Here is a 54,186-nt window from a genome sequence, read left to right on the forward strand (position 1 = left end):
ACTTGCCGGCGTTGGGCATGCCGAGCAGGCCGACGTCGGCCAGCACCTTGAGCTCCAGCCGCAGGCTCTTCTTCTCGCCCGGCCAGCCGGGTGTCTTCTGGCGCGGCGCGCGGTTGGTCGAACTCTTGAAATGCAGGTTGCCGAAGCCGCCGTCGCCGCCCCGGGCGATCATGACCTGCTCGCCCGGCGTCAGCAGTTCGGCCAGCACGTCCCCGGTCTCGGCGTCGCTGATGATGGTGCCCACCGGCATCTTCAGCGTGATGTCGTCGCCGGCGGCACCGAACATGTCGGAGCCCATGCCATGCTGGCCACGCCGCGCCTCGTGCCGGCGCGCGTAGCGAAAGTCGATCAGGGTATTGAGGTTCGGATCGGCCAGCGCGTACACGTGGCCACCGCGCCCACCATCGCCTCCGTCGGGTCCGCCGAACTCGCGGAACTTCTCGCGTCGAAACGACGCGCAGCCGTTGCCCCCGTCGCCCGCGGCGACGTCGATCCGCGCTTCATCGACGAATTTCATCGGTGCAGTTTAAGGTACCGCCAGGCAAGCCCCTGGTGCGCCGCGCATCCCGGCCTGGAGCGGCCCGCCTCGTTGCCCCTGCCGGCAGTATCCCAAGCCATGGCGGCGCCTTGTGTCTCGCATCCCATCCTCTCCTCATGCGGCGCGCGCGTCATCGCGGAGCCCCGTTCAGCGTCGCCTCGAGGTGCGCGCGGCGCAGAAACACCGAAGCCCCGCGTTGCGGGGCTTCTCCGGGCGCCACGCCAGGCCTGGATCAGGCCGCCGGCGTGACCATCACGGTGTGCTTGTTCAGCGCACCCCGGGTCCCGAACGACACCTGGCCGTCGACCAGGGCGAACAGGGTGTGGTCCTTGCCCATCCCCACGTTGCTGCCGGCATGGAACTTGGTGCCGCGCTGGCGCACGATGATGGCGCCGGCGCTGACGGTCTGGCCGCCAAACACCTTCACGCCCAGCATCTTGGGGTTGGAATCTCGGCCGTTGCGCGTGGAGCCGCCGCCTTTCTTCTGTGCCATGGTGAATATCCCTTGTCAGTTGCCGCCGTGGATGGTGCCGATCTCGAGCTCGGTGTAGCCCTGCCGGTGACCCTGGCGCTTCTGGTAGTGCTTGCGCCGACGCAGCTTGAAGATGCGCACCTTGTCGTGCTTGCCGTGTGCCAGCACCCTGGCCACCACGGTGGCGCCGTCCACCAGTGGCGCCCCGACCCTGAGCTCGGCGCCGTTGCCGACGGCAAGCACCTGGTCGAGGGTGATTTCCTGGCCAACGTCCGCAGCAATCTGTTCTATCTTGATCTTTTCGCCGGCAGCGACGCGATACTGCTTGCCACCGGTTTTTATGACCGCGTACATGTGAAAACCCCTTGTTGAAAGCAAAGTCCCGCCGGACGAATTTCCAGCGAACCAAGTATTTTAGCAGCAATCGAGGCCGCAGGCCAGGGCGCGAAGCGGTGCCAGCCCCTCGCCCGCGATGCCCGCGCCGTGCAAACCTATAATCGCCAGCGCCAAAGGGCTATAATCGCCAGCGCCAAAGGGGTGGGGCCGGCCCGATGTCCGTGCGCGCCCACCCGCAACCGATCCGTTTCGCCTCTCACGCCTTGACCGCCAACCCGCCCCGCGGCGCCCTTGCGCTGGCCGCCGACGACATGCGCGAAGTCGACGCCACGATCGCCCAGCGCCTGGCTTCCAGCGTGCCGCTGGTGGGTCAGGTGGCGCGCCACATCATTTCCTCCGGTGGCAAGCGCCTGCGACCGGTGCTGCTGCTGCTGATCTGCCGCGCGCTCGGCTGCACCAGCCCGCAGCGCTTCAACCTGGCTGCCGTGGTCGAGTTCATCCACACCGCGACGCTGCTGCACGACGACGTGGTGGACGAATCGACCCTGCGCCGCGGCCAGCCCACCGCCAACGAGCTGTTCGGCAACCCTGCCAGCGTGCTGGTGGGCGACTTCTTGTATTCCCGCTCGTTCCAGATGATGGTCGACACGGGCAGCATGCGGGTGATGCAGATCCTGGCCGACGCGACCAACGTGATCGCCGAGGGCGAGGTGCTGCAGCTGATGAACATCCGCGACGTCGCGCTCGACGAGGCCGGCTACCTGCGGGTGATTCGCTCCAAGACCGCCAAGCTGTTCGAGGCCAGTTGCCGGCTGGCGGCGGTGCTGGCCGGCAGCCCACCCGAGATCGAGGCTGCCTGCGCGGAATACGGCCAGTCGCTCGGGACGGCGTTCCAGGTCATCGACGACGTACTGGACTATGACGGCGAGGCCGGCGAACTGGGCAAGAACCTGGGCGACGACCTGCGCGAAGGCAAGGTGACGCTGCCGCTGATCCTGGCCATGCGCAACGCCAGCACCTCCGAAGCGGACCTCGTGCGCGAGGCCATCGAGTCGGCCAGCACGAAGGATCTGGCGACGATCCTGGCCATCGTGCAGCGCTGTGGCGCGCTCGAGCAGACGCGCGCCGCGGCCGGCGCCCAGGCCCAGCGCGCCATCGATGCGCTGGGCGTGCTGCCGGTCAACATCTACACCGAGAGTTTGCTAGAATTGCCGGCTCAGCTGCTGCAGCGGCGCTCGTGATCCAGCGATCGCGGGCCCATCGGGGTGTAGCTTAGCCTGGTAGAGCGCTACGTTCGGGACGTAGAGGCCGGAGGTTCGAATCCTCTCACCCCGACCAGATTTCCGTGCCTCGACACGCCCAGGGCCGACATTTGCGCTCAATGTGTTGATTGCCGCACACATTCGGAGGTCTGGAACATTTACATCCGCTCACTCTTAAGCGATGATCGTTAAGATTTTCGTATTTGTCCGAGTGCACGTCCGATGGCTGTCTCCGAATCATCGCTGACCCGGGAAACCTCGCCGGCCGCCCTGCCAGGGGTGGGTCGCGTCCTGGTCATGGCCGGCAAGCTTACCCAGAAAGCGGCCGAAGACGCCTACCGCAAGGCGGTCGCCAGCCGCCGCGCCTACATCCCCGAACTGATCGAGTCCGGCGCGGTCTCTGCGAACGAACTGGCGCACACGCTGGCGCAGGCCTTTTCGGCCCCGCTGATCGATCTCGAGGCGCTGGACCCCGAGCAGCTGCCGTCCGACCTGATCGACCTCGAGCTCGCGCAGAAGTACCGTCTGCTGGCGCTCGGTCGGCGCAGCGGCCGGCTGGTGGTGGTCACGGCCGACCCGTCGGACCACGAAGCGGCGGAAAAAATCAAGTTCGTCACCCAGAGCGGCGTTGAATGGGTGATCGGCGAATTCGACAAGCTGTCGCAGCTGGTCAAGACGCACAGCCGCTCCGCCACCGAGTCGATGGACTCGATCATCGGCCAGGACTTCGAGTTCGACGAGGCCTCGCTGACCTCGGACGCCGCGCCCGAGGAGGCCGACAGCGGCGTGCAGGCCGATGTCGAGGATGCACCGGTCGTCAAGTTCCTGCACAAGGTGCTGATCGACGCCATCAACATGCGCGCCTCGGACCTGCACTTCGAGCCCTACGAGCACAACTACCGGGTGCGCTTTCGGGTCGACGGCGAACTGCAGGAAATCGTCACGCCGCCGGTGGCGATCAAGGAAAAGCTGGCCTCGCGCATCAAGGTGATCTCGCGCCTGGACATCTCCGAGAAGCGCATCCCGCAGGACGGGCGCATGAAGCTGAAGATCGGCCACGACCGGGTGATCGACTTCCGCGTCTCGACCCTGCCGACTCTGTTCGGCGAGAAGATCGTGATCCGGATCCTGGATCCGAGCAGCGCCCGGATGGGCATCGACGCGCTCGGCTATGACCCGGAGGAAAAGGCACGTTTGCTGAACGCCGTCGAGCGGCCCTACGGCATGATCCTGGTCACCGGCCCCACCGGCTCGGGCAAGACGGTCTCGCTCTACACCTGCCTGAACCTGCTGAACAAGCCGGGCGTCAACATCTCGACGGCCGAGGACCCGTCGGAAATCAACATGCCCGGCGTGAACCAGGTCAACGTCAACGAGAAGGCCGGCCTCACCTTCGCCGTCGCGCTGCGCGCCTTCCTGCGCCAGGACCCGGACGTCATCATGGTGGGCGAGATCCGCGACCTGGAGACCGCCGACATCGCGATCAAGGCGGCCCAGACCGGCCACCTGGTGCTATCGACCCTGCACACCAACGACGCTCCGACCACGCTGACGCGCCTGCGCAACATGGGCATCGCGCCGTTCAACATCGCCTCCAGCGTGATCCTGATCACGGCGCAGCGCCTGGCACGCCGCCTGTGCCCGCAGTGCAAGCGGCCGGCCGACGTGCCGCGCGAGAACCTGCTGGAGGCCGGCTTCCAGGAAAGCGACCTGGACGGCAGCTGGACACCCTACCAGCCAGTGGGTTGCAACGCCTGCAACAACGGCTACAAGGGCCGCGTCGGCATCTATGAAGTGATGCCGATCACCGAGGAACTGCAGCGCATCATCCTGGCCGACGGCACGGCGCTCGAGATCGCCGACCAGGCACGCTCCGAGGGCGTGCGCTCGCTGCGCCAGTCGGGCCTGAACAAGGTCCGCCTGGGCGTCACCTCGCTCGAGGAAGTCCTGGCGGTGACCAACCAGTAGTCCCCGCTGCATCGAACCGGAAAGACCACGCCATGGCAACCCAGACTGCAACCCGCTCGACGCCGCGCTCGAGCGCCAAGGAATTCATCTTCGAGTGGGAGGGCAAGGACCGCAATGGCCGCATCGTGCGCGGCGAGACGCGGGCCGGGGGCGAGAACCAGGTGCAGGCCACGCTGCGACGCCAGGGCGTCATGGTCACCAAGATCAAGAAGCGGCGCATGCGCTCGGGCAAGAAGATCAAGCCGCGCGACATCGCCATCTTCACGCGCCAGCTCGCCACCATGATGAAGGCCGGCGTGCCGCTGCTGCAGGCCTTCGACATCGTTGGCCGCGGCAACCCGAACGCCAGCGTGACCAAGCTGCTCAACGACATTCGCAGCGACGTCGAGACCGGCACCTCGCTGTCGGCGGCCTTCCGCAAGTACCCGCTGTACTTCAACAACCTCTACTGCAACCTGGTCGAGGCCGGCGAGGCCGCCGGCATCCTGGAGAGCCTGCTCGACCGCCTGGCCACCTACATGGAGAAGACCGAGGCGATCAAGGCCAAGATCCGCTCGGCGCTGATGTACCCCGTGGCCGTCATCGTGGTCGCCTTCGTGGTGGTCTCGATCATCATGATCTTCGTGATCCCGGCGTTCAAGGAGGTGTTCAGCTCGTTTGGCGCCGACCTGCCGGCACCGACGCTGTTCGTGATCGCGATGAGCGAGTTCTTCGTCGACTGGTGGTGGCTGATCTTCGGCGGCCTGATCGGCGGTGTCTACTTCTTCATGCAGGCCTGGAAGCGCAACGAGAAGGTGCAGATGTTCATGGACCGGCTGCTGCTGAAGCTGCCGATCTTCGGTGAACTGGTCGAGAAATCGGTGGTGGCGCGCTGGACGCGCACGCTGTCGACCATGTTCGCCGCCGGCGTGCCGCTGGTGGAGGCGCTCGACTCGGTCGGCGGCGCCTCCGGCAACTCGGTCTACAAGCTCGCCACCGACAAGATCCAGCAGGAGGTGGCCACCGGCACCAGCCTGACGGTGGCGATGACCAACGCCCACGTGTTCCCCAGCATGGTGCTGCAAATGAGCGCGATCGGCGAGGAATCGGGCTCGCTCGACCACATGCTGGGCAAGGCCGCCGACTTCTACGAGGCCGAAGTCGACGAAATGGTGGCCGGCCTGTCCAGCCTGATGGAGCCCATCATCATCGTCGTGCTGGGCACCGTGATCGGCGGCATCGTGGTGTCGATGTACCTGCCCATCTTCAAGCTCGGCCAGGTCGTCTGATGCTGGGTGCGCCGTGGCTGGAGGCCGCCCTGGGCGGCCTGCTCGGGCTGCTCATCGGCAGTTTCCTGAACGTGGTGATTCACCGCCTGCCGAAGATGATGGAGCGCCAGTGGGCGCTCCAGTGCGCCGAACTGTCCGGCCAGCCCGCCGCCGACGAACCGGCCTTCAACCTGGTCACCCCGCGTTCGCGCTGCCCGCACTGCGGCCACCCGATCCGCTGGCACGAGAACATTCCCGTGCTGAGCTGGCTGGCGCTGCGCGGCCGCTGCTCGGCCTGCCGCGCGCCGATCAGCGCACGCTACCCGGCGGTCGAACTGGCCACGGGCGCCCTGTTCGCCTGGTGCGGCTGGCACTGGGGCTGGACCCTGCCCGGTGCGGCATGGTGCCTGTTTGCCGCCCTCCTCGTCGCGCTCACCCTGATCGACTGGGACACCACCCTGCTGCCCGACGACCTGACCCTGCCCCTGCTGTGGGCCGGCCTGCTGGCTTCCGCCCTGGGCTGGACCCCGGTGCCGCTGGCGCAGGCGGTGTGGGGTGCCGTGGCCGGTTACCTGTCGCTGTGGGCGGTCTACTGGGCCTTCAAGCTCGCCACCGGCAAGGAAGGCATGGGCTACGGCGACTTCAAGCTGTTTGCCGCCCTCGGTGCCTGGTTCGGCTGGCCAGCGCTGGTGCCGATCATCCTGATGGCCTCGGTGATCGGCGCCGTCGTCGGCATTGGCCTGAAGCTCACGGCGGGCCTGCGTGAAGGCGGCGTGGTGCCGTTCGGCCCATTCCTCGCCCTGGCCGGCCTCACGGCCATGGTGTTCGGCCCTGGCGCCATCCTGCGCGTGATCGGGCTGTAGCGGCGCGAGCCAGCGCGATGGCGCCGTTCCACCTCGGCCTGACGGGCGGCATCGGCAGCGGCAAGAGCACGGTGGCCGCACTGTGGGCCGCGCGCGGCGCCGCGGTGATCGACGCCGACGCGATCTCGCGTGCCACCACGGCCACTGGCGGCAGCGCGCTGCCCGCCATCGCGGCGCGCTTCGGCCCCGCGCTGATCGGCGCCGATGGCGCGCTCGACCGTGCTGCCATGCGCGCACTCGTGTACCGGGATCCGGCGGCCCGCGCCGCGCTGGAAGCCATCATCCACCCATTGGTCAGCCAGGAGACGCAGCGTCAGGCAGCACAGGCACGCGGGCAGGACCGGAAGCTGGTGGTGTTCGACATTCCGCTGCTGGTGGAAGCGGGCGCGCGCTGGCGCGCGCGCCTGGACCGGGTGCTGGTGATCGACTGTCCACCGGCCGTGCAGGTCGCGCGCGTGGTGGCGCGCAACCAGCTCGCGCCGGCCCAGGTCGAGGCCATCCTGGCGGCCCAGGCCGGGCGCCTGCAGCGGCTGGCGGCGGCCGACTGGGTGCTGTTCAATGGCGAAGGTGTCACAGTACGTGACCTGGAGGTCCAAATCGACCGGATCGCCACGCGCCTGGGGCTATGATGCCGACCCATGCGGTGTGCTGTGCCGGGTGGCACTGAGCGCCGTGGCTGCTGAGCGAAAGCCCGCGCGTGATCCTGTACGAATACCCCTTCAACGAACGCATCCGCACCTATCTCCGGCTCGAGCACCTGTTTGGTCGCCTGGGTCAGCTGCTGCCCCGGGACGCGCCGGTGGACCATCACTTCGCGCTGGTGACCCTGTTCGAGGTGCTGGAGGCGGCCAGCCGCGCCGACCTGAAGTCCGACGTGCTGAAGGACCTGGACCGGCAGAAGAGCCACATGGCTGGCTTTCGCGGCAACCCGGCGATCTCCGAGGCCTCGCTCGACGCGCTGCTCGGACGCCTGGAGGACGCCTTCTCGCAGCTCAGCAACCAGCAGGGCAAGCCGGGCCATGAACTGGCGGCCAACGACTGGCTGATGGCGCTGCGCAGCCGCACCGCCATCCCGGGGGGCACCTGCGAATTCGACCTGCCGTCCTACCACGCCTGGCAACATGGTCAATCGGCCGCCCGGCGCACCGACCTGAATCGCTGGATCGCTCCGCTGGTGCCCCTGGCGGGCGCGATCAGCCTGTTGCTGCAACTCCTGCGCGACACCGGCAAGCCGAAGATGGTGATGGCGATGGGGGGCCAGTTCCAGATCGGGCTGCCACAGCAGGGCCGCACCGTGCAACTGCTGCGCCTGCGCCTGGACGAATCCATGCAGCTGGTGCCCGAGGTGAGCGGCAACCGCCTGGCGGTTTCGGTGCGCCTGCTGCACCAGGACGTGGAAGGCAAGCAGCCGGCGGCGCGCGTGGACGCGCCATTCGAGCTGGCCCTGTGCGCATGACGCCCCCCGAGTCAGCCGGCCGCACGGTGCGCTGCCCCGCGTGCGGCGGCCCCAGCCTGTATGCGCCCGAGAATCGCTACCGGCCGTTCTGCAGCGCCCGCTGCCGACTGCACGACCTCGGGGATTGGGCCAACGAACGCTTTCGCATCGACGCGCAGGACGCACGCGATCCGGACGCTCCCGATCCGAATCCCATCCACCCTCCATTGCGGCGCTGACGCTTGCTGCCGCACGGCCGTCCCGGTGGCGCGGCCGTGCCTTCCGCAATCCACGTCCGTGCCGGGTCAGCCGGCATTGGCCGGCCCGTCCTCCACGCGCAGCCACTCCAGCACCGGCACGGTTCCGGGCAGGATCGGGGCCACCTGCACGGGCAGACGCTCCCAGGCGGCAAGCTGGCCCTCGCGCATGCGCGGGACCCCGCGCCACGCGGTGACGCGGCAGAAATGCAGCCGCACCAGGGCGTGCGGATAATCGACCACCTGTTCGCGCCAGCGGCGAATGGCCCGGGTGTCGAGGTGGAGGCCGAGCTCCTCTTCCAGTTCGCGCGCCAGCGCCTGTTCCACGCTCTCGCCCGGCTCCAGCTTGCCGCCCGGAAATTCCCAGAAGCCCGCATAGACCTTGCCCGCCGGGCGCGACGTCAGCAGGAAGCGCCCGTCGGGTCGGATCAGCACGCCCACCGCCACATCGACGACGGCGCGTTCGCCGGGCTGCTCGCGTTGCACGTGCGCGTCTGCCTTCAGGACGTTCGACATCTCAGCCTGAATCCGGCAGTTGGATGCGTCCGCCAGTGCCGCCCTCGGCGTGCCAGGCGAGACGCGAGGAGGCCGCGCACCAGTGTGCGCCACGACGAGCAACGCCGCATGGTGCGCCGAAGGGGGTGCTGGCGGGCGCATAGCGCCCTCACCCGACAGGTGAACTTCATCAGGGCAGTCGAAGCCAATATGCATGCGGGTTTGAAGACGATGATCAGCGGTCGACTGCCGGATTTAGGCTCAGTCATCCATGACGTGCTGCGTCACCTGCGACGCATGTGACTCCAAAGGTCGAGCGGCCGCGCAGCAGGCCATGCCCGCGGCACCCGTGGCCAGGGCCACCGGCCGCAGGCGGTCAAGTGCGCCCCATGAAGTCGCGCGCGAACTGATAGGCGACGCGGCCCGAGCGCGAGCCGCGCTCCAGCGCCCAGACCAGGGCCTCGGGCCGCGCCTGCGCGATCTGTTCGGGGCTGGCGCCGAGCGCCGCCAGCCACTGCGCCGCAATCGCCAGGTATTCATCCTGGCCGAAGGGGTAGAAGCTCACCCACAGGCCGAAGCGCTCGGACAGCGAGATCTTCTCCTCGACCACCTCGCCCGGATGCAGTTCGCCGTCCTCGGTGTGCCGGTAGCTCAGGTTGTCCTTCATGTATTCGGGCAGCAGGTGGCGCCGGTTGCTGGTGGCGTAGATCAGCACGTTCGGGGTGCTCGCCGCCACGCTGCCGTCGAGGATGCTCTTGAGTGCCTTGTAGCCGGGTTCGCCCTCGTCGAAGCTCAGGTCGTCGCAGTAGATGATGAACTTTTCCGGCCGGCCGCTGACGATTTCGACGATGTCGGGCAGGTCGGTCATGTCGCTCTTGTCGACCTCGATCAGGCGCAACCCCTCGGCGGCATGGGCGTTCAGGCAGGCCTTGATGAGCGAGGACTTGCCAGTGCCGCGCGCGCCGGTCAGCAGCACGTTGTTGGCCGGCCGCCCGGCCACGAACTGACGCGTGTTGCGCTCCACGCGCTCTTTCTGCGACTCGATCTCCTTGAGATCGGACAACTGCAGCGCCGCCAGGTGCCGCACGGGCTCCAGCGCACCCATGCCACCGGCGCGCTTGCGATAGCGCCAGGCCACGGCCTGGCTCCAGTCGGGCGCCCCCAGAGGCCGGGGCAGCAGCGCCTCGACGCGCGTGATGAGTTGTTCCGCCCGTTCGATCAATCGCTTCAGTTCATCATTCATCTTGATATTCGGCGCCTGACGAAAAAGCGCCCACAGCGGTGAATTCAGCCGGGATCCGGCAGTTGGATGCGCCCGTCAGTGCTGTCGTGGGCGCGTCAGGCCAGGGTGCGTGCGGCAGCTCCAAAGGCGCCTGCGTGCCTCTGGACAGCGCGAACGGATGCGGCCTCTGGTCGCACCGCGCACTGCTGTGCGCGAGGCCGAGCAACGCCGCATGGCGCGGTCGCGGCGGCGCTGGCGGGCACATGGCGCCCCCACCCGACCAGCGAGCATAAACAATGGCGAAAGACTCAATGTTCATACGGAGTCTGAGGCGTTTGCAAGCGGTCCACTGCCGTTTTTTGGTTCAGTCGTCCATCACGCGGGCACCCGGCGCGGCACGGCCATTCCACTGGCTGCGCAACACGCCACCCTGGCTGGCGCGCGCATTCGACCCGTGCCATCCGCCGGGGACGCGCGCCGGCCGCTCAGCGGGATGCATCAGGATCTGTAGTCGGCGTTGATGCGCACGTACTCGTGGCTCAGGTCGCAGGTCCACACCGTGTCGGCTGCGTCGCCGCGTCCGAGACCGACGCGCACGCTGATCTCGGCCTGCTGCATGACGCGCTGGCCGTCCTCTTCCCGGTAGGCCGGGTGGCGCCCGCCCCCGGTGGCCACGTGCACCTCGTCCAGGAAGAGGTCGATGCGGGTCTGGTCCAGGTCCTCGACGCCGGCGTAGCCGACCGCCGCCAGGATGCGGCCCAGGTTCGGATCACTGGCGAAGAAGGCCGTCTTGACCAGGGGCGAATGCGCGATCGCGTACGCCACCTGGCGGCATTCGGCGGCGTCTCGCCCACCCTCGACGCGCACTGTGATGAACTTGGTCGCGCCCTCGCCATCGCGCACGATGGCCTGGGCGAGCTGGCGCGCCACCGCCAGCAGCGCCGCGCGCAGGGCCTGGCCGTCGGCGCTGTCCAGCGCCGTCACGGGCGTGCCCGCGGCCTGCTGCGTGGCGATCAGGAGGAATGAGTCGTTGGTCGAGGTGTCGCCATCGACCGTGACGCGGTTGAACGAGCCTTCCGCCAGCTCGCGCGCCAGGGCCGGCAGCAGGGCCGCGTCGATGCATGCGTCGGTCGCGACGAAGCCGAGCATGGTCGCCATGTTGGGGCGGATCATGCCGGCACCCTTGGCCATGCCGGTGACCGTGATCTCGGCCCCGCCCACGCGCGCCCGCACGCTGCACGCCTTGGGCACCGTGTCGGTGGTCATGATGGCCTCGGCCGCGCGCGCCCAGTGCGCCGGTCGGGCGTCGGCGATCGCCGCCGGCAGCCCTGCCACCACGCGTTCGAGCGGCAACTGCTCCATGATCACGCCGGTCGACAGCGGCAGCACCTGCTCGGCCCGGACGCCGAGCTGCGCGGCCAGCGCCGTGCAGGTCTGGCGCGCTGCCGCCAGACCCGGCGCGCCGGTGCCGGCGTTGGCATTGCCGGTGTTGATCACGATCGCACGAATGCCGGCGCCGTGCGCCAGGTGCTCGCGGCAGACCTGGACCGGCGCGGCGCAAAAGCGGTTTTGCGTGAACACGCCGGCCACGCTGCAGGTTTCGTCCAGCAGCAGCACCGTCAGGTCCTTGCGTCCAGCCTTGCGCACGCCGGCCTCGGTGACGCCCAGGCGCACGCCGGCCACGGGCAGCAGGGAGGCCGGTTCGGGAGCATTGAGGTTCACGGGCATGGCATCTTCCTCCAGCAAACGGGATGTCTGAGAAATCAATCCCCGGGCACCGACTCACCAGGCGCGAAGGATCACGGGAACAAGGGCAGGTTGCAAGGCCGGAGCGCAGGCCAGCCCAGCGAACGCCGGGCCCGGACCTGCGCCGGGCCTCGGCGTTGTTCCCCCTTCGGGGGACGGTGCGCCAGGCGACTCAGGGGAGGCGTCAAGTCAGCGCGCCGTGGCAATGCTTGTACTTCTTGCCACTGCCACAGGGGCAGGGGTCGTTGCGGCCGACGCGCGGGACCGTCACCGTGCCGCCGGCAACGGCGGCCGCGGCCAGCGCGGTGTCGCGCCGCGCCGTCTCGGGCACGACCTCGGGCTCGCCCGTGCTTTCGGACGGCGCACTGTAGGTCACATTGCTGACACGCTCGCGCCGCTGCTCGTAGTCCTCGGCTGCCCGGTCGACCTCTTCGCGCGTCTGGATCCGCACCGTCATCAGCGTGCGCGTGACCTCGTTCTTGACCACGTCCAGCATCTGGCCGAACAGCTCGAAGGCTTCGCGCTTGTATTCCTGCTTGGGCTGCTTCTGGCCATAGCTGCGCAGGTGGATGCCCTGGCGCAGGTAGTCCAGCGCCGCCAGGTGTTCGCGCCAGTGCACGTCGATGCTCTGCAGCAGCACGGCGCGCTCGAAGGGATGGTAGTTCTCCGCGCCGACCAGTTCGAGTCGTGCGGCATAGGCCTGGTTGGCGGCCTCCAGCACGCGCTCGACCAGGTCCTCGTCGGTGATGGCGCTGGATGCCTCGACCTCGCGCGCCAGCGGCAGCTCGATCTGCCAGTCGGCCGCCAGCACCTTCTCCAGGCCCGGCAGGTCCCATTGCTCCTCGACCGACTCGGCCGGCACGTACTGGCGCACCAGGTCGGTCATGCAGCCTTCGCGCAGCGCGCTGATCTGCTCCGTGAGGTCGGTGGCATCGAGGATGGCGTTGCGCAGCGCGTACATCTCCTTGCGCTGGTCGTTGGCGACGTCGTCGTATTCCAGCAGCTGCTTGCGGATGTCGAAGTTGCGCGCCTCGACCTTGCGCTGCGCGCTCTCGATGCTGCGCGTCACCATGCCGGCCTCGATCGCCTCGCCCTCCGGCATCTTCAGGCGCTCCATGATGGCGCGCACGCGGTCGCCCGCGAAGATGCGCATCAGCGGGTCGTCCAGGCTGAGGTAGAAGCGCGACGAGCCCGGGTCGCCCTGGCGACCCGAGCGGCCGCGCAGCTGGTTGTCGATGCGCCGGCTCTCGTGGCGCTCGGTGGCGATGATGCGCAGGCCGCCCAGCGACTTGACCAGTTCATGGTCCTTTTCCCACTGCGCGCGCAGCTCCGCGGCGCGGGCCTCGCGCGCGGCGTCGTCGAGCGCCGGGTCGAGCTGCAGCGCCTCGACCTGCTTCTCGACGTTGCCGCCGAGCACGATGTCGGTGCCGCGCCCCGCCATGTTGGTGGCGATGGTGATCATCCGGGGCGCGCCGGCCTGCGCCACGATGTCGGCCTCGCGCGCGTGCTGCTTGGCGTTCAGCACCTGGTGCGGCAGCCTGGCCTGCTGCAGCAGGTTGGCGATGATCTCGGAATTCTCGATCGACGAGGTGCCGACCAGCACCGGCTGGCCGCGCTCGTGGCACTCGCGGATGTCGTCGATGGCGGCCTTGTACTTCTCCGGCGTCGACTTGTAGACACGGTCGAGCTGGTCCTCGCGTCGGCTCGGCTTGTTGGGCGGGATGACCACCGTCTCCAGGCCGTAGATCTCCTGGAACTCGTAGGCCTCGGTGTCGGCGGTGCCGGTCATGCCCGCCAGCTTCTGGTAGAGGCGGAAATAGTTCTGGAAGGTGATCGACGCCAGCGTCTGGTTCTCCGCCTGGATGGGCACGCCCTCCTTCGCCTCCACCGCCTGGTGCAGGCCGTCGCTCCAGCGGCGCCCGGCCATCAGGCGGCCGGTGAACTCGTCGACGATCACGATCTCCGGCCCGTGCTCGCCCTGCTGCACCACGTAATGCTGGTCGCGATGGAACAGGTGGTGCGCGCGCAGGGCCGCGTACAGGTGGTGCATCAGCGAGATGTTGGCCGGGTCATACAGGCTCGCGCCTTCCGGCAGCAGGCCGCGCTCGGCCAGCACCCGCTCGGCGGTCTCGTGGCCACGCTCGGTCAGGTAGATCTGGTGCGCCTTTTCATCGACCGTGAAGTCGCCGGGCTTGGTCACGCCCTCGCCGGTGCGCGGGTCCTCTTCGCCCTCCTGGCGCACCAGCAGGGGCACGACCTGGTTCATCGCCAGGTACATCGCGGTGTGGTCCTCGGCCTGGCCGCTGATGATGAGCGGCGTGCGCGCCTCGTCGATCAGGATCGAGTCCACCTCGTCGACGATGGCGAAGTTGAGCGGCCGCTGCACCCGGTCCTGCGTCTCGTAGACCATGTTGTCGCGCAGGTAGTCGAAGCCGAACTCGTTGTTGGTGCCGTAGGTGATGTCCGAGTTGTAGGCCTCCTGCTTTTCCTCGCGCGTCATGTTGGGCAGGTTCACCCCCACCGTGAGGCCGAGGAAGCCGTAGATCGCGCCCATCCACTGCGCGTCGCGGCCTGCCAGGTAGTCGTTGACCGTGACCACGTGGACGCCCTTGCCGGCCAGCGCATTCAGGTAGACCGGCAGCGTCGCCGTCAGCGTCTTGCCCTCGCCGGTGCGCATCTCGGCGATCTTGCCCTCGTGCAGCGCCATGCCGCCGACCAACTGGACGTCGAAGGGACGCATCTTCATCACGCGCTTGGAGGCCTCGCGCACCACGGCGAAAGCCTCGGGCAGCAACTGGTCCAGCGTCTCGCCAGCAGCCAGCCGGTCGCGGAACACCTGCGTCTTGGCGCGCAGCTGCTCGTCGCTCAGCTGCTCGAATTCGGGCTCCAGCGCGTTGATGCGTGCCGCGCTCTTGCGGTACTGCTTGAGCAACCGGTCATTGCGGCTGCCGAAGATCTTGGTGAGGAAGGTTGTGGCCATGCGTCCAGGGTTGTCGGCGCGGACGAGGCCTCGCCCGGCGGCAACCGGTGATCCCGGTGGGTTCCAGATGATGCGAAGATAGGGGCGAAACGAGGCCCTGCAAGCACAGATCGCCCGTTCGTGCCGACTTCACGGCAAACAGTGCATTTTACTCACGCGGACCGATGCCACCGATTCGAGCGCCCTCACCCCGTCCCGAGCACCGTCCTGCCTCGGCCGTCCCGCTCGGCCAGGCGCTGGCGCAGGCCCCGGTGCTGCGCGAACTGGGCGCGCGCATCAGCCAGTCGGCGGACTGCCTGGAGCAGGTGCGGCCACTCCTGCCGGCCAGCCTGCGAACGCTGGTGCGCCCCGGTCCGATCGAGGATGGCGTGTGGTGCCTGCTGGTGCCCGGGCCGGCGGCGGCGGCCAAGATCCGGCAGCTGCTGCCGGCGCTGGTACAGCAGCTGGCCGCCGCCGGGCTGGGCGTGCACACAATCCGGCTCAGCGTGCCGCGCAACCGCTGACGTCGAGACGCCGGCGGCACGGTGGAGGTGTCGCTGGTGCCGCCTGTCGGAATCGAACTGACGACCTACCGCTTACAAGGCGGTTGCTCTACCAACTGAGCTAAGGCGGCAAACCCCGGGCATTCTATTTCAGTCCGGTGAGCAGGCGGCCACGGGATCACTTGACGCGCTTGAGCGCCGGCCGGCGGCCGGGCGGCGGCGGTGGCGGCGGTGGCTCGGGCTCTCCCGCCTCATCCGCGGCCGGCGGGACCAGCTGGATCGTCGGTGCGGCCGGCGCGCCATCCACGGCCGCCGGCAAAGGCGCAAGGCCGCCGTCAGCCAGGGTGGCCTGCATCGGAAACGCCATGCCCTGCCCGGTCTCGCGGGCGTAGATGGCCATGACACGATCCACCGGCACCGCGATGTCGCGTGGCACGCCGCCAAAGCGTGCCTTGAACTCAAGGTACTCGTTGCCGATCTTCAGGCCGCTGGTGGCGTCGGCGCTGATGTTGAGCACGATCTCGCCGCCGCGCACGTATTCGCGCGGCACCTGCACGGTATCGTCGGCCAGCACCGCCACATAGGGCGTCAGCCCGTTGTCCGAGCACCATTCGTACAGCGCCCGGATCAGGTAAGGCCTGGTGGAGAGGGATTCCAGCACGTTCATCTCGATGCCCGCCTCGCCGTGCCGTGCCTACTTGCGCATCACCTTTTCCGATGGTGTCAGCGCCTCGATGAAGGCCGGGCGCGAGAAGATGCGCTCGGCGTACTTGAGCAGGGGCGCCGCGTTCTTCGACAGCTCGATGCCGTAATAGTCCAGGCGCCAGAGCAGCGGCGCCAGCGCCACGTCCAGCATGGAGAAGTTCTCGCCGAGGATGTACTTGTTCTTCAGGAACACCGGAGCCATCTGCGTCAGGCGGTCGCGGATGTTGCTGCGCGCCTTCTCGAGTGCCTTCTCGTTGCTGCGGGTCGTGCGGTTTTCCAGCGTGCTGACGTGGGTGAACAGTTCCTTCTCGAAGTTGAGCAGGAACAGGCGCACGCGCGCGCGGTCGACCGGATCGCCAGGCATCAGCTGCGGATGCGGAAAGCGCTCGTCGATGTACTCGTTGATGATGTTCGATTCGTACAGGATCAGGTCACGCTCGACCAGGATCGGCACCTGCCCGTAGGGATTCATCACACTGATGTCCTCGGGCTTGTTGTACAGGTCCACGTCCCGGATCTCGAAATCCATGCCTTTTTCGAACAGCACGAAGCGGCAGCGGTGCGAGAAGGGACAGGTGGTTCCGGAATACAGCACCATCATGAAGAATCGAGCTCCTTAAAACCAAAGGAGTGGGCGTTCGCCACGGCCGGACGCACCCCACTCCAGGAAGACGGCCGGATCACCGCCCGGCCGGTCGGGCAACAGCTTATTTGACGTCTTTCCAGTACGCCGCGTTCAGGCGCCAGGCGATGATGGTGAACAGGGCCAGGAACAGCATCACCCAGACGCCGATGCGCACGCGCTTGTTCTGCGCCGGCTCGCCCATCCACTGCAGGTAGTTGGCGAGGTCGCCCACCGCCTGCTCGTACTCCAGCGGCGTCAGCGTGCCGGGCGTGACCTGCTCCCACTTGCCGGTGAATACCTTCACGCTGTCGCCGCCCTCGTCGGTCTGGAACACCGGGCGGCGCTCGCCCTGCAGTTCCCACAGCGGATGGGGCATACCGATGCTCGGGAAGGTCAGGTTGTCCCAGCCGGTCGGCTTGTCGTCGTCGCGGAAATAGCTGCGCAGCAGGGTGTAGACATAGTCCGCGCCGGTGCCGCCGGAGCCGGAGCGCGAGCGCGCGATCACCGTCAGGTCGGGCGGGTTGGCGCCGAACCACTCCTTGGCCTGCACCGGATCGATGGCGGCCTTCATCATGACGCCGACCTTGTCGCCCAGGAACAGCAGGTTGTCCTTGATCTGCTCGTCGGTCAGGCCGATGTCCTGCAGCCGGTTGAAGCGCATGAACGCCGCCGAGTGGCAGTTGAGGCAGTAGTTGACGAAGATCTTCGCGCCGCGCTGCAGCGACGCGTTGTTGGTGGTGTCGCCGGGCGCCTTGTCCCAGCTGATGGCGGCCTGCCCGGCCCCGGCCAAGCCCAGTGCCAGCGTCAACCCGAAGACCAGTTTCTTCCAGATGTTCATGGTGTTCTTGCTCCAGCGGTCTTCAGTGCGGCTTGAAGGTGATGCGATCGGGGACCGGCTTGGGCGTGCCCAGCTGGCTCCACCACGGCATCAGCAGGAAGAAGGCGAAGTAGAAAAGCGTGCCGATCATGGCGACGAATTCGTTCGTCAGCCACTCGGGCAGCGACGGATTGAGCGGGCCGGGCGCCATGATGCCCAGCACCATCAGCACCAGGAACCAGACCACGAATACCGCGTAGACCCACTTGTGCCAGCCCGGCCGGTAGCGGATCGAGCGTGCCGGGCTGCGGTCCAGCCAGGGCAGGACGAACAGGATCAGCACGGCGCCGCCCATCACGACCACGCCCCAGAACTTGGCGTCGAAGGTCTTGAGCAGCGCGATCGCGACCAGCGCCGCGACCGCCATGCCGACCTTCATGGCCATGGCGCAGCGGCAGCGCAGGAAGCCGAGCACCGTCGCCAGCACGATGATGACGACCAGCACGTTGACCATCAGGTCGGTGGTGGCGCGCAGCATCGAATAGAAGGCGGTGAAGTACCACACCGGCGCGATGTGCGGCGGCGTCACCAGCGGGTCGGCCGGAATGAAGTTGTTGTACTCGAGGAAGTAGCCGCCCATCTCCGGCGCGAAGAACACCACGGCGAAGTAGGCCATCAGGAACACGCCCACCCCGACGATGTCGTGCACGCTGTAGTAGGGATGGAAGGGAATGCCGTCGGTCGGCGCCGTGGGCGACCAGCGGTTGCCCTTGGGACCGGCCTTGATCTCGATGCCGTCGGGGTTGTTCGAGCCGACGTCGTGCAGCGCCAGCAGGTGCGCCACCACCAGGCCGATCAGCACCAGCGGCACGGCGATCACGTGGAAGGCGAAGAAGCGGTTCAGCGTGGCGTCGCCGACCACGTAATCGCCGCGGATCAGCAGCGCCAGGTCGGGCCCGATGAAGGGGATGGCGGAGAACAGGTTGACGATCACCTGGGCGCCCCAGTAGGACATCTGGCCCCAGGGCAGCAGGTAGCCCATGAAGGCCTCGGCCATCAGCGCCAGGAAGATGGCGCAGCCGAAGATCCAGACCAGCTCGCGCGGCTTGCGGTAGCTGCCGTAGAGCAGCCCGCGGAACATGTGCAGGTAGACCACGATGAAGAAGGCCGAGGCGCCGGTCGAGTGCATGTAGCGGATGAACCAGCCGCCGTACACGTCGCGCATGATGTACTCGACCGACTCGAACGCCTTGGCCGCGTCGGGCTTGTAGTTCATCGTCAGGAAGATGCCGGTGACGATCTGGATCACCAGCACCAGCAGGGCGAGCGAGCCGAAGAAGTACCAGAAGTTGAAGTTCTTCGGCGCGAAGTACTCCGACATGTGCTTGCGGTATTCCGCGAACATGGTCGGAAACCGGTTGTCGAACCAGTTGTGCACCTTGGCGCCCAGGGGCGCGTTGGGGGAGATTTCCTTGAATTCAGCCATGGCCGCCTCTCGTCATGCTTTCTTGGTGTCTTCGCCGATCAGCAGGCGGGTGTCGGACAGGTAGACGTAGGGCGGCACCACCAGGTTCGACGGTGCCGGCTTGTTCTTGAATACCCGCGCGGAGAAATCAAAGGTCGATCCGTGGCAGGGGCAGAAGAAGCCGCCTTCCCAGTTGTCGGGCAGCGAGGGCTGCGGCCCGGACTTGAACTTGTCGACGGGCGAGCAGCCGAGGTGGGTGCAGATGCCGACCACCACCAGGATGTCCTTGTGTTCCTCGCGCGCGCGATCCTCGTTCTGGGCCCACTCGGGGGTGGGGAAATCCGTGCGCTTGGACATCGGGTCGGCCAGTTCCGGATCGAGCCCCTTCAGCGTGGCCAGCATCTCGGGCGTGCGCTTGAACACCCACACCGGCTGGCCGCGCCACTCGACGATCATTTTCTCGCCGGGCTGCAGCGCCGAGATGTCGACCTCGACCGCGGCACCCGCCGCCTTGGCCTTTTCCGAGGGCGAGAAGCTCCCCACGAAGGGCGTGGCCAGGACCACCGTGCCGGCAGCGCCGACCGCCGTGGTGGCGAGAAGCCAGGTCCGCTTGCTGCTGTCCAGCGGTGCTGGGGTGAAATTGCTGGGGGGGGCGTCACTCATGGCTGTGTCGGATGGGGTGTCTGCTCGTGGGCGGGTCCGCCGAGGATTGTAGCGGAGCGAAACCGCGTTGCGGCCCAGGCGCACACGGTACTTGACTTTCAGCAAAGCGCACGAATACTGGCGCGGTCTTCACAACCCGAGGGGAAACCACACCATGAGCATGATGCAGGAATTCAGGGAATTCGCGGTCAAGGGCAACGCCATCGACCTGGCGGTCGGCGTGATCATCGGCGGCGCCTTCGGCAAGATCGTCGACTCGATCGTGGGCGACCTGATCATGCCGATCGTCGGCAAGCTGATCGGTGGCCTCGACTTTTCCAGCTATTACATCCCGCTGGCCGGCCAGGCGGCCGGGCTGACGCTGGAAGAAGCGAAGAAGAGCGGCGCCGTCTTTGCCTATGGCAACTTCGTCACGATCCTGGTCAACTTCATCCTGCTGGCCTTCATCATCTTCATGATGGTCAAGCAGATCAACCGACTGAAGAAGGAAGAGCCGGCGGCGCCACCCGCGCCCGAGGCGCCGCCCGAGGAGGTGCAGTTGCTGCGCGAGATTCGCGACAGCCTGAAGCGCTGAGGCCGACCTGCTCAGGTGGCGAGCTGGCGCGCCATGCGCACGGCCGCCACCAGGCTGGCCGCATCGGCACGCCCGCTGCCGGCCAGGTCGAAGGCGGTGCCGTGATCCGGACTGGTGCGCACCAGGGGCAGGCCCAGCGTGACGTTCACGCCCTGCTCGACGCCCAGGTACTTCACCGGGATCAGGCCCTGGTCGTGGTACATCGCCACCACTACGTCGAACTCGCGCAGGCCGCGCGCGCGCATGAACACGGTGTCGGGGGCGAACGGGCCCTGGGCCGAGATGCCTTCGGCGCGCGCCTGGGCAATCGCCGGCGCGATGATGTCGATTTCCTCGCGGCCGAACAGGCCACCTTCGCCGGCGTGCGGATTCAGGCCGGCGACCGCGATGCGCGGCGCACGGTGTAGTGCGCGCCCAACGGATTCGTGCACGATTCGCAGGGTGGTCACGATATTGCCAATGGTTACCAATGCGATCGCCTCACGCAGTGATACGTGGATGCTCACCAGGACCGTGCGCAACTCCTCATTGGCCAGCATCATGCGCACCGGCAGTTCTGCCACCGCCACCCCCAGGTGCTCGGCGGCGAGCGCCTGCAGCAATTCGGTGTGGCCTGGGAAACCGTCGTAAGGCGCGCCCGCGGCCGCCAGCGCCTCCTTGTGCAGCGGCGCCGTCACGAGGGCGGAGATCTCGCCGCGCAGGGCTGCACGCGCAGCCCAGGACACGCAGTCGCCAGCGATGCGGCCGGCCCGCGCGCTGATCCGGCCGAACCGCACGAGCGGCTGCGACGCGACCACCTGCAGCACGGGGATGCAGCGTGGCGGCGCCAGAGCGGCATCCGCCGCACGCTCGAGTGCGGCAACCGGCAGGTCGACCCCGTGGGCGCCCTGCACCACCGCCGCCGCGCGCCGCAGCGTCGCCACGTCGCCCGCGGCGAAGCAGCCCCGCAGCACGTCCGGCGCATCGCGAAACGCCTTGGCAATGATCTCGGGGCCAATCCCGGCCGGATCGCCGAGGGTGATGGCTATGGGCTTCATGGCAGGGTGTCCCCTGGTTGGACCATGACAAATGACAGGGGACTTCGCTGCGCTCCAATGACAGAGCCATCATGCCTCATGCCGGCGTCCACCGATGTCATTCTTCATGTTTTTGAACACGAAACGATATCAGCCCAAATCCGGCAGTTGGATGCGCCCGTCGGTGCTGCCCGCGGCGTGCCAGGCAAGGACGAGGAGAACGCGCACCGGCGTGCGCAACGGCGAGCAGCGCCGCATGGCGCGTCGAGGGTGGCGCTGGCGGGTGCATGGCACGTTCACCGAGCAGATGGGCACGAGCCGACACAGCGCCGCCCATGTCCATGCAGGCTTGAAAGCGTTTGCAAGCGGCCGACGGTCGGATTCAGGATCCGTAGCTCGACCGCGCTTCACGCGACCCGCGGCGCACGACACGACCCTGCTCCGATGGGCGCAGGGCAGGCCAGCGGCAGCCGTGGCCGGGGTCTCCCTGGACACTGGATGCGTCCCCCTTGCAGGGGGATGGAGCGCAGCGACATAGGGGATGTTTCATCCCAGTCATGGGCACGCCGCGTCGTCATTGAGGGCGCGCGGCCGCGCAGTCATCGGACGCAGCAAGGTCATGCCGGATTGTCGATCTCGATGAACTCGTGCGCGAGGCCGAACTCGCGTGCCACATGCGCGGCGAGTGCCGGCGCGCCGTAGCGCTCGGTCGCATGGTGGCCGCAGGCATAGAACACCACCTCGCATTCGCGCGCCAAGTGTGCCTGGGGCTCGGAAATCTCGCCCGTGATGAAAGCCTGGGCGCCGGCGGCGATCGCGGCCTCGAAATAGCCCTGGGCGCCGCCACTGCACCAGGCGATACGCTCGATCGGCGCGCGCGTGCCGCCGACCTGCGTGACGCGCCGCCCCAGCACGTCGCGCAGCCGGCCGGCCAGTGCATCCGCGTCGGCAAAGGCGCCACCTTCGGCGCGGTGGCCGAAGAAGCCCAGGTCCTGTTCGCCGAAGCGTCCACTGGCCTCCAGGCCGAGGCGCGCACCCAGCTGCGCGTTGTTTCCCAGTACCGGGTGCGCGTCCAGGGGCAGATGATAGGCAAACAGGTTGATGTCGTGCGCCAGCAGGCGCGCCAGGCGCTGCTTCATCCAGCCCGTCACGGTGCCGTCCTGGCCGCGCCAGAACAGACCGTGGTGCACCAGGATGGCATCGGCCCCGGCCTCGATCGCCGCATCGATCAGCGCGCGGCAGGCAGTCACGCCGCTGACCAGCTTGTGAATCGGCGCGCGCCCTTCCACCTGCAGGCCGTTCGGCCCGTAGTCACGGAAGCGTTCGGGCTGCAATAGCGTGTCGAAGGCGTGCAGGAGGGTCTGGCGATCGGTGCTCATGACGGCAAAGGACAAGGAGCAGGAGGAAAGGCGCACGGCGGGCCGCCCCGATTGTCGGCCACTCGGCCGCGCCGCAGGGCCAGGCCGCAGTGATGCCGGGATCGGCAATGCACGACAATCCACGTCATGAAACGTCTCTGGCTCCTGTTCGCGCAGACCACCACCGTCCTGCTGGCGACCTACTTCGTGGTGCTCACGCTCAAGCCCCAATGGGTGGGTGGCAGCGCCGTGCCTGCGGGGGCGCCAGAGTCGATCTCGATCATCCAGGCGGCGCCGGCGCCTGCCGGCAGCGCGGGCGGCGCACCCGAGAGCCTGAGCGCCGCGGTGCGCAAGGCGGCACCCGCCGTGGTCAGCATCAACACCAGCACCACCATGCGCCACCCGTTCGGTGACGACCCCTGGTTCCGCTTCTTCTTCGGCGACGCCGGGGCGCAGCAGCAGTCCGGGCTGGGCTCGGGCGTGATCATGAGCGCCCAGGGCTACGTGCTGACCAACAATCACGTCGTCGAAGGCGCCGATGCCATCGAGGTGGTGCTGCCGGACGCGCGCAGCGCCGCCGCAAAGGTGATCGGCACCGATCCGGAATCGGATCTCGCGGTGCTGAAGATCGAGCTCGACCAGCTGCCGGTGATGGTGCTGGGCAATTCGGACCAGCTGCAGGTGGGCGACCGGGTGCTGGCGATCGGCAACCCCTTCGGCGTCGGCCAGACCGTGACCAGCGGCATCGTCAGCGCGCTGGGGCGCAACCAGCTGGGCATCAACACCTTCGAGAACTTCATCCAGACCGACGCCGCCATCAACCCCGGCAATTCCGGCGGCGCGCTGACCGACGTGCACGGCAACCTGATGGGCATCAACACGGCCATCTACTCGCGCTCGGGCGGCAGCCTGGGCATCGGCTTCGCGATCCCGGTTTCCACCGCGCGCCAGGTGCTGGAGAGCATCATCCGTCACGGTCAGGTGGTGCGTGGCTGGGTCGGCATTGAACCGGGCGAGCTCACGCCCGAGCTGGCGCAGACCTTCGGCGTGCGAGTCGAGCAGGGCGTGATGGTGACCGGCGTGCTGGGCGGCGGACCGGCGGCGCAGGCCGGCATCCGGCCCGGCGACGTGATCACGGGAATCGGCACGCAGCCGGTGCGCACGCAGTCCGAGCTGCTGACGCGCATCGCGGGGCTGGCGCCGGGCCAGGCGGTGGATTTCTCCGTGCATCGGCGCGGCCAGCAACTGGCGCTGCGCGTTACCCCGGCGCAGCGCCCGCGGCCGCACCAGCCCGGGGCGCGCTGACCGCGCGCCGGATCAGCTGCGTTCGGGCGATTCGCCGGCCGACGCCGCTTCGTCGCCGGCATCACGCGAGCGCACGAACAGCCGCGCCGCCCAGATGCCGCCCTCGTAGAGCAGGCACATGGGGATCGCCAGCGCCAGCTGCGACACCACGTCGGGTGGCGTGACGATGGCCGCAATGACGAAGGCCAGCACGATGAAATAGCCGCGGAAGTGCTTGAGCTGCGCCACCGTCACGACGCCGACGCGCGCCAGCACGACGACGGCGATCGGCACCTCGAACGCCATGCCGAAGGCCAGGAACATGGTCAGCACGAAACTGAGGTAGGCCTCGATGTCCGGCGCCGCGGTGATCGACTTGGGCGCGAAGCCCTGGATGAAGGCGAACACCTTGCCGAACACCAGGAAGTAGCAGAACGCCACGCCGAGCAGGAACAGCAGGGTGCTGGAGATCACCAGCGGCAGCACCGTGCGCTTCTCGTGGGAGTACAGCCCGGGCGCGACGAAGGCCCAGACCTGGTAGAGCACCACCGGCAGCGCGATCAGGAAGGCCGCCATCAGCAGGATCTTCAGCGGCACCATGAACGGCGAGATGACCGAGGTGGCGATCATCGTCGCGCCCTGCGGCAGGTGTGCCACCAGCGGCGCCGCCAGCAGGTCGTAGAGCTCGCCCGGGCCGGGATAGAGGGCCAGCACGCCCGCCACCACGCCGACCGCGACGATCGACTTGATCAACCGGTCGCGCAGCTCCATCAGGTGGGCGACGAACGGCTGCTCGGTGCCGGCCAGTTCGTCTTCGGGGTCTTGCTTGGGGGCGTTCATGCGGGAAATGGCAAATGACCGCGCCGCCGCGTGGCGACCATGACAAATGACGCTCGCGCCAGGGGCTCGTCATCCGTCATTCGTCATCGGTCATGGATTTTCTTGGGTCGGTAACGCGCCACGCGCGCCGCGCCGGATTGCACCTGGCGACGCACGCCGCGGCGCTGCTTGTACCACTGGGGCGTGGCGCCACGCTTGAGGCGCCAGTTCTTGTTCGGACGGTGGTACTCGGGGGGTGGTGGCTCCCAGGCGGGTGTCGATTCGCTCTCTCCAGCGCCCGAGCCACTGTCGCTCAGGCTGGCCGTCACTTCGCTCCAATCCTTCTCGAAGTCGGCGCTGGCCGATTTGAGGCCCTTTTCGACGTCGCGCCCGGCCTGTTCGACCGACTCCTTCATCTTCTTGAGTTCGTCGAGATCCATCGCGCGGTTGACTTCGGACTTGACGTCGGCGACGTAGCGCTGCGCCTTACCCAGCAGCGTGCCGACCGTGCGCGCCACGCGCGGCAGCTTCTCGGGGCCAATCACGATCAGCGCCACCGCGCCGATCAGCGCCATCTTGGAAATGCCGAGTTCAAGCATCTGGGCAGTTCGCCGCCGGGCATCGCGCGCTCGGCAGGAGTGCCGCGCGCAACACCTCGACCGAAGGGCGTCAGCTCTTTTCCTTTGCCTGCACGTCGATGGTTTCCTTGTGCGCCGTGCCGTTGGCCACCTGCCCGACCGGAGCATCGGTGGCGGCGTCGCTGGCGCCATCCTTCATGCCGTCCTTGAAGCCCTTGACGGCACCGCCCAGGTCGGAGCCAATGTTCTTGAGCTTCTTGGTGCCGAAGATCATGACCACGATCAGCAGCACGATCAGCCAGTGCCAGATGGAAAACGAACCCATAGTGATAACTCCTTGCGCGCCATCGGTGGGCGCCTGTACAAACAATTTTAGTCTGTCGGACGACGAGAGCCCCTGCGGCACGCGCCGCCTCAGGTTTTCAGCCAGGGGCGCGGACCGCCAATCACGTGCACGTGCAGATGGTGCACCTCCTGCCCGGCCAGCGTTCCGGTGTTGACGACGACGCGGAACCCCCCGTCCGGATAAGGCGTGCAGCCCTGCTCCAGGGCCAGGCGGGGAGCCAGCGTGAGGATGCGGCCCAGCAGGGCGGCGTGCTCCGGCCCGACCTGGGCCAGCGACGGCAGGTGCGTCTTCGGGATGATCATGAAGTGCACCGGCGCCCACGGGTTGATGTCGTGGAAGGCGTAGAGCTCGTCGTCCTCGTACACCTTGCGCGAGGGAATCTGGCCTGCAACGATCTTGCAGAAGATGCAGTCCGGGTCGGAATGGATTGTCATGGGTGGGCTCGTGTCAGTGGAAAAACCGTGGAAATGCGCCCACTCAGGCACGGCGCCGGCGCGAGCGGGGTGGGGGTTGGTAGCGCTGGTCGAGGTCGAGCGACAGGTCCATGCTGGAGCGCTCGCCGACCGCGTGCGCCTGCTCGGCCAGCCAGCGCAGGCCGGCGGCGCGCCCCAGCTCGAACAGACGGGAGACGAAGCGCCCATCGAAGCGCACCTTGCTGGCCGGCCCGAACCCGACCAGCGCATCGCCGCCATCGATGTGGTGCAGCAGCACGTCCTTGTGCAGGCCACGGGGGAAGCGACCGTCCTCCAGCATCTGGTGCACGAACTTGATCACCCGCAACTCGGCCAGCAGCCCGGCGTTGAAGGTGATGTCGGCCACCCGCTCGGCGATGCCCGATGCGTCCTTGGGCAGGGTTGCCACGGTGCTCGGCGCAATCTGCACGATCAGCACGTCGCGCGTCTCGGTGCGATAGATCAGCGGATGGATCGGCGGGTTGCCGCAGTAACCACCGTCCCAGTAGTGCTCACCATCGATCTCGACCGCCTTGAAGCTGGTCGGCAGGCAGGCCGAGGCCATCACCGCGTCAACCGAGATGCGCTCGCCGGTGAAGACCTCCGCGCTGCCCGTGCGCACGCGGGTGGCGTTGACGAACAGGCGCACGAACGGCTGGCGGCGCAGCAGCTCGAAGTCGATCTGGCGCTCCAGCAGGCGCCGCAGCGGGTTGAAGTCGAATGGATTGGCCTGGTAGGGCGAGACCCACTGGCTCATCAGCCCCAGCCACGGATTGCCGCCGCCCAGCGGCACGCCGGCGATGAAACTGCCCATGGCGCCGATCTCGGTCCAGAAGCGGCGCAGGCTTTGCCGTGCCGCCTGGCGCGCCTGGGCCTCGTCGGCCCCCTCGGTGCGTGCCGTCGCCAGCCCCTGTGCCAGCGCCACCGCGTTCATGGCCCCCGAGCTGGTGCCGCACAGGCCGTCGAGCTCGAAGCGCCCATCCTCCAGCAGGGCGTCCAGCACGCCCCAGGTAAAGGCCCCATGCCCCCCGCCTCCCTGCAGGGCCAGGTTCAGCGGCCGGGGCGCTGGCATGGCCAGTGGCTCCAGACAGCTTCAGGCGTCAACGGCACGCCCGGCATTCATGCGCACCATGCCCTTGACGATCCGGTACAGGAACCAGACGGAGATGGCCAGCCAGGCCAGCGCTCCGGGCAGGTAGAACAGCAGGAACAGCGGGAACGTCACCACGTACAGCACGCCGGCCCAGAGCACGGTGCGGATGCGCCAGCGGAAGTGGCTGGCCTGCCAGTTGCCGGTGGCTTCGTCCTTTTTCACCAGGTCCAGCACCAGCGCGATGATCAGCAGCCCGATGCTGACCTGCGCGCCGGGTACCACGGCAGCGACGGCGACGATCAGGTGCAGGATGTAGCTGACCCAGCCCCAGGCCCGCAGGGAATCACCGCGCCGCGTGTCGATCGGCTCGATGTCGATGATGTCGTGCTCGCTCACTGCCCTACCCTCCATTGCGCACGGATTCGGCCTGCGCCCGCGCCTCGGCCTTGCGCAAGGCCTTTTCCTCCAGGCCCGACAGGCCCTCGCGCCGGCCCAGCTCGGCCACGACGTCGGCGGCGGACAAGCCGTAGTAGGCCAGCGCCACCATGCCATGGAACCACAGGTCGGCCATCTCGGAGACGATGCGCTCGCGTGCGCCCCCATGCTCGGCGTCCTTGGCCGCCATCACGACCTCGGTGGCCTCCTCGCCGATCTTCTTGAGGAAGGCGTCCGGACCCCGGTGCAGCAGGCGCGCCACGTAGCTCTTCTCCGGGTCGCCCCCTGCGGCCGGACGGCGGCTCTCGATCACTTCGGTCAGGCGCGTCAATGTGTCCTGCACGCTCATGTCCATCACTCGTAGATTTCGTGCGGGTCCTTCAGGACCGGGTCGACGGCACGCCAGGCGCCATCCTCGAGCACGCTGAAGAAGCAGCTGTGGCGTCCGGTGTGACAGGCAATGCCGGGATCGTGCCCGAGCTGCGTGACCTTCAGGAGGATCACGTCCTGGTCGCAATCGATGCGGATCTCGTGCACCTGCTGCACGTGACCCGACTGCTCGCCCTTGGCCCACAGCCTGCCGCGCGAGCGGCTCCAGTAGACGGCGCGGCCCAGCTCGACCGTGCGCGCCAGCGCCTCGCGATTCATCCAGGCCAGCATCAGCACGTCGCCGCTGCCCTGCTCCTGCGCGATCGCCGGCACCAGGCCCTGGGCGTCCCATTTCACTTGATCGAGCCAATCCATGCACGGATTGTCCGGCATTCGCTCCGTGCGTGGCGGGACCATCCCGAAGCCACCATGCACCGCTCGTGACACATCGACCCCGCACTCTCGGGAAGCCACGGAACAGGCCACCCGAGCAGCAACCGTGTCCAGGGCTCCCCTGGGCACAGGCTGCACCCCTTCCGAGGGGAAAGGCGCGCCTGCGCCTCGGGGATGGTCGTCAGTACACCCCCTGCGCCAGCATGGCGTCGGCGATCTTGACGAAGCCGGCGATGTTGGCGCCCTCGACGTAGTTCACGCTGCCGTCCTGGCGCTCGCCGTGGCGCACGCAGTTGCCGTGGATGTCCTTCATGATCTCGTGCAGGCGCAGGTCGACCTCGCTGTGCGTCCAGGACAGGCGCATGGCGTTCTGGCTCATCTCCAGGCCCGAGGTGGCGACGCCGCCGGCGTTGCTGGCCTTGCCCGGTGCATACAGGGTGCCGGCGGCCAGGAAGGCGTCGACGGCCTCCAGCGTGCTGGGCATGTTGGCGCCCTCGGCCACGCAATGCACGCCGTTGGCAATCAGCATGCGTGCGTCATCCCCGTCCAGCTCGTTCTGCGTCGCGCAAGGCAGCGCAATGTCGACCGGCACGTGCCAGGGCCGGCGGCCGGCCTCGAAACCGAGCCTGTGCTGCCGGCAGAATTCGGCCAGGCGTCCGCGCCGCACGTTCTTGAACTCCAGGATGTCGGCGAGCAGCGCCTCGCTGATGCCGTCCGGGCAGACCAGGGTGCCGCCCGAATCCGACAGCGTCACGACGCGCGCGCCCAGTTCGATCGCCTTGGCCGCCGCGTACTGCGCCACGTTGCCCGAGCCGGAGATGCTGACGCGTCGACCCTCGAAGCCGCGCTGCTGGCGGCGCAGCATCTCCTGCGTGAAGTAGACCAGGCCGTAGCCGGTGGCCTCGGGGCGCATCAGGCTGCCGCCGAAGGCAATGCCCTTGCCGGTGAACACGCCGCCGGCATCGTTGCTGAGCTTCTTCATCATGCCGGCCATGAAGCCGACCTCGCGCCCGCCAACGCCGATGTCGCCCGCCGGCACATCGGTGTCCGGACCGAGGTGGCGGTAGAGCTCCAGCATCAGGGCCTGGCAGAAGCGCATCACCTCGCCATCGCTCTTGCCCTTGGGGTCGAAGTCGCTGCCGCCCTTGCCACCGCCCATGGGCAGGGTGGTGAGCGCGTTCTTGAAGGTCTGCTCGAAGCCGAGGAACTTGAGGATCGACAGGTTGACGCTGGGGTGGAAGCGCATGCCGCCCTTGTAGGGCCCGATTGCCATGTTGTGCTGGACGCGAAAGGCGCGGTTGACGCGGGTCTGCCCCTGGTCGTCGGTCCAGGCGACGCGAAACTGGATCGCGCGGTCCGGCTCGACCAGGCGCTCGAGCAGCGCCCAGTCACGGTATCTGGGATGGCGATCGAGGAAGGGCCAGAGCGAGGTCATCACCTCGCGCACGGCCTGCAGGAACTCGGCCTGGTCGGGGTCGCGCCGTTGCACGGCGCCGAGGAAGTCTTCGAGATTGCGGGTCGTCATGGAGGGGCTCTCGGAAAATGAACGGATCAGGCGCTGTGCGGGACGGCCGGTCGCGGGATCCGGATGCGCCACGCCATGCGCGTCCCGTCCCGATCGAAACCGATGCGCGCTGGCGGCGGCCACACCGGGAAGCCCGCGCAGCGGCACTGGCGCTTGCTGGAAAGGCCGTGGTCGGACGGGTGGGCGCAGCGCATGGGCCGGGGCTCAGAGTCGCACCGTGATGCCGCGCGCGGCCAGGTGCTGCTTGGCCTGCGCGATGGTGAATTCGCCATAGTGGAAGATGCTGGCCGCCAGCACCGCGTCGGCGCCGCCCTGCAGGATGCCCTCGGCCAGATGCTCCAGGGTGCCAACGCCGCCGGAGGCGATCACCGGCACCTCGACCGCGTCGCTCACCGCGCGCGTCAGTGCCAGGTCGAAGCCGCTTTTCGTGCCGTCGCGGTCCATGCTCGTGAGCAGCAGTTCGCCGGCGCCGTGCTCGACCATGCGGCGCGCCCAGTCGACCGCGTCCAGCCCGGTGTTGCGCCGCCCGCCATGGCTGTAGACATCCCAACCGGCACCGCGCGCGTGCTCCTCCTCGGGGCTGCGCCTGCGTGCGTCGATGGCGACCACGATGCACTGCGCGCCATACCGGGCCGAGGCCTCGCGAATGAGCTGCGGATCGGCGATCGCCGCCGAGTTGAAGCTGACCTTGTCGGCGCCGGCATTGAGCAGGCGGCGCACGTCATCGACCGAGCGCACGCCGCCGCCCACGGTGAGCGGAATGAACACCTGCGACGCGACCGCCTCGATGATCGGCAGGATCAGATCGCGTCCGTCGCTGGTGGCGGTGATGTCCAGGAAGGTGAGCTCGTCGGCGCCCTGCTCGTTGTAGCGCGCCGCGATCTCGACCGGATCGCCGGCATCGCGCAGAGCGACGAAATTGACGCCCTTCACGACGCGGCCGCCGGTCACGTCCAGGCAGGGGATGATGCGCTTGGCCAGCATGTCAGTCAGCGCCGCGGGGCCGCCCGAAGGCCTTGGCACGCCCCCTCGGGGGGCAGCACAGGCAAGAAGCGTGGAGCGTGGGTACAAGTCATGTCACTCGCCCAGTTCGTCCGCGCGCGCCTGCGCGGCGGCGAAGTCCAGTTCGCCCGAATAGATGGCGCGGCCGGCGATCACGCCCTCGATCCCTTCGCCCTCGACCGCGCACAAGGCCTCGATGTCGGCCATGCCGGCGAGGCCGCCAGAGGCGATGACCGGAATGGTGAGCGCGCGCGCCAGCCTGACGGTGGCCTCGACGTTGATGCCGCTGAGCATGCCATCGCGCCCGATGTCGGTGTAGATGATCGACTCGACCCCCCAGTCCTGGAACTTGCGCGCGAGGTCCACCACCTCGTGGCCGGTGAGCTTGCTCCAGCCGTCGGTGGCGACCTTGCCGTCGCGCGCGTCGAGGCCGACGATGACGTGGCCGCCGAAGGCGCTGCAGGCATCGCGCAGGAAGCCCGGGTTCTTCACTGCCGCGGTGCCGATGATGACGTAGCGGATCCCGGCGTCGATGTAGGCCTCGATCGTGTCCAGGTCGCGAATGCCGCCACCCAGTTGCACCGGCACCTCATCGTTCACCTCGCGCAGGATCGCCTTGATCGCCGCCAGGTTCTGTGGCTTGCCTGCGAAGGCGCCGTTCAGGTCGACGAGGTGCAGGCGGCGCGCGCCCTCATCCAGCCAGTGGGCGGCCATCTCGGCCGGGGCTTCGCTGAAGAGGGTGGATTGGTCCATGTCGCCTTGCTTCAGGCGTACGCAATGACCGTCCTTGAGGTCGATGGCGGGAATCAGCAGCATGACACGTTGAGCGTTGAGCGCCCTGCGTTGAGCGGTTTCGAGAGCAGCGGGGTTGGACAGGTCCACGCTGAGCGCCAGGCGCTCGACGTGGAACGGTTTTCAAGGATTCCAGTGCAGGAAGTTGCGGTACAGCGCCAGCCCCTGGGCCGCGCTTTTTTCGGGGTGAAACTGGGTGGCGAAAAGATTATCACGGGCCACGGCGGCGGCAAAGTGCAAGCCGTATTCGGCTTCGCCCGCGCAATGCGCCGGCTCGCGCGGGCGCGCGTAGTAGCTGTGCACGAAATAAAACCACGGTGCGTCCATCACGCCACCCCAGACCGGGTGCGCGCACGTCGGACGCACGCGGTTCCAGCCCATCTGCGGCACCTTGTAGCGGCTGCCATCGGCAGCGCGCCGGCCCGCCAGCTCGAAACGCACGACGTCGCCGGCGATCAGGTCCAGCCCCGCCGTGCCGTGCGCGTCTTCGCCCTCGGCGCTGTGCGTCAGCAGCATCTGCATGCCGACGCAGACGCCGAACAGCGGCCTGTCCGCGGCCGCCGCCAGTACCGCCTCGAGCAGGCCCGAGTCCCGCAACTGCCGCATGCAGGCTCCCATCGCGCCCTGCCCCGGCAGCACGATGCGGCCGGCCGCGCGCACCCGCGCCGGCTCGGAAGTGACGACGACGTCCACGCGCGTGTCCTGCGCGGCATGCGTCAGCGCCTGCGCCACCGAGCGCAGGTTGCCCATGCCGTAATCGACGACGGCGACGGTCGGATGGGTGGCGGATGACATGGCTGGCCACGCGTCGGGCTGCATGCACCGGGAGGCACGCGTCCTACAGCACGCCCTTGGTCGAAGGAATCGTCCCGACCATGCGCGGATCGGGCGCCAGCGCCATGCGCAGGGCCCGTCCGAAGGCCTTGAAGATGGTTTCGACCTGGTGGTGCGCGTTCACGCCCTTCAGGTTGTCGATGTGCAGCGTCACGCCGGCGTGGTTGACGAAGCCCTGGAAGAACTCGTGCACCAGTTGCGTGTCGAAGGCGCCGATCATGGCACTGGTGAACTGCGCCTGCAGCACCAGGCCGGGACGGCCGGAAAAATCGATCACCACGCGCGAGAGCGCCTCGTCCAGCGGCACGTAGCTGTGACCGTAGCGGGTGATGCCCTGCTTGTCGCCCACCGCCTGGCGCACTGCCTGGCCGATCGCGATGCCGACGTCCTCCACCGTGTGGTGGCCGTCGATGTGCAGATCACCTTCACAGCGCACGTCGAGGTCGACCAGGCCATGGCGGGCGATCTGATCCAGCATGTGATCGAAGAAGCCGATGCCGGTGGCCAGCTGCGCCTGGCCCGTGCCATCGAGGTCGAGCCGGACCCGGATCCGGGTTTCGGCAGTGTCGCGCGCGATCTCGGCGCTGCGGGGCGGGGTCGTCGTCATAGGGCGGCTTGCAGGGCGTTCAGCATCTGCGCGTTCTCGGTTGCGGTGCCCACCGTGAGGCGCAGGCAATTGGCCAACAGGGGGTGCATTTTAGAGACGTTCTTGACCAGCACGCCACGCGCCTTCAGGCCGTCGAAGGCCTTGCTGGCATCCGGCACGCGCACCAGGATCATGTTGGCCTGGCTGGGAAACGGCCGGACGCCGGGCAGGCGCGCCAGGGCTTCGAGCAGAACAGCGCGCTGGGCCCGGATGTCCTGCGCCTGCGCCGCGAACACCTCGGCATGATCGAGCGCGAACAACGCGCATTCGGCGTTCAGCGCGCTCACGTTGTAGGGCGGGCGCACCTTGTCGATCTCGGCGACCAAGGCCGCCTCGCCCATCAGGTAGCCGATGCGCACGCCCGCCAGGCCGAACTTGGACAGGGTGCGCATGATGAGCACGTGGCGCTGCTGCTCGGGCGCGCGGCGCACGACGTCGATCCAGCTGTGCGCGGCAAAGGGCTGGTAGGCCTCGTCCATCACCACGAGGCCGCCGGCCGCGCCCTGGGCGGCGATGATGCGCGCGATCGTGCCCTCGTCCCACAGCGTGCCGCAGGGGTTGTTCGGGTAGGCCAGGTAAACGATGCTGGGCCGGTGCGTGGCGATGGCGGCCAGCATGGCCGCCTCGTCGAGCGCGAAATCGGCGGTCAGGGGCACGCCGTGGAAGGCCAGGCCGTGCAGTTGCGCGCTCATGGCGTACATCACGAAGCCCGGCAGCGGCGCCAGGATCGAGGCCCCCGGCACGTCGCAGGCAATGGCCAGCAGGCTGATCAATTCGTCCGAGCCGTTGCCCAGCGTCAGCGCCCAGCCCTCGGGCGGCGCGGCGTGGGCGTGCAGCGCCGAGCGCAGCTCGTCGATGCGCGCGCCCGGATAGCGGTTCACCGCCACCTGGCCCAGGCGCCGGCCGAGCTCGGCCTGCAGGCTGGTCGGCAGCCGGTGCGGGTTCTCCATCGCGTCCAGCTTGACCAGGCCGGTCGATTCCTGGATCGCATAGGCGTGCATGCCCTGCACATCGTGGCGAATGCGGGCAAGCGGATCGGGAACAGGGATTTCAGGCTTCATCGGAAGGCAGCAGTCCGCCGGGGCGGACCAGGAAGGGGTTGATGACCTGCACGTTCTCGAAACGCTGCTGGTGCGGCAGGTCCTCGCTCAGCAGGTAGTGGCAGCCCTGCTGCTGGGCCGAGGAAACGATCAGGGCGTCCCAGTAGTCCAGGCCATGGCTGTCCTGCAGCGCCCAGGCGCCGTCGATGACGTTGATCTCCAGATGCGGCGGCTGCCACTGGCGCAGGTTGCGCACCGCGGCACGTGCCTGCTGCACCGGCATGCAGGTACGAAAGCGCGTGATGGCGTTGTGATAGAGCTCGTTCAGCACCTGGGTGCTGATGCGGCCGCAACGCTCAGTCCAGCACCAGCGCACCCATTCGCGCGCGCGTACCTGCTTGTCCGGGTCGCGCTCGTCCGCCGTGTGCAGGAACACGGGCGTGTCGACGAACACCAGCGGCGCGCTCATCGGACCTCGCTCAGGCGCAGGTAGGGCCCGTCGCTCACGCCCCAGGACTCGAAGCGCAGCGCGCTGCGCATGGCGTGCGCGTACGCGTCCTCCTGACGCATTTTCTCGGCCAGCATCTCGCCCACCATGCGCGACACGCTGGAGCCGCGCCGGGCCGCCTCGACGCGCGCCCATTCCAGCACGCCGTCATCCACGGTGATGGTGACGTTCTTCATAGTACAAAGTTTACACTGATTTCGTGCTGCACGATATTCGTGATACACAAGATTCGTGTCATCTCAAGACTGCCGGATTCAAGGCCCGACGGCGCGCCCAGGCAGCCGATCGTTGCGCACCAGGAAGCGCCCATCGATGCGCACAGGCAGCGGCACGCCCGAAATCGGCGGCACCCCGGGTGCCGGCGCGTGCTGGGCGTGCAGGTGCGGCTCGCGGCTGGCGCCGGAGTGCCGACGGCGCCCGGCCAGGGCCAGACCGACGAGCACGCATGCGCCCAGCAACAGGCCCGCCGCAGCCAGCAGCAGCGCCGCACCCACGCCGGCGGCCTGCACCCCAACGCGACGCGGCCTGGCATCGGTCCGGCACCCAGCCACAGCAGCAGCGCGAGTGGCAGTGCAAGCCCGAGGACGAGCAAGGCGTCCATCACCGATCCGTCTGCCGCAGTGGCGAGAAGCGGATGGCGCGCACCTCGGCGCGATAGAAGGGGAAGTAGTCGGGCGTGCCCCAGAAATTGCCGGCCTCCACGCGGTGCGGCAGCCGAAACCCTGCCACCTCGTGGAAATCGGACAGGCGTCCGCCGAAAGGCTGCAGCCGATAAAGCCGCTCGGCATTGGCGTTGCTCCAGCGCAGGAAGGAGACCTCGGTCGGGCAGCCGTCGGGTGCCAGCCGCACCTCGACCGCCTGGCTCAGCGTGCCGCTCTGCACGGTGACGCGCGCCGCATCCGGGCCGATCGCCTCCCAGTGCACGCCGGGCCTCGGCAGCAGTGCGGCCGGGGTCCAGAACACTGCCTCGGCGACGGAGCGGCCAAAGGCGGCGCGGGCGTGGTCGGCATCACCGCCCAGCCGCGCGACCGGCAGCAGGCCGAGCACGCGAAAGCGCGTCCAGCCAGCGGCGTCCGAACCGGAAATCGGCAGGCCGCCGCGCAGCCACAGGCGCCAGACGAAGCCGTGCGGCACCGCCAGGACCTGCCGCGCCTGCATGGGCCGATAGCCGGGACGCGTGCGCGTGCCGAGGCTGAACTGGCCGCCCATGTCGATCTCGCCCACCGTCCACAGGCGCGCGCCGGGCAGGATGACATGGCGGAAGTAGCGCTGCGCCGGCTCCGGCAGGTCCGCCACCTGGTCGGGCAAAAAGGCCTGCGGCTGGCGCGGCTGCAGGGCACACAGCCGCTGCCATTCGGCGCGCTCGTCCCGTCCATCGCGCAGACGCAGCCAACCCAGCCAGAGCAGGCCGGCGGTCAGGGCGAGCGCGATCGTTGCCAGGAGTCCCATCCTGCGCCTCCGCGGGAGCAAGGATTGATTGTCCTGCACGACGCCGCCGCTCCTGCGGCGACCGGCGAGGCGCTGCAGAATTACTTCATGGACCCACACAATGCAAGCACCGGCGAATTCTGGGACCGGCAGTTCAGTCGCCTCTCGCAACCCAAGTACGGCGAACAGCCCAACGCCTTCCTGGCCGAACAGGCAGCGCGCCTGGCCCCCGGCTCGCGCATCCTGGTGCCGGGCGACGGCGAAGGCCGCAACGGCGTCTGGCTGGCGGGACTGGGCCATGCCGTGACCACGGTCGATGCCTCGGCCGTCGGCATCGCCCGCGCACGCGCACTCGCGCAGCGACGCGGCGTCGCACTGGAAGCGATCCAGGCCGACCTCGCCGACTGGCACCCCGAGCCGGCCGGCTTCGACGCGGTGGCCTGCATCTACCTGCACCTGCCCTCGACGCTGCGCACTGCCGTGCATCGCCGCCTGGTACAGGCGCTGCGCCCGGGCGGCCTGCTGATCCTGGAGGCCTTCCACCCGGATCAGCTGCCGCTCACGAGCGGCGGCCCCAAGAACCCCGACATGCTCTACACCCTGGCGCTGCTGCGCCAGGATTTCGCCGCTGGCATGCTGGAGCAGCTGGCGCTCGAAACCGACACCGTGCTCGACGAAGGCAGTGGCCACCATGGCCGTGCGCAGGTCACGCGCTGGGTCGGCCAGCGCAACGCGGCTCCGATCGGCGACGACGCTTCGGCCTGAATGGCCCCGATCTTCGTGTGTGTTAGGCTGCCCCGGAGGAATCCATTGCGCCTGGTACACGCATCGCATCGGCCAGCCGCAATGGTTGCCCACTCCTTGTGTCGGACAACCAGGAGCCAGTCATCGATCGCCAGGACGGAAGCCCCAGCCACGCAGACACCCCACCCTCGACAGGCGCCAGCGGCTCCCCGCCGGTCGCAACAGGCACGCTACACGAGCCCGGCAAGGGGCCCGGCGCGCGGGCGCGCGAGTCGGCGCGCCGCGTGGTCCAGGCGCTCGAGCGCCCCGGGCCGGGCCTGGTCCATCCCGCGCTGATCCCGGGCGTCGGGGTCGAGAAGACCAGGTTCGAGTTCGGCACCAACCCGACCGTGTTCGCGGTCTCCGGCCTGCTGATCCTCGTGGTGATCGCCTGGGCCGTGATGGATCCCAAGGCGATTCCCGTCGTCGGCAGCGCCGCGCTGGGCTGGGTCAACCTCAACTTCGGCTGGCTGTTCCGGCTGCTGGCGGTGGTGGTGCTGGGCTTCATGATCGTGCTCGGCTACGGTCGCTGCGGCGGCGTGCGCCTGGGCGCCGACGACGAGAAGCCGGAGTTCAGCACGCCCTCGTGGATCGCCATGATGTTCTCGGCCGGCATGGGCATCGGCCTGCTGTTCTACGGCCCCTACGAGCCGCTGGTCTACTTCAACCAGCCGCCGCACGGATTTCGAGCCGCCGCTGGCACGGTCGACGCAGCGCACGCGGCGATGGCGCAGACCATCCTGCACTGGGGCCTGATCCCCTGGGCCTTTTATGCGCTGGTCGGTGGCGCCATCGCCTACAGCGCCTACCGACGCGGTCGCCGGCCGCTGATCTCGGCCATCTTCGAGCCGCTCATCGGCGCGCGCGCCGCACAGGGCGCGCCGGGCGCGGTGATCGACATCTTCGCCATCATCGTGACGCTGTTCGGCACCGCAGTGTCGCTGGGCATCGGCGCGCTGCAGATCGCCGAGGGGGTGGAGATCGTCTCGGGCGCGGGCAGGCTGGGCAACGGCCTCATCGTGGCCATCATCGCGGTGCTGACGGGCGCCTTCATCGTCTCGGCGGTCTCGGGCGTGTCGCGCGGCATCCGCATCCTGTCCAACACCAACATGGTGATCGCCGGCTGCATCGCGCTGTTCGTGCTGGTCGCCGGGCCGACCATCTTCCTGCTCAACCTGCTGCCTTCCTCGTTCCTGGCGTTCCTGCGCAACTCGCTCATGATGCTGGCGCGCAACCCGGAGCAGGGGCCGGAGGTGGCGAGCTTCCTGTCGAGTTGGACGGTCTACTACTGGGCCTGGTGGATCTCCTGGACGCCCTTCGTCGGCATGTTCATCGCCAAGATCTCGCGCGGCCGCACGCTGCGCGAGTTCGTCACCGTGGTCATCGTGGTGCCGTCGATCGTGTGCGCGCTGTGGTTCCTGATCTTCGGCGGCGCCGCCATGTTCCAGGACCTGAACGGCCTGGGCCTGAGCACCTCGGGCTCGCCCGAGGCCATGCTGTTCGACCTGCTGCGCAACCTGCCGCTGGGCACGATCACGATGGTGCTTGCGATGCTGTCGATCGTCGTCTTCTTCGTCACCTCGGCCGACTCGGCCTCGATCGTGATGAGCTCGATGACGCAGCGCGGCCAGCCCGATCCATCGCCCCGCATCACCATCACCTGGGGCGTGCTGCTGGGCGCCACCGCCACCTCGCTGCTGCTGGCCGGCGGCGAGAATGCGCTGTCGGGCCTGCAGTCGATCATGGTGGTGTCGGCGCTGCCGTTCTCGCTGGTGCTGGTCGGCATGATGCTGTCCTGGGGCAGGGAGCTGCGCTTCGACCCCTACCTGCTGCGCCGGCACTATGCGCAGGCTGCCATCGCCCAGGGCGTGCGGCTGGGCATCGCCGTGCACGGCGACGACTTCGTGTTCGGCACCAGCAAGGTGGCCGCCGACAAGGGCGCTGGCGGCTGGCTCGACACCAACGACCCCAAGCTCACGGCCTGGTACCTCGACGTGGTCAAGGACGAGGCCGACATCCTGAGCGCCGACGACGTGCGCCGCACGCTGACCCCGGGCCGCATCCAGCCCAGGGGCCCGCCGCGTCCGGACCTGACGGCCTCGGGCGACGAGGCCACCGCCACGCGCCTGCGCCGCGCCGCCCCGGACGCCGACTGACGGCCGACGCGACAGGCCCGGACCTACCGCAGGAACGGCACTTGCGTGAAGATCTGCAGGATGGTCGCGTTCACCAGGTCGACGAAGAAGGCCCCCACCAGCGGCACGATCAGGTAGGCCTTGTAGGACGGACCGAAGCGATCCGTGATGGCCTGCATGTTGGCGATCGCCGTCGGCGTCGCGCCCAGGCCGAAGCCGCAGTGGCCGGCCGACACCACGGCGGCATCGTAGTCGCCGCCCATGAAGCGGTAGGTGATGAAGGTGGCGAACGCCATCATCGCGACCACCTGCACCGCGAGGATGATGGCCACCGGGCCAGCCAGGTCGGCCAGCTCCCACAGGCGCAGGCTGAGCAGCGCCATCGCCAGGAACAGCGACAGCGAGGCGTTGCCGAACACGTCGATGGCGCGGTCGAACATGTCGAAGTGGAACAGGTGGGTCAGCACGTTGCGGATCACGACGCCGCTGGCGAGCGCCCAGATGAAGGTCGGCAGCTCGATCCAGGTGCCCCTGGTCCAGCCGCTCAGCAGGTCGGCCGCCGTCAGGCAGGCGGCAAACATGGCCAGCGTCTCGATCGCGACGTAGGCCGTGATCAGCCGTGGTTCGTCGAACATGTCGAACGTGAGACGCTGTTCGCGCCCCTCGTTGTCCGTGGTCTCGTGCCGGGGCTTGCCGGAAATCGCGTCGATCGAGTCGCGCACGCCCGCCTCGGGCATCGGAGCGCGGTGCTGGCGCCGGATCAGGTAGCGCGCCACCGGGCCGCCGATCAGGCCACCGAACACCAGGCCGAAGGTCGCGGTGGCGATGCCCAGCGTGGTGGCACCAACGATGCCGAAGTTGTTCTCCAGCACCGGTCCCCAGGCACCGGCCGTGCCATGGCCGCCGGTGAGCGTGATCGAGCCCACCACCAGGCCGATCAGGGGCTTGAGGCCAAGCGCCGCGGCCAGGCTGACACCGATCAGGTTCTGCACCACGATGAACACCGAGACGATCACCAGCAGCACCACCAGCGGCCTGCCGCCCTCCTTCAGGCGCGTGAAGTCGGCGCTCAGGCCGATGGAGGCAAAGAACATCAGCATGAAGGTGGTCTGCAGTTCGGTGTTGAACTTGAACTTCCACCCGAGCCAGGCATTCAGCGCATAGACGATCACCGCCGCCAGCAGGCCGCCGGCCACTGGCTCGGGGATGTTGAAGGCCGAGAGAAACCGGATCTTGAACACCATCCAGTGTCCGACCAGCATGACCAGCGCGGCCAGGATCAGCGTGTGATAGCCGTTGAGCGTGATTTCCATGTCTCCTCCTTCCCGGCTTGCCGCGGCATCGTGCGCGGGCCCGGCGTCGGCCGCATCATGCCACTGTCGGCGCCGCGCACCACGTCGTGTTCAAGCCCGTCATCCATGGCGCCCCGCAGCGTACGCGACATCCGAAACCCGAGACTCAGGGGACCGCAAAGCAGGCCATCCCAGTGGCAGCCGTGACCGGGATGCCCTGGGCCATGGGCTGCGCCCGCTCAAGGTCCAGGGGGAAGACACGAGATCGCGCAGCGGATGCCGCCAGGGGACAGCTCACGCGCCGCCGCGTGAACGACATCGACCGCGCGCTCGTGCCTCGAGATTCAGGAGGCCGCGGAGCGGGCCATGTCAGTGGCAGCCGTGGTCGGAGCCCCACGGGCCATGGGCTGCGCCCCCTTTCGAGACCGAGGAGAAAGACACAACATCGCGCAGCGGATGCGCCACGGTGTGCTTCACTCGCCATGGCGCCGCGCATCGCCCGCAGCGCCCGAACCTGGAAGCTCCAAAGGCCGCGCAGCAGGCCGGTCGCGGCAGCCGTGGCCGGGGTCCCCCTGGCCACTGGCCGCGTCCCCCTTGGGGGAAGGCGCGCAGCGCCACAGGGGGGCACGTCACCTCATCCGCGCATCTGTGCCGCGCGCGCGTGCGCCTGCAGACCCTCGCCGAGCGCCAGCACGCAGGCGCTGTGCCCGAGTTTCTGTGCGCCGGCCTGGCTGACCTCGATCAGGCTGCTGCGCTTCTGGAAATCGTAGACCGACAGCGGCGAGGAGAAGCGGGCCGTGCCGCTGGTGGGCAGCACGTGGTTCGGGCCGGCGCAGTAGTCGCCCAGGCTCTCGCTGGTCCAGGCGCCCAGGAAGATGGCGCCGGCGTGGCGCAGCAGCGGCTCCCAGCGATGCGGGTCGCGGCTGGCGATCTCGAGGTGCTCGGGCGCGATGCGGTTGGCGATGCGGCAGGCCTCCTCCATGTCGCGCGTCTGGATCAGCGCGCCGCGGCCCGCCAGGCTGCGCGCAATGATGTCGGCGCGCGGCAGGCTCGGCAGCAGGCGCTCCATCTCGGCCTGCACGCGGTCGATGTAGGCGGCGTCGGGGCACAGCAGGATGGCCTGCGCCAGCTCGTCGTGCTCGGCCTGGCTGAACAGGTCCATCGCCACCCAGTCGGCCGGCGTGGTGCCGTCGGCCAGCACCAGGATCTCGGAGGGCCCGGCGATCATGTCGATGCCGACCTGGCCGAACACGCGCTTCTTGGCGCTGGCCACGTAGGCATTGCCCGGGCCCGTGATCTTGTCGACGCGCGGGACCGTCTCGGTACCGTAGGCCAGCGCCGCGACCGCCTGCGCGCCGCCGACGGTGAAGGCGCGCGTCACGCCGGCCACGTGGGCGGCGGCCAGCACCAGCGGGTTCTTCTCGCCGCGCGGCGTCGGCACCACCATGATGATCTCGCCCACGCCCGCCACCTGGGCCGGAATGGCGTTCATCAGCACCGAAGACGGATAGGCGGCCTTGCCGCCCGGCACGTAGATGCCGACGCGGTCCAACGGCGTCACCTTCTGGCCCAGCAGCGTGCCGTCCTCGTCGCGGAAGGTGGCGGTCTCGCCACCCTGTGTCTTCTGCCATTCGTGGAAGCGGCGGATGCGCCCGGCCGCCAGCTGCAACGCCTGCCGCTGGCCGTCCGGCAGGCCGTCAAAGGCCGTCGCCAGCTCATCGGCGCGCAGTTGCAGCGCGGCCACCGTGTCCGCCTGCACGCCATCGAAGCGTGCCGTGTATTCGAGCAACGCGGCATCGCCGCGCGCGCGCACGTCGGCCAGGATGCCTTCCACACGCTGCTCGATGGCGGCATCCTGCTCGGCACTCCAGTGCAGGCACTGGCGCAGGCGCTGCTCGAAATCGGCGTCGAGCGTGGACAGGCGGGCGGGAGAGGGGGTCGGGTTCATGCGGATTCGGCCAGCACGGCGCGGGCAAAGGCGTCGATGATGGGACGGATGGCGGCGGTCTTGAGCTTGAGTGCCGCCTGGTTGACCACCAGGCGCGAGCTGATGTCCATGATGTGCTCGACCTCGACCAGGTTGTTGGCCCGGAGCGTGTTGCCGGTCGAGACCAGGTCCACGATGGCGTCGGCCAGGCCAGTGAGCGGGGCCAGCTCCATGCTGCCGTAGAGCTTGACCAGGTCCACGTGCACGCCCTTGTCGGCAAAGAAATTGCGCGCCACGCTGGTGTACTTGGTGGCCACCGTGATGCGGCTGCCCTGGCGCGCCGCGCGCGCGTAGTCGAAACCGGCTGGCGCGGCCACCGCCATGTGGCAGCGCGCGATGCGCAGGTCCAGCGGCTGGTACAGGCCGCTGCCCCCGTGCTCCAGCAGCACGTCCAGGCCGGCCACGCCGAGGTCGGCGCCGCCGTATTCGACATAGGTCGGCACGTCGCTGGCGCGCACCAGCACCACGCGCACCTCGGGCTGGTTGGTCGGCAGGATCAGCTTGCGCGAGGTCTCGGGGTCTTCCAACACCTCGATGCCTGCGGCGGCCAGCAGGGGCAGGGTCTCGTCGAAGATGCGGCCTTTGGAGAGGGCGAGGGTGATCATGGCTGGATGGCTCGGGATGATGACGACATGACCTCGCTGCGCCCGGATGGCGGCGCAGCGCGCCATGGCTGGCAGAGGCACGTTGTCATTCGGTCATGGACGCCGCGCCAGCGGCGAAGTCATTTTGTCATTCGTCATTTCACGCGCTCGATGTCGGCGCCCAGGCCGCGCAGCTTCTCTTCCATCTGGTCGTAGCCACGGTCCAGGTGGTAGATGCGGTCCACCACCGTCTCGCCGTCGGCCACCAGGCCGGCAATCACCAGGCTGGCCGAAGCGCGCAGGTCGGTCGCCATGAGCCGGGCGCCCGAGAGCACGGGAACGCCCTGGATCATGGCGCTGCGACCATCGACGTGAATCTGCGCACCCAGGCGTGCCAGCTCGTTGACGTGCATGAAGCGGTTCTCGAAGATGGTCTCGGTCACCGTGCTGGCACCCGCGGCGACGCAGTTGAGCGCCATGAACTGGGCCTGCATGTCGGTCGGGAAGCCCGGGTACTCGCTGGTGCGGAAGCTCTGCGCACGCAGCGCCTGCCCACCCAGGCTGGCGACACGCAGGCCCTCGGCCACGACCTCGACCGTGGCTCCGGCGTCGCGCAGCTTGTCGAGCACCGCGTCCAGGTGTTCGGCGCGCGCGTGGCGCAGCAGCGCCTGGCCGCCCGCCGCCGCCACCGCGCACAGGAAGGTCCCGGCCTCGATGCGGTCGGCCACCACCTCGTGCGTGCAGCCGTGCAGCCGTGCCACGCCCTCGATGCGAATGCGGCTCGTGCCCTGGCCCTGGATGCGCGCGCCCATCTTCACCAGCATCTCGGCCAGGTCGGTCACCTCGGGCTCCTGGGCGGCGTTCTCCAGCACCGTCACGCCCTCGGCCAGGCAGGCCGCCATCAGCAGGTTCTCGGTGCCGGTGACGGTGACCATGTCGGTGGTGATGCGCGCGCCCCGCAGCCGTGTGCGGCCCGGCGACAGCGAGGCCACCATGTAGCCGTGCTCGACCGCGATCTCGGCCCCCATCGCCTGCAGGCCCTTGATGTGCTGGTCCACCGGACGCGAGCCGATCGCGCAGCCACCCGGCAGCGACACGCGGGCGCGCCCGAAGCGCGCCAGCAGCGGTCCCAGCACCAGCACCGAGGCACGCATGGTCTTGACCAGCTCGTAGGAGGCCTCGGGGTTCAGGGCGTCGGGCGCGACGAAGCTCATGCCGCCGCGCTCGCCGTGCGTCTCGGTCGCCACGCCCATGTGGTCGAGCAGGCGGCGCATGGTGCGCACGTCGTGCAGGCGCGGCACGTTCACCAGGTGCACCGTGTCCGAGGTCAGCAGCGTCGCGCACATTTCCGGCAGCGCCGCGTTCTTGGCGCCCGAGACCACCACCTCGCCATGCAGCGGCCGGCCTCCGCGGATCAGCAGCTTGTCCATGCAGCCCCGCCTTCTGTCGGTTGCCCCGCGCGGATTTCAGCCTTCGCGCGCCGCCGCCCACTCGGTCGGCGTCAGCGTCTTCATGGACAGGGCGTGCAGCGCTTCGGACTGCAGCTCGCTGCCCAGGGTGGCATACACCATCTGGTGGCGCGCGATCGCACGCTTGCCCTCGAAGGCGGCCGAGACGATGACGGCAAACCAGTGATGGCCGTCGCCGTCGACCTGGATGTGCTCGCACGGCAGGCCGGCGGCGATGGCTTGTTCGATGTATTCAGCGTTCATATGGGTTCGGGGATGACAAATGACCAATGACCTCGCCGTGCCTCGATGGCGAATGACGCTGCCGCCGGCAGCGTGGTCATCGAGGCACGGCGAGGTCATTGGTCATGCATCATCCGGTCAGGTCAGTTGCGCAGCTTGTAGCCGGTGCGCAGCAGGTGCAGCACGAGCGCCGACACCAGCAGCACGCTGATGCCCGTCACGCCCAGGCTGAGCCAGGGCGAGACGTCGCTGACGCCATAGAAGCCATGGCGAAAGCCATCGATCATGTAGAAGAAGGGGTTGAACCGGCTCACCGTGCGCCAGACGCCTGGCAGCGAGTTGATCGAGTAGAACACACCGGCCAGGAAGGTCATCGGCATGACGATGAAGTTCTGGAACACCGCCATCTGGTCGAACTTGTCGGCCCACAGGCCCGCCAGCAGACCCAGCACGCCCATCAGCGTGGCACCCAGCACGGCAAACACCAGCACCCAGGCCAGCGCATCCAGGCGCGGCGGCGCATACCACAGCGTCACCAGGTAGACGCCCAGGCCCACCAGCAGGCCGCGCGCGATGGCGGCGCCAACATAGGCGACGAACCAGTGCCAGGCCGACAGTGGCGTCAGCAGCAGGAACACCAGGTTGCCCATGATCTTGCTCTGCACCATGCTGGACGCGCTGTTGGCAAAGGCGTTCTGCAGCACGCTCATCATCACCAGGCCCGGTGCCAGGAAGGCGACGTAGCCCACGCCCGGATAGACCTGCACCCGGCCCTCCAGCACGTGGCCGAAGATCAGTAGGTAGAGCACCGCCGTCAGCACCGGGGCGGCAATGGTCTGGCCCGCCACGCGCCAGAAGCGCAGCACCTCCTTGGTCAGCAGCATCTTCCAGCCGTCATTGGGCGCGGCCGGCGCGCGCAGCGATGCGTGCGCCGCGGTGGCGATCTCGTTCATGCCGACGCTCCCGCCATCAGCGGCACCAGGCCGCTGGCCGGTCCGCCCGACATGATCTGGATGAACACGTCCTCCAGGTCGGGCTTGCGGATCTCGATGTCCTCCACGCGCACGCCGGCCCGGCGCAGTGCCGCAAGCTGGTGCTCGATCTCGGCCGTGTCCTGCACCGGCAACTCGACGATGCGGCCGGTGACGCGCGCCAGGCGCGCCTGTTCGGCCGGCAGCAGGTCGTCGGTCTTGAAATACAGCACCTTGGCGGCCGCGCTGGCGAGCAGCGCGCTCAGGCGATCGAGGGCGATCACGCGCCCGAGCTTGAGCATGGCGATGCGCTGGCACAGCGCCTCGGCCTCCTCCAGGTAGTGCGTGGTCAGCAGCACGGTGTGGCCACGGTGATTCAGGCCGGCGACGAACTGCCACAGGCTCTGGCGCAGCTCGACGTCGACGCCGGCGGTGGGCTCGTCGAGCACGATCACCGGCGGCTTGTGCACCAGCGCCTGCGCCACCAGCACGCGCCGCTTCATGCCGCCCGAAAGCTGGCGCATGTTGGCGCCCGCCTTGTCGGCCAGGCCCAGTCCGTCCAGCAGCTCGTCGATCCAGTCGTCGTTGCGGTAGAGGCCGAAATAGCCGGACTGGAAGCGCAGCGCCTCGCGCACCGTGAAGAAGGGATCGAACACCAGCTCCTGCGGCACGATGCCCAGGTGGCGCCGCGCCTGCACGAAGTCCTGCTGCACGTCGTAGCCGAGCACGGTGACGCACCCCGAGGTCGGCCGCACCAGGCCGGCGAGGATGGAGATCAGCGTCGTCTTGCCGGCACCGTTGGGTCCGAGCAGACCGAAGAATTCGCCCTCCTCGATGTCGAAACTGACGTCGTCGAGGGCCTTGAAGGTGCTGGCACCCGGCTTGTCGCTGGACGGATAGAGCTTGGAAACCGCTTGGAAGGAAATGGCAGGCATGAAGCGCTCAATTGTACGGTTGCCCCCACTTTCCGGCCCACGCGCTCACGAATGCTCCCCCAGCGTTGGCGCCATCGCCGGGGCCGCCGGCAACAGCCCGTCCACCCCGTACAGGCGGGCCAGTGTCCGCAGGCGTGCGCCCAGGTCCCGCACGACGAAGGACTTGCGTTCGCGCAGGCAGGCGCGCCGCACCTCGAGCAGCACGGCCAGCGCCGAAGAATCGAAGCGCGCCAGCGCGCCGGCATCGACGCACACCTGCTCGCCGGCCTCGGCGCGCGCGGCCTGCAACAGCAGGTTCAACGCCGCGCGCGCCTGGACGTGCGTCAGCTCGCTCGGCAGTACCAGCATCGCGGGCGCTCAGCGCTGGGCCGTCGAGGCCGCGGCGTTGGCCTGGTTGCGCTGCGCCAGCGCATCGATCAGCGTATCGATGCTGCCCTGGTTGATCTGCTGCGCGAACTGCGGACGGTAGTTGTCGACCAGCCAGACGCCGAGCACGTTCAGGTCGTAGATCTTCCACCCCGCGCCCTGGCCTGGCGTGCGCTCGAGCCGGTAGTCGAGCTGGATCGGATCACCCCGGCCCTTGACCACGCTGCGCACGATGACGTCCTTGTCGTCCGCGCCAACGCGCACGGGCTTGACCTCCACCGTCTGGTCGCGCACCTCGCGCAACGCGCCGGCATAGGTGCGCTCGAGCAGGACCTTGAATTCGGCCTGCAGCTTCTCGCGCTGCTCCGGCGTCGCCCGGCGCCAGGCCGGACCGGTGGCCGACGCCGTCATGCGCGTGAAGTTGACGTTCGGCATGATGACCTCGTTCACCACCCGGGCCAACCGCTCCAGGTCGCCCTGCTGGATCGCCTTGTCGCTGCGAATCGCCTGCAGCACCTGGTCGGACAGGCGCTGCACCAGGGCATCGGGCGCCTCGTCGGCCGCGCGCGCCCACGGCGCGATCAGCGCCACGGCTCCCGCCAGCAGGATGGGTCGTCGTCCGATTGGATTCATGCATTCACCTGTTTTCATTGGGCCCGCGAGCCGACCGTCGCGCCCTGGCTTGGAAGGCACGGGCTCAGCGTTGGTTCCCGGGCTCGGGTTCGTCGAGGTCGTAGCGCTCTTCGTCCTGCGGCGGATCGCCGTCGTGGATGTCGTTGTGGCGCTTCTGCAGGAAGGCGTCGCGCTTGAAGGAATAGGGATCGAGCGCGGCCTCGTCCAGCAGCGTCCCGGCATCCAGCAGGCGCGCGCGCGTGTCGACGTACTGCAGGGCAACGAGGGAGTTGCGGACCGGGATGTCATGCACCTGGCCCACCGGGTTGCCGTAGAAATCCACGGGCAGCGCGAGCGTGTCGCGCAGCGTCGAAGGCCCGAGGATGGGCAGCACCAGGTAGGGGCCGGATGCAGCGCCCCAGGTGCCCAGTGTCTGGCCGAAGTCCTCGCGATGGCGTTCCAGCCGCATCTCGGTGGCCGGATCGAATACGCCGCCCAGACCGATCGTGCTGTTGATCACGACACGCCAGAAGGAATGCAATGCGCCCTCCGGCTTGGCCTGCAGCAGGTTGTTGACGAACGACCAGGCGTCACCCAGGTTGCCAAAGAAGTTACCGACACCGGTGCGCACCGGTTGCGGCAGCACCGCCTTGTACGCGCCCGCCACCGGCTTGATGACGGCGTCGTCAACGGCGTCGTTGAAGCGCGTCATGGAACGGTTGTAGCTTTCCCAGGGATCGCGCGGATCGGGGTGCGCCACGGTCGCGCAACCGGCCAGCAGCAGCGCCAGCAGCACCCCGGCAAGGCCGGCGCCACGCCGTGCGCGGGCGGCCGGTCGCTGGAGGAATGACTCGCGGATCTTCATGGTGTGTCGGGGATCGGATTCACCTGCTGGCCGGGCCAGCGCTCTTGCCGCCACCCTCGGCGGCGCTGTTGAACAGGAACTGGCTGATCAGATTTTCCAACACGACGGCCGATTGCGTGCGTGTCACATTGTCACCGGGCCCCCAGTTGGCCTCGTCAGCACCGGCCTCGATGCCGATGTACTGGTCGCCCAGCAGGCCACTGGTGAGGATCTTGAGCGAGCTGTCCTTCGGGAAATGGAAGCGCGTGTCCATGTCCAGCGTGATCACCGCCTGGAAGCGCTCGTCGTCGAAGCCGATCTGCCCCACCCGCCCGACCACCACGCCGGCGCTGCGCACCGCCGCCTTCGGCTTGAGGCCGCCGATGTTGTCGAAATGCGCCGTCAGCCGGTAGGTCGACGACCAGTTGAGCGCCAGCAGGTTGGCGGACTGCAGCGCCAGGAACACCAGCGCAGCCAGCCCCACCAGCACGAACAGGCCGACCCAGACATCGTTCTTGGAGCGTCCCATGCCTCTTGTCCTTCTCAATTCAACCTAGAAACCGCAGTTGGATGCGCCCGTCAGTGTCGTGACCGGCGGGCCAGGCAAGGGTGAGCGCCGCGGCTCCAATGGCGCCTGCGCGCCTCTGGACGACGCGAACGGGCCCAGCCTCTGGCTGGGACGCGCACTGCTGTGCGCCAGGACGCACAACGCGGCATGGCGCGGCCCGCGCGGAGCTGGCGGGTGCATGGCGCACTGACCCCACAGGAAGATGCGATCGGAGTGCAAAAGGTCCATGTCCATGAGGATTTCGAGACGTTCACGAGCGGTCAACTGCGATTTCCAGGTTCAATAGCTGAACATCAGCGCCGTCAGGATGAAATCCAGCGCCAGCACGGCCAGCGAGGCCATCACCACCGTGCGCGTGGTGGCGCGTGCCACGCCATCGGCCGTCGGCTTGGCCACGTAGCCCTGCAGCAGGGCGACGAAGGTCACGGCGACGCCGAACACGACGCTCTTGACGACGCCGTTGCCCAGGTCCGCCCAGATGTCGACGCCGTCCTGCATCTGGCTCCAGAAGGCACCTGGATCGACGCCGATCATGACCACGCTGACCAGCCAGCCACCCAGGACGCCGACCGCGCTGAACACCGCCGCCAGCAGCGGCATCACGATCACGCCGGCCCAGAAGCGCGGCGCGACGATGCGGCGCAGCGGGTCGATCGCCATCATTTCCATCGCCGACAGCTGCTCGCCCGCCTTCATCAGGCCGATCTCGGCCGTGAGCGAGGTGCCGGCGCGGCCGGCAAACAGCAGCGCCGTCACCACCGGCCCGAGCTCGCGCAGCAGCGACAGCGCCACCATCATGCCCACCGCCTCGTCCGAGCCGTAGCGCTGCAGGATGTTGTAGCCCTGCAGCGCCAGCACGAAGCCGACGAACAGGCCCGAGACCGCGATGATGGAGAGCGAATAGTTGCCGAGGAAGTGGATCTGGTCGCGCACCAGGCCGAAGCGCCGCAGGCTCGGGCCCGCCAGCGCTGCCAGGCGCCACAGCAGGCGCGCGCCAAAGCCGATGTCCGCCAGTTGCGAGCGCACGGCAAAGCCGACGTCGGACGGGCGCCACCAGCTCATCCAGCCACCTCCGCCCCGAAGTCCTGCTCCATGCTGGGGCCCGGGTAGTGGAACTGCACCGGGCCTTCCGCCTGCAGGCCCACGAACTGGCGGATCAGCGGATCCGCGCTGGCGCGCACCTCCGCCGGCGTGCCGCTGGCCGCCACCTTGCCGTCGGCCAGGATGATGACCTGGTCGGCAATGCCGAAGGTCTCGCCCACGTCGTGCGAAACCACGATGCTGGTGATGCCCAGGGCGTCGTTGAGCTGGCGGATCAGGCGCGCCGACGTGCCGAGCGACACCGGGTCCAGCCCGGCAAAGGGCTCGTCGTACATCACCAGCTCGGGGTCGAGCGCGATCGCGCGCGCCAGCGCCACGCGCCGCGCCATGCCGCCCGAGACCTGCGCCGGCATCAGGTCGCGCGCGCCGCGCAGGCCGACGGCGTCCAGCTTCATCAGCACGATGTCGCGGATCAGCACTTCCGGCAGCGCCGTGTGCTCGCGCAGCGGAAAGGCCACGTTGTCGAACACCGACAGGTCGGTGAACAGTGCGCCGAACTGGAACAGCATGCCCATGCGCCGGCGCGCGGCGTACAGGGCGTCCTGCGCCATGGCGCCAACGTCCTGGCCCTCGAACAGCACGGCCCCGGCCTGGGCCCGCTGCTGGCCACCGATCAGGCGCAGCACGGTGGTCTTGCCGCCGCCGGACGCCCCCATCAGCGCCGTCACCTTGCCGCGCGGCACGCACAGGGAGAGTTCGGCCAGCACGGCACGCTCGCCGTAGCCGAAGCGGACGTCGCGCAGCTCGACCAGGAAGTCATCCGGGCCGTCGGGGGCGGGGCTGGGCAGGCTGGCCATGGAACAAATCAGGCCGGCATCGAGCCGGCCCGTCATTGCGGGCCATTTTATCCATGGCTGTCCACGGCCCGCGTCCGCGCCCCGGCCCCGCATAATCGATCCATGCCGCGATCCACCCAGCTCCTCCATCCGCAACGCGAACCGGCACCCGCACTGGCCGCCGCCACCGTGCTGCTTCTGCGTGACGGCCCGCACGGCCTCGAGGTCCTGATGACCCGGCGCTCGCTCTCGGCCAGCTTTGCGCCCGGCGCCTATGTGTTCCCCGGTGGCGGGATCGAGGCTGGCGACGGCGCCGCTCATGACCAGGCGACGCGGCGCCCGGCCCAGAGCGCGGCCCATCTGACGCAGGCCATCGCCGCGATCCGCGAGAGCTTCGAGGAGCTTGGCGTGCTGCTGGCGCGCCAGGTCGACGGCGCGCCCGTGCCCCCGGCGACGCTGGCGCAGTTCGACCGCCATGCGCCGCTGCTGCCGCAGTGCGTCGCGCACGGCCTGCGCCTGGCCGCTGCCGACGTCTACGTGCTGGCGCGCTGGATCACCGACCGCGACCTGCCGCGACGCTTCGACGTGCCCTTCCTGGTGGCGCGCATGCCGGATGGCCAGATACCCGTGGCCGACGGCAAAGAGCAGTTCGAGCCGGTCTGGGTGCGCCCGCAGGACGCGCTGGCGCGCCACGCCGCGGGCGATTTCTTCATCATCTTCCCGACCATCCGCACCCTCGAGCGCCTGCAGGACTACCCGGATGTCAAGGCCGTGCTCGCGGCCTGCGCCAGCGAGCAGCCGCTGTGGACCAGTTGCCCCCGCGCCGGCCTGCTGGCCGGCAAGGAAGCACGCTACATGGAACACGAGCCGCCCTACGGCGAACTCGCCCTGGTGTGCCCCGACGGCCAGATCCTGCACGCGCTCGACTGGCAGAGCCAGCAGCCGGTGCCGCTGCTGAAGAACGTGCAGCGCCTGACGGCGCCCAACCCGGGCTTCATGACCGGCCCCGGCACCAACAGCTACCTCGTCGGCGATCCGCGCAGCGGCTACGTCGTGATCGACCCGGGCCCGGCCGACACGGCCCATGTGGAACGCCTGTGGCGTGCCGCCGGCGGCAACATCCGCGCCATCGTCTGCACCCATTCGCATCCGGACCACTTCCCCGGCGCGCGCCCGCTGCAGGCCCTGTGCAGCAGGCCGCCGCCGATCCTCGGCCTGCCCTCGCAGCCCACCGCACGCGCGAACAGCCAGTTCACGCCCGACCGCGCGCTGGCCGACGGTGAAGAGCTGGTGCTGGAAGGCGGCGGATCGGACGGCACGCAGACACACACCCTGCGCGTCATCCACACCCCGGGCCACGCCGCCAATCACCTGTGCCTGCTGCTGCAGGAGGACGGCCTGCTGTTCTCGGGCGACCACATCCTGAATGGCAGTACCACCGTGATCGACCCGCCCGATGGCGACATGACGGCCTACCTGGAGTCGCTCGACAAGCTCGACGCCGCCTGTGCCGGCGCGAGCGTGGGCTTCATCCTGCCGGCGCACGGCCACGTGCTGGCCCCGGCGCGCGCCGTCATCGCGCACCTGAAGCAGCACCGCCTGGCGCGCGAAGCCAAGGTGCTGGCCGTCATGAAGGCCGATCCCGACGGCACGCTGGACGACTGGGTGGCCAGGGCCTACGACGACGTGCCCGAGCGTGTCTGGCCGGTGGCGAAGCGCTCCCTGCTGGCGCACGTGGGGCGCATCCGGGCCATGGCGCCTGGAAATGATTAGTGCAGCGTTGCCCGCCAAGGGCAGCTCATAGAAGCCAGCAAATGGTTTGCGGCAAGGCGCAGTTCGCAGGCAATGCTGGCGGGCCTTGACAAGAACTGCAACGCCGTTGCGAGCCATTTGCTGGCTTCCCGTAGGGCGAATCGCCCAGAAACCATCTGCTTTGTTGCGTAACCTTGACATGGGCCCACCATGCCTGCGCTCACGCGCCGCGCATCTGGCACCTGGGCGACTCGCTATGAGTTGTCCTTGACGGGCGACGCTGCACTTCCACCCCCTGAGGCGCTGCGCGCCTTCCCCCTCTCCTGCGGGAGGGGACGCGCCCTGCGGCCAGGGAAACCCCGGCCACGGGCTCGCTTGAACCTGGAAACGGCAGTTGGACGCGCCCGCCAGTGCCGCACTCGGCGTGTCAGGCGAGGGTGAGCGCCGCGGCTCCACAGGCGCCTGCGCGCCTTTGGACGGCGCGAACGGCCCTGGCCTCTGGCCGGGGCGCGCCCTGCAAGGGAGAGGACGCGGCAGGCTCGTGCCTGCAAGGACGATCAACGACGCAGGCGCGGCGAGAGTGGTGCTGGCGGGCGTGTGGCGTGCTCACCCATACGGTCAACGGGAGAGAGGCGACCAACGTCTACGGCCATACGGGTCTGAGGAAGGTTGCAAGCGGTCAACTGCCGTTTCCAGGTTGAATGGCCTGCTCCGCGGCCTTCCAGAGCACTGCGTGCGAGAGGCCCCAGGTGCATCCTCGTCGGGTTGCACGACGCCAGCAGTCCCCGGCCGCGACACACGTTTGCCTGTCGCCGAGATCAGGATCCCTCCAACACCTTCGCGGCGCTACACTGCCGCCACGCTTCCAGCGCGCCGGCGCGGCCCCGAGGCTTCGCCGATCCTGCCCGTTCATGAGCCGCCCCGACGTTCGCGCCTTCTCCGGCCTGCCCACCATCCACGCCTGGCTGCTGTTGCTGCCGGCCATGGTGCCGCTGGTGGCGTTCACCCACTACCCGACGCTGCAGACCCTGGTGGACAGCTTCCGCGACACGCCGCGCGGCGGCCAAGCGGCCGTGTGGGTGGGGCTGGAGAACTACCACGTCATGGTCGACGACCCGGTGTTCTGGAAGGCGGCAATCAACAACCTGTGGTTCGCCGCCGTCACCATCCCCTGCACCATCGTGCTGGCGCTGGCGATGGCGCTGTGGGTCAACGAGCGCATCGCCGGCCGCGCCTTCCTGCGCATGGCCTACTTCACGCCCACGGTGCTGCCGATGATCGCGGTGGCCAACATCTGGTTGTTCTTCTACACGCCGCAATACGGCCTGCTGGAGCAGCTGCGCGGCGCGCTCGGCCTGTCGGCGCAGAACTGGCTCGGCGACCCCGGCACCGCGCTCGGCGCCGTGATCGCGGTCACGGTGTGGAAGGAGGCCGGCTTCTTCATGATCTTCTACCTCGCCGCGCTGCAGACGCTCAACCCCAGCCTGCGCGAGGCCGCCAGCATCGAGGGCGCCTCGCGCTGGCAGTTCTTCGCGCGCGTGCAGTGGCCGCTGCTGATGCCGACCACGCTGTTCGTGCTCATCAACGCCTTCATCAACGCCTTCCGCATGGTCGACCACCTGTTCATCCTGACGCGCGGCGGCCCCGACAACGCGACCACGCTGCTGCTCTACTACCTCTACGAGGTGGGCTTCAGCTTCTGGGACACGGCCTATGCCG

The 54,186-nt window shown here is 68.5% G+C and carries 59 protein-coding genes and 2 tRNA genes (2 of these 61 running past the window's edge); 15 read left to right on the forward strand and 46 right to left on the reverse strand.

Annotation, left to right across the window (positions count from 1 at the left end):
* The 3 genes from obgE to rplU all read right to left on the reverse strand — a co-directional run.
* Positions 1–517, reverse strand: the start of a protein-coding gene (obgE, locus tag PKA16_RS00570) for a GTPase ObgE (protein WP_324399317.1). Its footprint begins 578 nt before the window's first position; the window shows 517 of its 1,095 coding nt (coding positions 1–517); the start codon lies at positions 515–517; its stop codon lies beyond the left edge, outside the window.
* Positions 518–770: 253 nt separating this feature from the next.
* Complete coding sequence (rpmA, locus tag PKA16_RS00575; RefSeq protein WP_324399319.1) at positions 771–1,031, reverse strand: 50S ribosomal protein L27; 261 nt, start codon at positions 1,029–1,031, stop codon at positions 771–773.
* A gap of 15 nt (positions 1,032–1,046) precedes the next feature.
* A complete protein-coding gene (rplU, locus tag PKA16_RS00580) occupies positions 1,047–1,364 on the reverse strand; it encodes a 50S ribosomal protein L21 (protein WP_324399321.1) in 318 nt (105 codons plus the stop codon).
* A gap of 293 nt (positions 1,365–1,657) precedes the next feature.
* Here rplU and PKA16_RS00585 point away from each other — a divergent pair, with 293 nt between their 5' ends.
* The 8 genes from PKA16_RS00585 (at position 1,658) to PKA16_RS00620 (ending at position 8,360) form a co-directional block, all read left to right on the forward strand.
* A complete protein-coding gene (locus PKA16_RS00585; protein ID WP_324399453.1) occupies positions 1,658–2,587 on the forward strand; it encodes a polyprenyl synthetase family protein in 930 nt (309 codons plus the stop codon).
* A 20-nt stretch (positions 2,588–2,607) separates the two neighbouring features.
* A tRNA-Pro gene (locus tag PKA16_RS00590) sits at positions 2,608–2,684 on the forward strand.
* 146 nt (positions 2,685–2,830) lie between these two features.
* The gene (gene pilB, locus PKA16_RS00595) at positions 2,831–4,576 is read left to right on the forward strand and encodes a type IV-A pilus assembly ATPase PilB (RefSeq protein WP_324399323.1); all 1,746 of its coding nucleotides are present in this window, start codon (positions 2,831–2,833) and stop codon (positions 4,574–4,576) included.
* Positions 4,577–4,608: 32 nt separating this feature from the next.
* The gene (locus PKA16_RS00600; RefSeq protein WP_324399325.1) at positions 4,609–5,844 is read left to right on the forward strand and encodes a type II secretion system F family protein; all 1,236 of its coding nucleotides are present in this window, start codon (positions 4,609–4,611) and stop codon (positions 5,842–5,844) included.
* Positions 5,844–6,686 carry an A24 family peptidase gene (locus tag PKA16_RS00605; RefSeq protein ID WP_324399327.1) on the forward strand — a complete coding sequence of 281 codons (843 nt, stop codon included), beginning with the start codon at positions 5,844–5,846 and terminating at the stop codon, positions 6,684–6,686. Before PKA16_RS00600 ends, PKA16_RS00605 begins: the two co-directional genes overlap by 1 nt.
* Positions 6,687–6,703: 17 nt before the next feature.
* On the forward strand, positions 6,704–7,315 hold the full coding sequence (coaE, locus tag PKA16_RS00610; RefSeq protein ID WP_324399329.1) for a dephospho-CoA kinase: 612 nt from the start codon (positions 6,704–6,706) through the stop codon (positions 7,313–7,315).
* Positions 7,316–7,383: 68 nt separating this feature from the next.
* Positions 7,384–8,142, forward strand: a complete 759-nt coding sequence (gene zapD, locus PKA16_RS00615) for a cell division protein ZapD (protein ID WP_324399331.1) — start codon at positions 7,384–7,386, stop codon at positions 8,140–8,142.
* Entirely contained in the window at positions 8,139–8,360 is a 222-nt protein-coding gene (locus PKA16_RS00620) for a DNA gyrase inhibitor YacG (RefSeq protein WP_324399332.1), read from the forward strand. The genes zapD and PKA16_RS00620 overlap by 4 nt, the downstream gene beginning before the upstream one ends.
* Positions 8,361–8,426: 66 nt before the next feature.
* Here PKA16_RS00620 and PKA16_RS00625 read toward each other — a convergent pair whose 3' ends face one another.
* The 4 genes from PKA16_RS00625 to secA form a co-directional block, all read right to left on the reverse strand.
* A complete protein-coding gene (locus tag PKA16_RS00625) occupies positions 8,427–8,894 on the reverse strand; it encodes an NUDIX domain-containing protein (protein ID WP_324399455.1) in 468 nt (155 codons plus the stop codon).
* 355 nt (positions 8,895–9,249) lie between these two features.
* Entirely contained in the window at positions 9,250–10,116 is an 867-nt protein-coding gene (locus PKA16_RS00630; RefSeq protein ID WP_324399334.1) for an ATP-binding protein, read from the reverse strand.
* Between the two features lie 477 nt (positions 10,117–10,593).
* Complete coding sequence (gene argJ / locus PKA16_RS00635; protein WP_324399336.1) at positions 10,594–11,823, reverse strand: bifunctional glutamate N-acetyltransferase/amino-acid acetyltransferase ArgJ; 1,230 nt, start codon at positions 11,821–11,823, stop codon at positions 10,594–10,596.
* Positions 11,824–12,025: 202 nt separating this feature from the next.
* Positions 12,026–14,821, reverse strand: a complete 2,796-nt coding sequence (gene secA / locus PKA16_RS00640; protein WP_324399338.1) for a preprotein translocase subunit SecA — start codon at positions 14,819–14,821, stop codon at positions 12,026–12,028.
* Between the two features lie 164 nt (positions 14,822–14,985).
* On the opposite strand from secA, the gene PKA16_RS00645 reads away from it, so the two are divergent.
* Positions 14,986–15,324: a DciA family protein gene (locus PKA16_RS00645; RefSeq protein ID WP_324399340.1), complete on the forward strand. Its 339-nt coding sequence runs from the start codon at positions 14,986–14,988 to the stop codon at positions 15,322–15,324.
* 34 nt (positions 15,325–15,358) lie between these two features.
* On the opposite strand, the gene PKA16_RS00650 is transcribed toward PKA16_RS00645, so the two are convergent.
* The 6 genes from PKA16_RS00650 to petA form a co-directional block, all read right to left on the reverse strand.
* Positions 15,359–15,434, reverse strand: a tRNA-Thr gene (locus PKA16_RS00650).
* Between the two features lie 47 nt (positions 15,435–15,481).
* Positions 15,482–15,970 carry a ClpXP protease specificity-enhancing factor gene (locus PKA16_RS00655; RefSeq protein ID WP_324399343.1) on the reverse strand — a complete coding sequence of 163 codons (489 nt, stop codon included), beginning with the start codon at positions 15,968–15,970 and terminating at the stop codon, positions 15,482–15,484.
* A 27-nt stretch (positions 15,971–15,997) separates the two neighbouring features.
* Entirely contained in the window at positions 15,998–16,609 is a 612-nt protein-coding gene (locus tag PKA16_RS00660) for a glutathione S-transferase N-terminal domain-containing protein (protein ID WP_324399345.1), read from the reverse strand.
* A 106-nt stretch (positions 16,610–16,715) separates the two neighbouring features.
* Entirely contained in the window at positions 16,716–17,471 is a 756-nt protein-coding gene (locus PKA16_RS00665; protein WP_324399348.1) for a cytochrome c1, read from the reverse strand.
* Positions 17,472–17,493: 22 nt separating this feature from the next.
* A complete protein-coding gene (locus tag PKA16_RS00670) occupies positions 17,494–18,936 on the reverse strand; it encodes a cytochrome bc complex cytochrome b subunit (protein ID WP_324399350.1) in 1,443 nt (480 codons plus the stop codon).
* Between the two features lie 12 nt (positions 18,937–18,948).
* Positions 18,949–19,578, reverse strand: a complete 630-nt coding sequence (gene petA, locus PKA16_RS00675; protein ID WP_324399352.1) for a ubiquinol-cytochrome c reductase iron-sulfur subunit — start codon at positions 19,576–19,578, stop codon at positions 18,949–18,951.
* A 154-nt stretch (positions 19,579–19,732) separates the two neighbouring features.
* On the opposite strand from petA, the gene mscL reads away from it, so the two are divergent.
* Complete coding sequence (gene mscL / locus PKA16_RS00680) at positions 19,733–20,152, forward strand: large conductance mechanosensitive channel protein MscL (protein ID WP_324399354.1); 420 nt, start codon at positions 19,733–19,735, stop codon at positions 20,150–20,152.
* An 11-nt stretch (positions 20,153–20,163) separates the two neighbouring features.
* Here the strand turns inward: mscL and pdxA are convergent, their stop codons facing one another.
* Together pdxA and PKA16_RS00690 are read right to left on the reverse strand one after the other, a co-directional pair.
* On the reverse strand, positions 20,164–21,189 hold the full coding sequence (gene pdxA / locus PKA16_RS00685; RefSeq protein WP_324399356.1) for a 4-hydroxythreonine-4-phosphate dehydrogenase PdxA: 1,026 nt from the start codon (positions 21,187–21,189) through the stop codon (positions 20,164–20,166).
* 596 nt (positions 21,190–21,785) lie between these two features.
* Positions 21,786–22,547, reverse strand: a complete 762-nt coding sequence (locus PKA16_RS00690) for a Nif3-like dinuclear metal center hexameric protein (protein WP_324399358.1) — start codon at positions 22,545–22,547, stop codon at positions 21,786–21,788.
* 126 nt (positions 22,548–22,673) lie between these two features.
* On the opposite strand from PKA16_RS00690, the gene PKA16_RS00695 reads away from it, so the two are divergent.
* On the forward strand, positions 22,674–23,831 hold the full coding sequence (locus PKA16_RS00695) for a trypsin-like peptidase domain-containing protein (protein ID WP_324399360.1): 1,158 nt from the start codon (positions 22,674–22,676) through the stop codon (positions 23,829–23,831).
* Positions 23,832–23,843: 12 nt separating this feature from the next.
* On the opposite strand, the gene tatC is transcribed toward PKA16_RS00695, so the two are convergent.
* The 18 genes from tatC to PKA16_RS00785 all read right to left on the reverse strand — a co-directional run bounded on the left by tatC (position 23,844) and on the right by PKA16_RS00785 (position 36,091).
* Positions 23,844–24,650, reverse strand: coding sequence for a twin-arginine translocase subunit TatC (tatC, locus tag PKA16_RS00700; protein ID WP_324399362.1), 807 nt, complete (start codon positions 24,648–24,650; stop codon positions 23,844–23,846).
* A gap of 83 nt (positions 24,651–24,733) precedes the next feature.
* Positions 24,734–25,228 carry a Sec-independent protein translocase protein TatB gene (tatB, locus tag PKA16_RS00705; RefSeq protein ID WP_324399364.1) on the reverse strand — a complete coding sequence of 165 codons (495 nt, stop codon included), beginning with the start codon at positions 25,226–25,228 and terminating at the stop codon, positions 24,734–24,736.
* Positions 25,229–25,298: 70 nt separating this feature from the next.
* Positions 25,299–25,532, reverse strand: a complete 234-nt coding sequence (gene tatA / locus PKA16_RS00710; RefSeq protein WP_324399365.1) for a Sec-independent protein translocase subunit TatA — start codon at positions 25,530–25,532, stop codon at positions 25,299–25,301.
* An 89-nt stretch (positions 25,533–25,621) separates the two neighbouring features.
* Positions 25,622–25,981, reverse strand: coding sequence for a histidine triad nucleotide-binding protein (locus PKA16_RS00715; RefSeq protein WP_324399456.1), 360 nt, complete (start codon positions 25,979–25,981; stop codon positions 25,622–25,624).
* A 49-nt stretch (positions 25,982–26,030) separates the two neighbouring features.
* Positions 26,031–27,077, reverse strand: coding sequence for a patatin-like phospholipase family protein (locus PKA16_RS00720; RefSeq protein WP_324399367.1), 1,047 nt, complete (start codon positions 27,075–27,077; stop codon positions 26,031–26,033).
* A 21-nt stretch (positions 27,078–27,098) separates the two neighbouring features.
* Positions 27,099–27,494, reverse strand: a complete 396-nt coding sequence (locus tag PKA16_RS00725; RefSeq protein ID WP_324399369.1) for a hypothetical protein — start codon at positions 27,492–27,494, stop codon at positions 27,099–27,101.
* Positions 27,495–27,498: 4 nt separating this feature from the next.
* Positions 27,499–27,882 carry a phosphoribosyl-ATP diphosphatase gene (locus PKA16_RS00730; protein WP_324399371.1) on the reverse strand — a complete coding sequence of 128 codons (384 nt, stop codon included), beginning with the start codon at positions 27,880–27,882 and terminating at the stop codon, positions 27,499–27,501.
* Between the two features lie 5 nt (positions 27,883–27,887).
* The gene (gene hisI / locus PKA16_RS00735) at positions 27,888–28,277 is read right to left on the reverse strand and encodes a phosphoribosyl-AMP cyclohydrolase (RefSeq protein WP_324399373.1); all 390 of its coding nucleotides are present in this window, start codon (positions 28,275–28,277) and stop codon (positions 27,888–27,890) included.
* A gap of 199 nt (positions 28,278–28,476) precedes the next feature.
* Positions 28,477–29,820 (reverse strand): NADP-specific glutamate dehydrogenase, encoded by a 1,344-nt coding sequence (gene gdhA, locus PKA16_RS00740; RefSeq protein ID WP_324399375.1) that lies wholly within the window; start codon positions 29,818–29,820, stop codon positions 28,477–28,479.
* Positions 29,821–30,024: 204 nt separating this feature from the next.
* Complete coding sequence (gene hisF / locus PKA16_RS00745) at positions 30,025–30,804, reverse strand: imidazole glycerol phosphate synthase subunit HisF (protein ID WP_324399377.1); 780 nt, start codon at positions 30,802–30,804, stop codon at positions 30,025–30,027.
* A 93-nt stretch (positions 30,805–30,897) separates the two neighbouring features.
* Positions 30,898–31,638, reverse strand: a complete 741-nt coding sequence (gene hisA / locus PKA16_RS00750; protein ID WP_324399379.1) for a 1-(5-phosphoribosyl)-5-[(5-phosphoribosylamino)methylideneamino]imidazole-4-carboxamide isomerase — start codon at positions 31,636–31,638, stop codon at positions 30,898–30,900.
* A 99-nt stretch (positions 31,639–31,737) separates the two neighbouring features.
* Positions 31,738–32,409 (reverse strand): imidazole glycerol phosphate synthase subunit HisH, encoded by a 672-nt coding sequence (hisH, locus tag PKA16_RS00755; protein WP_324399380.1) that lies wholly within the window; start codon positions 32,407–32,409, stop codon positions 31,738–31,740.
* A gap of 43 nt (positions 32,410–32,452) precedes the next feature.
* Positions 32,453–33,055 (reverse strand): imidazoleglycerol-phosphate dehydratase HisB, encoded by a 603-nt coding sequence (gene hisB, locus PKA16_RS00760; RefSeq protein WP_324399382.1) that lies wholly within the window; start codon positions 33,053–33,055, stop codon positions 32,453–32,455.
* Positions 33,052–34,155: a histidinol-phosphate transaminase gene (gene hisC / locus PKA16_RS00765; protein WP_324399384.1), complete on the reverse strand. Its 1,104-nt coding sequence runs from the start codon at positions 34,153–34,155 to the stop codon at positions 33,052–33,054. The genes hisB and hisC overlap by 4 nt, the downstream gene beginning before the upstream one ends.
* Positions 34,145–34,603 (reverse strand): PIN domain-containing protein, encoded by a 459-nt coding sequence (locus tag PKA16_RS00770; RefSeq protein WP_324399386.1) that lies wholly within the window; start codon positions 34,601–34,603, stop codon positions 34,145–34,147. The genes hisC and PKA16_RS00770 overlap by 11 nt, the downstream gene beginning before the upstream one ends.
* Positions 34,600–34,818: a CopG family transcriptional regulator gene (locus tag PKA16_RS00775; protein ID WP_324399387.1), complete on the reverse strand. Its 219-nt coding sequence runs from the start codon at positions 34,816–34,818 to the stop codon at positions 34,600–34,602. Before PKA16_RS00775 ends, PKA16_RS00770 begins: the two co-directional genes overlap by 4 nt.
* 78 nt (positions 34,819–34,896) lie before the next feature.
* A complete protein-coding gene (locus PKA16_RS00780; protein ID WP_324399389.1) occupies positions 34,897–35,136 on the reverse strand; it encodes a hypothetical protein in 240 nt (79 codons plus the stop codon).
* A 106-nt stretch (positions 35,137–35,242) separates the two neighbouring features.
* Complete coding sequence (locus tag PKA16_RS00785; protein WP_324399391.1) at positions 35,243–36,091, reverse strand: DUF6544 family protein; 849 nt, start codon at positions 36,089–36,091, stop codon at positions 35,243–35,245.
* An 87-nt stretch (positions 36,092–36,178) separates the two neighbouring features.
* On the opposite strand from PKA16_RS00785, the gene PKA16_RS00790 reads away from it, so the two are divergent.
* Together PKA16_RS00790 and PKA16_RS00795 are read left to right on the forward strand one after the other, a co-directional pair.
* Positions 36,179–36,835, forward strand: a complete 657-nt coding sequence (locus tag PKA16_RS00790; protein ID WP_324399394.1) for a methyltransferase domain-containing protein — start codon at positions 36,179–36,181, stop codon at positions 36,833–36,835.
* A 263-nt stretch (positions 36,836–37,098) separates the two neighbouring features.
* Complete coding sequence (locus PKA16_RS00795) at positions 37,099–39,009, forward strand: BCCT family transporter (protein WP_324399396.1); 1,911 nt, start codon at positions 37,099–37,101, stop codon at positions 39,007–39,009.
* Positions 39,010–39,032: 23 nt separating this feature from the next.
* On the opposite strand, the gene gltS is transcribed toward PKA16_RS00795, so the two are convergent.
* The 13 genes from gltS to PKA16_RS00860 form a co-directional block, all read right to left on the reverse strand.
* Complete coding sequence (gltS, locus tag PKA16_RS00800) at positions 39,033–40,301, reverse strand: sodium/glutamate symporter (protein WP_324399398.1); 1,269 nt, start codon at positions 40,299–40,301, stop codon at positions 39,033–39,035.
* Between the two features lie 613 nt (positions 40,302–40,914).
* A complete protein-coding gene (gene hisD, locus PKA16_RS00805) occupies positions 40,915–42,228 on the reverse strand; it encodes a histidinol dehydrogenase (RefSeq protein WP_324399400.1) in 1,314 nt (437 codons plus the stop codon).
* Positions 42,225–42,872, reverse strand: a complete 648-nt coding sequence (gene hisG / locus PKA16_RS00810) for an ATP phosphoribosyltransferase (protein WP_324399402.1) — start codon at positions 42,870–42,872, stop codon at positions 42,225–42,227. Before hisG ends, hisD begins: the two co-directional genes overlap by 4 nt.
* 134 nt (positions 42,873–43,006) lie before the next feature.
* A complete protein-coding gene (murA, locus tag PKA16_RS00815) occupies positions 43,007–44,281 on the reverse strand; it encodes a UDP-N-acetylglucosamine 1-carboxyvinyltransferase (RefSeq protein ID WP_324399404.1) in 1,275 nt (424 codons plus the stop codon).
* A gap of 36 nt (positions 44,282–44,317) precedes the next feature.
* Entirely contained in the window at positions 44,318–44,563 is a 246-nt protein-coding gene (locus PKA16_RS00820; RefSeq protein ID WP_324399407.1) for a BolA family protein, read from the reverse strand.
* Positions 44,564–44,685: 122 nt separating this feature from the next.
* Positions 44,686–45,495, reverse strand: coding sequence for an ABC transporter permease (locus tag PKA16_RS00825; protein ID WP_324399408.1), 810 nt, complete (start codon positions 45,493–45,495; stop codon positions 44,686–44,688).
* Positions 45,492–46,448, reverse strand: a complete 957-nt coding sequence (locus PKA16_RS00830) for an ABC transporter ATP-binding protein (protein ID WP_324399410.1) — start codon at positions 46,446–46,448, stop codon at positions 45,492–45,494. The genes PKA16_RS00825 and PKA16_RS00830 overlap by 4 nt, the downstream gene beginning before the upstream one ends.
* A gap of 45 nt (positions 46,449–46,493) precedes the next feature.
* Positions 46,494–46,796, reverse strand: coding sequence for an STAS domain-containing protein (locus tag PKA16_RS00835; RefSeq protein ID WP_324399412.1), 303 nt, complete (start codon positions 46,794–46,796; stop codon positions 46,494–46,496).
* Positions 46,797–46,805: 9 nt separating this feature from the next.
* On the reverse strand, positions 46,806–47,447 hold the full coding sequence (locus PKA16_RS00840; RefSeq protein ID WP_324399414.1) for an ABC transporter substrate-binding protein: 642 nt from the start codon (positions 47,445–47,447) through the stop codon (positions 46,806–46,808).
* Between the two features lie 64 nt (positions 47,448–47,511).
* On the reverse strand, positions 47,512–48,291 hold the full coding sequence (locus PKA16_RS00845) for a VacJ family lipoprotein (protein ID WP_324399416.1): 780 nt from the start codon (positions 48,289–48,291) through the stop codon (positions 47,512–47,514).
* 19 nt (positions 48,292–48,310) lie between these two features.
* Positions 48,311–48,799 carry an outer membrane lipid asymmetry maintenance protein MlaD gene (gene mlaD / locus PKA16_RS00850; protein WP_324399418.1) on the reverse strand — a complete coding sequence of 163 codons (489 nt, stop codon included), beginning with the start codon at positions 48,797–48,799 and terminating at the stop codon, positions 48,311–48,313.
* Positions 48,800–49,117: 318 nt separating this feature from the next.
* Entirely contained in the window at positions 49,118–49,900 is a 783-nt protein-coding gene (gene mlaE, locus PKA16_RS00855; RefSeq protein WP_324399420.1) for a lipid asymmetry maintenance ABC transporter permease subunit MlaE, read from the reverse strand.
* Positions 49,897–50,736: an ABC transporter ATP-binding protein gene (locus PKA16_RS00860; protein WP_324399458.1), complete on the reverse strand. Its 840-nt coding sequence runs from the start codon at positions 50,734–50,736 to the stop codon at positions 49,897–49,899. The genes mlaE and PKA16_RS00860 overlap by 4 nt, the downstream gene beginning before the upstream one ends.
* 102 nt (positions 50,737–50,838) lie before the next feature.
* Here PKA16_RS00860 and PKA16_RS00865 point away from each other — a divergent pair, with 102 nt between their 5' ends.
* The gene (locus tag PKA16_RS00865) at positions 50,839–52,488 is read left to right on the forward strand and encodes an MBL fold metallo-hydrolase (protein ID WP_324399422.1); all 1,650 of its coding nucleotides are present in this window, start codon (positions 50,839–50,841) and stop codon (positions 52,486–52,488) included.
* Between the two features lie 890 nt (positions 52,489–53,378).
* Positions 53,379–54,186 carry the 5' portion of a sugar ABC transporter permease gene (locus PKA16_RS00870; protein ID WP_324399424.1) on the forward strand. 89 nt of this gene lie beyond the right edge of the window, so only the first 808 of its 897 coding nucleotides appear in the window; it begins with the start codon at positions 53,379–53,381; its stop codon lies off the right edge, out of view.

This window comes from Ottowia sp. (assembly GCF_035325765.1).
GTDB lineage: Bacteria > Pseudomonadota > Gammaproteobacteria > Burkholderiales > Burkholderiaceae_C > Ottowia.

What these genes read in the sequence shown, in the direction of transcription:
- PKA16_RS00625 (WP_324399455.1), bottom strand. Translation starts at nt 8,894, where the DNA reads ATGTCGAACGTCCTGAAGGCAGACGCGCACGTGCAACGCGAGCAGCCC.
- PKA16_RS00730 (WP_324399371.1), bottom strand. Translation starts at nt 27,882, where the DNA reads ATGAGCGTGCAGGACACATTGACGCGCCTGACCGAAGTGATCGAGAGC.
- hisA (WP_324399379.1), bottom strand. Translation starts at nt 31,638, where the DNA reads ATGCTGCTGATTCCCGCCATCGACCTCAAGGACGGTCATTGCGTACGC.
- tatC (WP_324399362.1), bottom strand. Translation starts at nt 24,650, where the DNA reads ATGAACGCCCCCAAGCAAGACCCCGAAGACGAACTGGCCGGCACCGAG.
- PKA16_RS00830 (WP_324399410.1), bottom strand. Translation starts at nt 46,448, where the DNA reads ATGCCTGCCATTTCCTTCCAAGCGGTTTCCAAGCTCTATCCGTCCAGC.
- PKA16_RS00690 (WP_324399358.1), bottom strand. Translation starts at nt 22,547, where the DNA reads ATGAGCACCGATCGCCAGACCCTCCTGCACGCCTTCGACACGCTATTG.
- hisC (WP_324399384.1), bottom strand. Translation starts at nt 34,155, where the DNA reads ATGAAGCCTGAAATCCCTGTTCCCGATCCGCTTGCCCGCATTCGCCAC.
- gdhA (WP_324399375.1), bottom strand. Translation starts at nt 29,820, where the DNA reads ATGACGACCCGCAATCTCGAAGACTTCCTCGGCGCCGTGCAACGGCGC.
- PKA16_RS00720 (WP_324399367.1), bottom strand. Translation starts at nt 27,077, where the DNA reads ATGCCAGCGCCCCGGCCGCTGAACCTGGCCCTGCAGGGAGGCGGGGGG.
- petA (WP_324399352.1), bottom strand. Translation starts at nt 19,578, where the DNA reads ATGAGTGACGCCCCCCCCAGCAATTTCACCCCAGCACCGCTGGACAGC.
- pilB (WP_324399323.1), top strand. Translation starts at nt 2,831, where the DNA reads ATGGCTGTCTCCGAATCATCGCTGACCCGGGAAACCTCGCCGGCCGCC.
- PKA16_RS00620 (WP_324399332.1), top strand. Translation starts at nt 8,139, where the DNA reads ATGACGCCCCCCGAGTCAGCCGGCCGCACGGTGCGCTGCCCCGCGTGC.
- pdxA (WP_324399356.1), bottom strand. Translation starts at nt 21,189, where the DNA reads ATGAAGCCCATAGCCATCACCCTCGGCGATCCGGCCGGGATTGGCCCC.
- hisF (WP_324399377.1), bottom strand. Translation starts at nt 30,804, where the DNA reads ATGCTGGCCAAGCGCATCATCCCCTGCCTGGACGTGACCGGCGGCCGC.
- rpmA (WP_324399319.1), bottom strand. Translation starts at nt 1,031, where the DNA reads ATGGCACAGAAGAAAGGCGGCGGCTCCACGCGCAACGGCCGAGATTCC.
- PKA16_RS00655 (WP_324399343.1), bottom strand. Translation starts at nt 15,970, where the DNA reads ATGAACGTGCTGGAATCCCTCTCCACCAGGCCTTACCTGATCCGGGCG.
- hisI (WP_324399373.1), bottom strand. Translation starts at nt 28,277, where the DNA reads ATGGATTGGCTCGATCAAGTGAAATGGGACGCCCAGGGCCTGGTGCCG.
- rplU (WP_324399321.1), bottom strand. Translation starts at nt 1,364, where the DNA reads ATGTACGCGGTCATAAAAACCGGTGGCAAGCAGTATCGCGTCGCTGCC.
- PKA16_RS00695 (WP_324399360.1), top strand. Translation starts at nt 22,674, where the DNA reads ATGAAACGTCTCTGGCTCCTGTTCGCGCAGACCACCACCGTCCTGCTG.
- hisH (WP_324399380.1), bottom strand. Translation starts at nt 32,409, where the DNA reads ATGTCATCCGCCACCCATCCGACCGTCGCCGTCGTCGATTACGGCATG.
- PKA16_RS00670 (WP_324399350.1), bottom strand. Translation starts at nt 18,936, where the DNA reads ATGGCTGAATTCAAGGAAATCTCCCCCAACGCGCCCCTGGGCGCCAAG.
- PKA16_RS00835 (WP_324399412.1), bottom strand. Translation starts at nt 46,796, where the DNA reads ATGCTGGTACTGCCGAGCGAGCTGACGCACGTCCAGGCGCGCGCGGCG.
- mlaD (WP_324399418.1), bottom strand. Translation starts at nt 48,799, where the DNA reads ATGGGACGCTCCAAGAACGATGTCTGGGTCGGCCTGTTCGTGCTGGTG.
- PKA16_RS00865 (WP_324399422.1), top strand. Translation starts at nt 50,839, where the DNA reads ATGCCGCGATCCACCCAGCTCCTCCATCCGCAACGCGAACCGGCACCC.
- murA (WP_324399404.1), bottom strand. Translation starts at nt 44,281, where the DNA reads ATGGACAAGCTGCTGATCCGCGGAGGCCGGCCGCTGCATGGCGAGGTG.
- argJ (WP_324399336.1), bottom strand. Translation starts at nt 11,823, where the DNA reads ATGCCCGTGAACCTCAATGCTCCCGAACCGGCCTCCCTGCTGCCCGTG.
- PKA16_RS00845 (WP_324399416.1), bottom strand. Translation starts at nt 48,291, where the DNA reads ATGAAGATCCGCGAGTCATTCCTCCAGCGACCGGCCGCCCGCGCACGG.
- PKA16_RS00660 (WP_324399345.1), bottom strand. Translation starts at nt 16,609, where the DNA reads ATGATGGTGCTGTATTCCGGAACCACCTGTCCCTTCTCGCACCGCTGC.
- coaE (WP_324399329.1), top strand. Translation starts at nt 6,704, where the DNA reads ATGGCGCCGTTCCACCTCGGCCTGACGGGCGGCATCGGCAGCGGCAAG.
- hisB (WP_324399382.1), bottom strand. Translation starts at nt 33,055, where the DNA reads ATGACGACGACCCCGCCCCGCAGCGCCGAGATCGCGCGCGACACTGCC.
- PKA16_RS00605 (WP_324399327.1), top strand. Translation starts at nt 5,844, where the DNA reads ATGCTGGGTGCGCCGTGGCTGGAGGCCGCCCTGGGCGGCCTGCTCGGG.
- PKA16_RS00585 (WP_324399453.1), top strand. Translation starts at nt 1,658, where the DNA reads ATGCGCGAAGTCGACGCCACGATCGCCCAGCGCCTGGCTTCCAGCGTG.
- PKA16_RS00645 (WP_324399340.1), top strand. Translation starts at nt 14,986, where the DNA reads ATGCCACCGATTCGAGCGCCCTCACCCCGTCCCGAGCACCGTCCTGCC.
- PKA16_RS00860 (WP_324399458.1), bottom strand. Translation starts at nt 50,736, where the DNA reads ATGGCCAGCCTGCCCAGCCCCGCCCCCGACGGCCCGGATGACTTCCTG.
- PKA16_RS00840 (WP_324399414.1), bottom strand. Translation starts at nt 47,447, where the DNA reads ATGAATCCAATCGGACGACGACCCATCCTGCTGGCGGGAGCCGTGGCG.
- PKA16_RS00630 (WP_324399334.1), bottom strand. Translation starts at nt 10,116, where the DNA reads ATGAATGATGAACTGAAGCGATTGATCGAACGGGCGGAACAACTCATC.
- mlaE (WP_324399420.1), bottom strand. Translation starts at nt 49,900, where the DNA reads ATGAGCTGGTGGCGCCCGTCCGACGTCGGCTTTGCCGTGCGCTCGCAA.
- PKA16_RS00790 (WP_324399394.1), top strand. Translation starts at nt 36,179, where the DNA reads ATGGACCCACACAATGCAAGCACCGGCGAATTCTGGGACCGGCAGTTC.
- tatB (WP_324399364.1), bottom strand. Translation starts at nt 25,228, where the DNA reads ATGCTTGAACTCGGCATTTCCAAGATGGCGCTGATCGGCGCGGTGGCG.
- PKA16_RS00785 (WP_324399391.1), bottom strand. Translation starts at nt 36,091, where the DNA reads ATGGGACTCCTGGCAACGATCGCGCTCGCCCTGACCGCCGGCCTGCTC.
- gltS (WP_324399398.1), bottom strand. Translation starts at nt 40,301, where the DNA reads ATGGAAATCACGCTCAACGGCTATCACACGCTGATCCTGGCCGCGCTG.
- PKA16_RS00825 (WP_324399408.1), bottom strand. Translation starts at nt 45,495, where the DNA reads ATGAACGAGATCGCCACCGCGGCGCACGCATCGCTGCGCGCGCCGGCC.
- PKA16_RS00665 (WP_324399348.1), bottom strand. Translation starts at nt 17,471, where the DNA reads ATGAACATCTGGAAGAAACTGGTCTTCGGGTTGACGCTGGCACTGGGC.
- mscL (WP_324399354.1), top strand. Translation starts at nt 19,733, where the DNA reads ATGAGCATGATGCAGGAATTCAGGGAATTCGCGGTCAAGGGCAACGCC.
- PKA16_RS00820 (WP_324399407.1), bottom strand. Translation starts at nt 44,563, where the DNA reads ATGAACGCTGAATACATCGAACAAGCCATCGCCGCCGGCCTGCCGTGC.
- PKA16_RS00600 (WP_324399325.1), top strand. Translation starts at nt 4,609, where the DNA reads ATGGCAACCCAGACTGCAACCCGCTCGACGCCGCGCTCGAGCGCCAAG.
- hisD (WP_324399400.1), bottom strand. Translation starts at nt 42,228, where the DNA reads ATGAACCCGACCCCCTCTCCCGCCCGCCTGTCCACGCTCGACGCCGAT.
- secA (WP_324399338.1), bottom strand. Translation starts at nt 14,821, where the DNA reads ATGGCCACAACCTTCCTCACCAAGATCTTCGGCAGCCGCAATGACCGG.
- hisG (WP_324399402.1), bottom strand. Translation starts at nt 42,872, where the DNA reads ATGATCACCCTCGCCCTCTCCAAAGGCCGCATCTTCGACGAGACCCTG.
- PKA16_RS00775 (WP_324399387.1), bottom strand. Translation starts at nt 34,818, where the DNA reads ATGAAGAACGTCACCATCACCGTGGATGACGGCGTGCTGGAATGGGCG.
- PKA16_RS00770 (WP_324399386.1), bottom strand. Translation starts at nt 34,603, where the DNA reads ATGAGCGCGCCGCTGGTGTTCGTCGACACGCCCGTGTTCCTGCACACG.
- tatA (WP_324399365.1), bottom strand. Translation starts at nt 25,532, where the DNA reads ATGGGTTCGTTTTCCATCTGGCACTGGCTGATCGTGCTGCTGATCGTG.